Below are 54,474 nucleotides of genomic sequence, written 5' to 3' on the forward strand. Positions count from 1 at the left end.
GGAGGCAACACGTCCGGGGTGGTCGGGTTCACAGTGGTCACGGTGCCATCTCCCGAGGAGACGGTGCCACGATCCGCACAGCGAGATCTGGCGGGCAGCCGCGGTCGACCAGCAGCAGCAGCGCATGGAGATCGAAGCGCGAGTCGGAAGCCACGGTGTCGGCCAACGCGCCGGGGAACCCCGCTTCGAGCAGCCGGTGGCGGCGCCAGGACTGGACGTCGATCGGCGGCCCGCCAGTGCCGCGGGACGCCTGCGGCTCGTGAACGGTCATGTCCTGTTGGTGTCGCCACGCGGGCGGGTTCTTACCCGAGAGTCTCGGCCCGGTAAGAAGCCCGCGCCGGGCGAACACCAACCAGGTCATCACCGTGTCGCGGGGGTAGCGCGCCCTCGCTGCACCAGGAGCTCGAAGACGACCCGTTCAACGACCCAGAAAGGTACCCATCCAATGGTCACCACCGCCCCCAACACGCAGAGCACCCGAGCCAGCCTCGGTGCCGACCGCGCCTTCCTCCTGCTGCGCACCGTGTTCACCATCGCCCCGATCGCGTTCGGCCTGGACAAGTTCGCCGAGCTGCTCACCGACTGGGAGCAGTACCTCGCACCCTGGATCAACGACCTGGTCCCCGGCAGCGCTCACGACGCGATGCTGGCCGTCGGCGTGGTCGAAGTCGTGGCCGGCATCGCTGTCGCCCTCGCCCCCCGCTACGGCGCAGTCCTGGTGGCCGGCTGGCTGGCCGGCATCATCCTCAACCTGGTCACCATGGGCGAGTACTACGACGTCGCCCTGCGCGACTTCGGCCTCCTCATCGCCGCACTCGCCCTCGCGGCCCTGGCCTTCGACCGCCACAAGGCAGCGGCGTGAACGGCACCACCGCACTGGCTCGGGACAGTGCAGCGCCCCGACGGTGGCGGCCGCGCGTCACGCACACGCGGCCGCAGGTGGACCCGGCGGCGGCCGAGGAGGCCGCCGCCTGGCTCCTCACCGCACTCGGGCTGGACCTCGAGAACGAGAGCCTGACCGCCACGCCGCGCCGGATGGCGCAAGCGCTGATCGAGATGACCAGCGCACCCAGCTTCGACCTCACCACCTTCCCCAACGACGAGGACTACGACGAGCTGGTCCTGGTCCAGGACATCCCGCTGCAGTCGCTGTGCGAGCACCACATGCTCCCCTTCGTCGGGGTCGCCCACGTCGGCTACCTCCCCGGCGACCGGATCCTCGGACTGTCCAAGCTCGCTCGCATGGTCGAGCACCACGCCCGCCGCCCACAGACCCAGGAACGCCTGACCAAACGCATCGCCGACCATCTCCAGGACGCGCTGGAACCCTGCGGCGTCGGCGTCGTGATCGAGGCCGAGCACACCTGCATGACCTTGCGCGGTGCCCGCACCCCCGGCACCCGCACCACCACCTCCGCACTGTTCGGCCGGTTGCGCGACGACGCACGCAGCCGCGCTGAGTTCCTCGCCCTCACCCGGAGCACGCCATGAACATCGTCATCGTCGGAGCCGGGCTGGCCGGCGTGAACGCCGCCGAAGAGCTCCGAGTCCAGGGGCACACCGGCGACATCACCCTCATCGGCGCCGAACCGCACCCGCCCTACGAACGGCCGCCGCTGTCCAAGAGCCTGCTGTTGGGCGCCGCCGACCCCGACTCCACGTTCGTCCATGACAGTGCCTGGTACGCCGAGCACCAGGTCGACCTGCTCACCAGCACGCCTGTCACCGACATCGACCTGGACACCCGCCGGGTCACTCTCGCGGACCGGCAGCTGCCCTACGACCGACTCCTCCTCAGCACCGGAGCCCAACCGCGTCACCTGCCGATCGCAGACCGATCAGGCGCCGACGTCGTCTACCTCCGCACCCTCGATGACGCCCTCGCTCTCAACGCCCGCCTCGCAGGCCACGTCCTGATCATCGGCGCCGGCTGGATCGGCCTCGAGGTCGCTTCCGCAGCCCGGCAGGCGGGAGCCACTGTCACTGTCGTCGAGAACGCCCCGCAACCGCTGGCCACTGTCCTCGGCCCCCTCGTGGCACCGATCTTCGCCGACCTCCACCGCGAGCACGGCGTCGACCTGCGCCTCGACTCCTCGCTCGCAGCCATCGACCACACCGCCGGCCGCACCAGCGTGCGGCTCTCCGACGGTCATGAACTCGTCCCCGACCTGATCCTGGTCAGCATCGGTGCCGAACCCGACGACCAGCTGGCAGCCAAGGCCGGCCTCGGCACCGACCACGGCATCCTGGTCGACGCCGACCTCCGCGCCAGCGACCCCCACGTCTACGCCGCCGGCGACGTGGCGAACCACGACCACCCCCTCCTCGGCCGGATCCGCGTCGAACACTGGGACACCTCCATCCATCACGGTCGCCACGCCGCCCGCAGCATGCTCGGCCACGACCAGCCCTACGCCCGCCAGCCCTACTTCTTCAGCGACCAGTACGACCTCGGCATGGAGTACGTCGGCCACGTCGGCCCCGACGGCTACGACGACGTGGTCGTCCGCGGAGACCTCCACCAACGCGTCTTCACCACCTTCTGGCTCCGCGGCACCACCGTGCTCGCTGCCATGCACGTCAACGACTGGGACGCGATCGAGGCCATCCGTCACATCGTCGCGGCACCCACAGTGGACGCGACTGCCCTCCGAGACGCCAGCGTGCCGCTGGACTCCCTGGTCGGCGAGGCCCGTGGCCGGGAGTAGAAGCCGACATGGCCGACCTGGCGCCGCGCGGGGGGACTCGACCCGGGACGTGACGCAGGTGCGCCGAAAAGGTTCGTGACTCCGCGTCACGGCCCGGGGCCACCCCCGTCTCATCGTCAAGGACGCGGGGGCGAAACGGACGGTGAGCACTGTGGAGACCAGCGATGTGACCGTGCACGAGTCGGAGCGCCTCTTCGACGCCGACTTCTGGCTGGAGTGCGAGCGCGAGGCCGAGCTGATGCTGCGGGCCATCACCGGCGTCGCAGCCCCTTGAGGGACAACCGCGTCCAGGCGTCGTCGAACTCGCGTACGGCCGCCTCGGCTCTCGCCTCCTCGAGCATGTGCAGGCGGCCGTAGGTGAAGCCGTTGTGTCCCTCCACGTGGGCACGCGCACCGTAGTCACGCAGGACCCGGCGTGACATCACCGTGTCCTGGAACTGACCGAGGACTCGCTGGATCACCTTCACCGACGCTGCCAGCTCGTCGGCTCGCTTCCCGAGGACCGGGGTCATGGACTCGGCGGCGTAGCGCAGGCGCTTCGCCTTCTTGCGGGCATCGTGCAGGGCGACGTCGTGCTTCTCACCGGACTCCGCGCGTCGGACCTCCTTCACCGAACGGCGGAGTCGCTTGGCGTCGCGGTGCAGCAGCCGGGGGAACACCTTCCGGGCCGCCTTCTCCGCCTCGGCCGTGAAGGACGGAGCCTGCACGAGCTCGTCGAGGGCGTCCAGGAGCCTGAAGTAGCGCTGGCCCTCGAGTGCGACCAGCGTCGCTTCACGCGCATCCCGCTCAGCCGCCCTCAGATCGTCGTCGATGACAGCGGCCACCGGACCGAGCACCAGGTGATCCGGCTCGGCCGCGACCAGCTCGATCAGACGTTCTCGGAGGACCTGGGCGTCCCGCGCCGGGGCGAGCGCCTGGCCGAGCCACCGCAGCTCCTGGCCCAGCGAGTCGGTGGCAGTGGCGTCGTCGAAGAGCGGACCGTACGTCTTGAGGGCCGATCGCAGCCGCCGCGCGGCGATGCGCATCTTGTGCACGGACCCTTCCTCGCCGGACCTGACCCGCCGGTCCTGCGCGAGCAGCCGGTCGACCTGCCGGTCCAGCCGGTGCGTGACGGCGGCTCCGGCGGTCGACCGGCGGAGCTCCTTCTTCCGTGTCCGCGACGGCGCAGGGGGGAGGTGGTCGGCGAGTGTCCGAGCCAGCTTCGACGTCGCCTGAGCCGGCTCGGCCCCGGCATCGCGGAACAGCTCCTCGACCCGGTCGAGGAGGGTGTGGTCGCCCGCGACCAGCTCGACCTCCCACTCGCGCCACTCGTCCACCCGGTCGCCGAGGTGGAGCTGTTCGGTGCGTACGTGGTCGTCGCAGACATGGGCCAGCACGGCGCCGTCGGCGTCGAGCAGTGCGCGCTCGCGGCGACGCGTGGCGATCCGTGCGACCGGGACCAGGCGGCGGTCTCGCACCATCGCTCGGACCGGCTCGAGCAGAGGTGGTGGGACCGTCCGGGTGGCCCGACCCAAGGGCCGCCGCACCTCGATCCTCGTGTCGCCGACGCGGGGCAGCTTCAGGTGCCATCCCGCGTCGGCGCCACCGGTCCGGCGTCGTACGGTGACACCGCGGCGGGTCAGGTCGAGGTCGACCGTGTCGAAGTACACCGCCTCGAGCTCGAGCTCGACCGCCTGGCCCACCCGTGCCACACCGTCGACATCGACCATCGTCGGAAGGACGGTCGCGGCGTCGACGTCGAAGGTGCGCTCGACCTCGGTCCACGAATCGTTCGCCATGACACATTCTCCGACGGTGCGAGCCACGGACGCACCCTGCGCGCGGGTGGGGACGCAGGGACCTGCCCGCTGAGTGATGAGTTCCGGCGCCCGCCGCCGTCGTACGTGTGACAGCACACGACGGACGGAAGGATGGGCCATGACGGTCGACATGGGGGTGGAGGAGGTCGGTGTGAGCAGCCTGGACGACATGGACGAGGCGAGCTTCTCCGCGGCAGCCGAGCCGCACCGACGCGAGCTGCACGTGCACTGCTACCGGATGCTCGGGTCGTTCCAGGACGCCGAGGACGCGGTGCAGGAGACCTTCCTCAAGGCGTGGCGGGCGCGCGGGACGTACGAGGGGCGCGCGACCTTCCGGGCGTGGCTCTACCGGATCGCGACCAACACGTGCCTCGACCTGCTGGCCGGCCGTCGCCCCGAGCCGGCCACCGGCGGGGAGGTGCGGTGGCTGCAGCCGTACCCCGACAGCCTCCTCGACGAGCTGCCCGCGGCCGGCGCCGACGAGCCCGAGGCGCTCGCTGTGGCGCGGGAGACGATCGAGCTGGCGTACGTCGTGGCGGTGCAGCACCTGGCTCCGCGCCCGCGAGCCGTGCTGGTCCTGCGCGACGTGCTCGGCTGGCCGGCGAAGGACGTCGCCGACCTGCTCGGCGACTCGGTCAACTCGGTCAACAGCGCCCTCCAGCGCGCCCGCGCCGGGATGCGCGAGCACCTGCCCGCCGAGCGGCACGAGTGGACGGGCGCCGACGGGGACGAGGACAGCCGCGAGCTGGTGCGCCGCTTCACCGAGGCCAGCGTGGCGGCCGACCTCGACGCCATCGCCGCCCTGATGCGCGACGACGTCCGCTACTCGATGCCGCCCTGGGAGGGCCTCGTGGTCGGCCGGGACGCCGTCGTCGCGGACTGGACGGCCAACGGCTACCCCGAGATGAGGGGCCTGCGCGCCGTCACCACGGCGGTCAACCGCCAGCCGGCGATCGCCTACTACCTGTGGCGCGAGCAGGAGGACGCGTACGTCGCCCTGACGCTCGACGTGCTCCGCATCTCCGGCGGCCAGGTCACCGAGGTCACCATCTTCGACGCCGACCGGTTCGGGTCGCTCGGGCTGCCCGAGCGGCTCGTCGACGACGGGGCCGCACAGTGAGCGCCCGACGACTCGTCGCCACCGGGCTCGCCGCCGCCATCGCGGCCGCGGCACTCAACGCAGGCCTCGCGGCCGTCGCGCGAGCCGCCGGGGTCGACCTCGAGGTCACCGGGGGCGAGGTCGTGCCGGTGTCCGGGATCGCGTTCGTCACCGCCGCGTTCTCCCTGGTCGGCGTCGTCCTCGCGGCAGCGCTGCGGCGGTGGAGCGACCGGCCGGTGCAGTGGTGGTGGCGCACGACCATCGCCTTGACCGCGGCCTCCCTGGTCCCGCCGTTCCTGGCCGCGACCGACACCGCCACGGCCCTGACCCTCGCGCTGCTCCACCTGGTCGCCGCGGCGCTGGTGGTGCCCGTGGTCGCGCGAACCCTCCGGCCGACCGCCTGAGCGCCGATCCGACGGGGAGAGCTCCGCCGTCGCGGGGTAGTCCAGTGGAGGACGGCTGTGAAATCCGCCCTGGAACGACCGAAGGTCGCTGGACTACCCAGCGCGGGGGCTCCGGAGTTCACATCCGTGAAGTGATGTCGCATCACGCTCTCGAAGTCAGCGACAGTCCGTAATGTGGAACACAGTTCGACAATATGAACAATGCGGCCGTACGGTCGGCACGGTTGTGGCACGCGTCACAGCGCGCACCCCGAGGAGCCAGCCGGGCCGAAGCCCGCCCATCGCCTCCGTCGCCTGTCCACGGCAGTCCTCGCGCTGGCGCTCACCAGCGCGGGCGCAGCCGCCGTCCCTGCCCCGGCTGCAGCAGCCGTCGGTGACGAGGTGATCGCCTGGCTCGAGGTCGAGCAGGGCGAGATCTCCGGCGGTCCGGCGCTCAACTCCGGCGACCACGGCAACTTCTCCGGCTCGGGCTCCTACACCTTCCGTGAGACCGGGATGACGTCGGAGATGACCGTCACGGCCCCGGCCGCCGGGGCGTACCCGGTCTGGATCCGGTACGCCGCCGGGCCCCTGTCCGCGGAGGAGAACGTCACCCGCGGGATGGGCCTGCTCACCAACGACGGCGACCGCCAGACCGTGCCCTACCCGCTGACCGGCAGCTGGGAGAGCTGGGGCTGGGCGCAGGCGACGGTCGACCTCGACGAGGGCGTCAATACGCTCGCGGTGAGCTGCGACCGCGCCGTCGAGATGTGCCGGCTCAACTTCGACGCCGTGCAGGTGGGCGGCACCGCGCCCGACCCGTGCGCGGTCACGCCGGCGCCGGCCGGGACGACCCGGCTCTTCGACGGCTCGTTCGCGTCGTTCGACCAGTGGCGCAAGTCCGGCAGCGGCGGCTTCGGCCAGCAGGTGGTGCGCAACCCCGCCACGGGCGCGTACGACTGCACCCTGCGCGGCTTCCGCGGCCAGGGCACCACCTGGACCACCGCCCAGCACGCCGGGCCCTACACGCTGGGCGTCGACTGGCGGCGGGGCGACGCCGCGGCGGGCTCGAGCGTGTACGTCGCCTCGCCCAGCACCGCCACCGCCACCCCGGCCGGCGGCTACCGGGTGCACATCGGCGCCACCGACACCGGCGCCATCACCTACGGAGCCACCACCCAGCCGGCCGACGCCGCCGCCGTCGCCGCGGCGGTCCTGCCCGTCGGGCAGTGGAACCGCTTCGCCGTCCAGGTCACCCCGCAGCGCATCCGGGTCCTCCTCAACGGCACACCGGTCAACGCGGTCGACCGCACCGCCTCGACGGCCGGCCACATCGGCCTGGAGAACCGCGCCGGCACCGACCAGGTCGGCTTCCGCGACATCCAGCTCACCCCGGGCGTCGTCCTCGGGGAGCTGTCCGGCCCCGCCCGCCGCGCCGCCACCGCCGACGGCACCGCGCACCCCGGCGACGAGTCCACCCTCGCCAACCTCGTCGCGGACTCCCAGCGCTGGGCGACCCGCGGCTCCGCCGGCGGCAACGCCAGGATCGCGCTCGTCGCCGCGAGCTCCCTCCAGGCCGACCTCGTGCCGGCCGACGACGGCGTCACGTACGCCGCGGCGACGTCCGCGGTGGCCGCCGAGCCGCTGGTCAACCTCCGCCTCACCGGCGCCCAGATCGAGACCGTGCTCGAGCAGCAGTGGCAGCCCGACGGCGGCTTCGTCAGCCTCGGCGCCTCCAGCGGGCTCACCTGGACGCACGACCCCGGCCGCCCCCTCGGCGAGCGGATCACCGGCACCTGGCTCGACGGCGTCCCCCTCGACCCGGCGCTCAACTACTCCGTCACCGCGGCCGCGTCACTGGCCGCCGGCAGCGACGACTTCCCCGGCTTCGCCGCCGGCATCGGGCGGCGTACGCCGGACGCGACCACCCACTCCGCGCTCGCCGCCCACCTCGGCGACGAGTCGGCCAGCGGTCCGCTCGACGTGCCGCGTACGCAGCGCGGGGTCGGCGTCCACGTCCCCGGCGGCGCGACGTCCTGGGTCGCGGGCACGACGTACGCCCTCGACCTCAGCTCCTGGTCCTACTCGGCGACCTCCGACCCGGTCGACGACACCGTCGCGGTGACCATCGGCGGACGGGCCGTCGGGTCGTTCGCGGTCGACGACGACCAGACGGACCCGGGCGAGCACGGCACGGTCGCGGTGCGCGCGGCCCTCCCGGTCGACCTGCCCGCGGGCGCCACGACCGTGGAGGTCGTCGGCTCCACCACCGGCACCACGGTGCGCCTGCCCATCACGGTCGTCGCCGCACCCGCGACACCGACCCCGGTGCCCACCACCGAACCCACGCCCGTCCCGACGCCTCTGCCGACGCCCACGCCCGCTCCTGCCAAGGCGAGCGCCTCCGTGAAGGTGAAGGTCAAGCCCGGCCGGGTGGTCGCGCGGAAGACCCGGGCGCGGCTCGTGGTCACCGTCGCCGGCGGGACGTCGACCCCCACCGGCAAGGTCACGGCGAGGCTCGGCGCGAGGAAGGTCCGCGGCACGCTGCGCGAGGGCCGCGTCGTCCTCCGGCTGCCCGCGCTGGCCCGGCCGGGACGGGTCAGGGTCGCCTACGCCGGCGACAGCCGCACGCTGCCCGCGAAGAAGACCGTGCGGATCCGGGCGGTCACCCCCTGAGACGTTTGTCAGGCCGGTGAGAAGGTGAGGCAGTCGGCGCGGTCGGCCCCGGCGCCGACCTCGACTCCGGATGCGGTGCACTCGAGGTGGTCGTTGTGGGCGCAGTCGGAGCGGTGGCAGGCGCCGACGTGGCCGCTGGCGTCGATGCCGCCCTTGTCATGGGCGTCGACGTACGTCCCGCAGGCGGCACCGGCCGCGTCGGTGACGGTGATCGCACCGGCGTGGCAGTCGTGGTCGTGGTTGTAGGAGCAACCGTCCACGCTGCACGAGCTGATCAGGGGAAGAAGGTCCATGGTCGTCATCTCCCGACCATGCGCCTCGAACGCCCCCACGTCCAGACAGGACGGGCCTTTCGCCGCTGGCGCCTCAGCCCGGCCCGCGCGGGTGCGCGACGTCGTACGCCCGGGCAAGGCGCTGCGGCACCACCATCCGCCACGCGTCCACGACGATCTCGCGTGCCTCGGCCGGGTCCAGCTCCGCCAGGGTCGCGTGCACCCAGTTGAAGCGCAGGTCCGACTCGCCGGGCAGGTGGAAGCGCGCGTCACTGCCAACGAGGGCGTCGCGCTCCTCCTTCGGGAACGCGAACCCCATGACGGTCTCGTCCTCGGAGAACGCGACGTAGACGATCGACCCGACCCGGAACTTCAGGCGCCCGCGCACGGTGGCGACGTACGACCGCTCCAGGGTCGAGCCCAGGTGAAGGACGTCGTCGAGCACCGCCATCCGTCCAGTATCCGCACGCCGTCACGGGCGGGCATCCCCCACACAGAGGTGGCCGGCGACGCACACTGCCCCTTTGGGGTGATGTGACCACCCGCCGGGGAGGGCTAGCGTCCCGGGCAGCCATGCACACCGACGACCCCCAGCTCCAGACGCTGACCTACACCAGTGCCGCGACCCGCCTGATGTCCGTCGCCCAGCTCGTGGAGCTGATCGAGCAGATCCGCCCCAAGAACGAGCGCCTCGGCCTGACCGGCCTGCTGCTCTACAGCGGCGGCAACGTGATCCAGACGCTCGAGGGCACGTCGGACGCCGTGGACGCGGTGTTCGACGCGATCAGGGCCGACCCCCGCCACGGCGACGTCCGCGTGCTCGACCGGCGCCTCGTCGCCGACCGGTCCTTCTCGACCTGGTCGATGGGCTTCCGCAACGTGTCGGCGCGCGAGGTCGCCGACCTCCGTGACTTCAACGAGTTCGCCAGGCAGTCGGTGGGGCACGACCTCGTCGCCCACGTGGCGCCTGCCTTCGAGCTGCTGGAGTCCTTCCGGCTCAACACCGCCTGAGCGTCCGCCACACTGGGGAGGTGCAGCTCCCCGACCCGGCCCTCGTGGTGCTCGTCGGTGCCTCGGGGTCCGGCAAGTCGACGTGGGCCGCAGCGCGCTACCGCGAGCAGGAGGTCGTCTCCTCCGACGCGCTGCGCGGGGTGCTCGGCAGCGGCACCCACGACCTCGACGCCTCGATCGACGCGTTCGCGGTCCTCGAGACGATCGTCAGTGCGCGGGTCCGCCGCGGGCTGACCACGGTCGTCGACACGCTCGGGCTCGACCCGGTCCGGCGGCAGGCGTGGCTGGCCGCCGCCCGCGGCGCCGGAATGCCTGCCGTCGCGGTCCTGCTCGACACCCCGGAGTCGGAGTGCCGTCGCCGCAACGGCGCCCGCGACCGCCCCGTCCCCGCCCCCGTCCTCGCCGCGCAGCTGCGGTCCGTGCGGGACGTACGCCCTGTGCTGGACGCCGAGGGCTGGGACCTCGTCGTGCCCGTGACCGGGGACGTCGCCGACGGAGGACCTGCGCCGGCGGCGATCCCGTCGCCCGCAGCCGCCGCGCCCGACCGCACGTCGAGCCTCGGCCTGCGGTCGGTGCTCCAGGTGTCGCGGTTCCCGTGGGGCGAGCGCCCGCTGCCGTGGCTCACGGACGTCGCGCGGGCCGCGGACGAGGCGGGCTTCGCCGGGCTCGCGCTGATGGACCACCTCATCCAGGTGCCGCAGGTCGGCCGGGCGTGGGAGCCGATCCCGGAGCCGTGGGTCACCCTCGGCGCGATCGCCGCCGCCGGGACGGGGCTGGAGCTCGGCACCCTCTGCACGCCCGTGACGTTCCGGCCGGCAGGCGTGACCGCCAAGGCAGCCGCCACCCTGTCCGCGCTCACCGGCGGGCGCACCTTCGTCGGCGTCGGCGCGGGGTGGTTCGAGCGCGAGCACGCGGCGTACGGCATCGGATTCCCGCCGGCGCGCGAACGCCTCGACGAGCTCGAGCGCGCGGTCGTGACCATGAAGGCGCTCTGGGCGGCGGGCACCAAGGCGTACGACGCGCACGGCGTCGTGCTGCCGGAGACCACGTCGTACCCGCGACCGGCCGCGAGGATCCCGGTCGTCGTCGGTGGATCGGGCGAGCGGCGGACCCTCCGGATCGCCGCGGCCCACGGCGACGCCTGCAACCTCCGCACCACCGACGAGGACGAGCTCGAGCGGCTCATCGGCGTCGTCCACGCGCACTGCGCCGACCTCGGCCGGGACCGGTCGGAGGTCGCGGTGACCGTGCTCGACCTCCCGGTGGTCGGCGCCGACCGCGACGACGTGTGGAGCCGCGTCGAGCGGTTGCGCGGACGCACCCCCGCGGCGACGTACGCCGCCCGCACGCACGCCGCGACCGTGGCGGGTCATCGCGACCGGTGGGCCCGCCTCGCCGGCCTGGGCGTGGAGACGGTGTTCGTCGCCACCCCCGACCTCGGAGGCCCCGAGGACGTCCTGGCCCTTCGGGGGCTGAACGCCTGACACGGGGGTCGTAGTGTCGCGACATGCAGACTCGCACCCTCGGCAACCAGCAGGTCGGCGCCATCGGCTTGGGCCTGATGACCTTCGACCAGACCGGCGTCCAGCCGCGCCAGCAGCTCCTCGACACCGTCTCCGCGGCGCTCGACGCCGGCGTGACGCTCTTCGACACCGCCGACGCCTACGGGGCCGGCGACGCGTCGGGCGCGGGGGCGCAGGGCCAGAACGAGCGCCTCGTCGCCTCCCTCCTCGACGAGCTGGGCGTGCGCGACCGGGTGCTGCTCGCGACCAAGGGCGGGCACGTCCGCACCGAGGACGGCGGCTGGGACGTCGACTCCTCGGCCACCCACCTCAAGGAGGCCGTGGACGCCAGCCTGCAGCGGCTCGGCGTCGAGCAGCTCTCGCTGTGGCAGCACCACCGCCCTGATCCGAAGGTCCCCTACGACGAGGTCATCGGCACGCTCAAGGAGATCGCCGACAGCGGCAAGGTCGCCCACGTCGGGCTCTCCAACGCGAACCCCCAGCAGATCCGCGACGCGCACGCCGTCCTCGGCGACGCGCTGGCCAGCGTGCAGAACCAGTTCAGCCCCAAGTTCCGCTCCAGCAAGCCCGAGATCGACGTGTGCGACGAGCTCGGCATCGCGTTCCTGCCGTGGAGCCCGCTGGGCGGCCTCTCCGACGCCAAGGAGCTCGCCGACCAGCACCCCGCCTTCGCCGAGATCGCGGCCGACCGCGGTGTGAGCGCCCAGCAGGTCGCCCTGGCGTGGGAGCTGGCGCAGTCACCGGTCGTCATCCCGATCCCCGGCGCCAAGCGCCCCTCGTCGATCACCGACTCGGCCGCCGCTGCCGACATCGAGCTCACCGCCGACGAGCTGGCCCGCCTCGACGCGAGCTGAGTCGTGACCCGTCCGCTCCTCACGCGCGCGGTCGACGCGGTCCTGGACCGCTCGCTCGTCCTCGGCTACACCACGATCGGTCTGGCGGTGCGGCGTACGCTCCCCGGCTGGCCGGCCGACCCGCTGCCGCGCTCGCTCGAGGGACGCCACGCCCTCGTCACGGGCGCCAGCTCCGGGCTCGGGATCGCGACCGTCGAGGGCCTGGTGGCGTACGGCGCGGTCGTGCACATGCTCGTGCGCGACGAGGCCAAGGGGGCCGCGGTCGCGGAGCGGATCCGGGCGACGCACCCGGGGCGGAGGTGCGGCTGTGGCGCTGCGACGTCGCCGACCTCGACGACGTGCGCCGCTTCACCGCCGACCTCGCCGGCGAGGTCCCCGACCTCCACGCGGTCGTGCACAACGCCGGCGTCATGCCGCCGACCCGCACCGAGTCGCCCCAGGGCCACGAGCTCAGCATGGCCGTGCACCTGGTCGGTCCGGTCGTGATGACCGAGGCACTGCGTGGCCCGCTCGCGGCCGGCTCGTCCGGCGGGCGGGTGGTGCTGGTGAGCAGCGGCGGGATGTACGGCCAGCCCCTGCGGGCCGACGACCCCGGATACACCACCGGCGACTACTCGCCGACGACCTCGTACGCCCGCTCCAAGCGCTGGCAGGTCGAGATGGCGCCGCTGCTCGGCGAGCGCTGGGCGGCCGGCCGGATCACCGTGGCGACCATGCACCCGGGCTGGGCCGACACCCCCGGCGTGCAGGAGTCGCTGCCGACCTTCCGCCGCGTCACGCGGCCGGTCCTGCGCGACGACGCGCAGGGCGCCGACACCAGCGTGTGGCTCACCGCGGTCGAGCCCGCCCCGCCGACCGGCCGCTTCTGGCACGACCGCGTCGAGCGGCCGACCCACCTGCTCCCGACCACCCGCGCCAGCGAGGCCGACCGGACCCGGGCGTGGGCGTGGCTGCGCGAGGCCGCCGGGCTCGACTGAACCCTTGTCCGGCCTGACCTAGGGTGGCGCGGTGCTGAGCCTGCAGATCGACGACGACGTCCGCCTGGCCGACCTCGAACCATGGCACGCCGAGCAGCTCGCCGGGCTGCTCCGCGCGCACGGGCCGGACTTCTACGAGTGGCTGCCGTGGGAGGGTTTCGAGCAGGTCGACGCTGCCCGGTCGTTCCTCGAGGGCTTCGCGAAGTCCCGCGGCGAGACCGGCCGCCGCATCTTCGGCATCTGGGTCGGCCGCGAGCTGGTGGGCGCCACCCTGTTCCCGAGCTTCAACCCGCGCGCCGCGACCGCGGAGGTGGGCGTCCTCCTCGCCTCCACCGCCCGCGGCCGCGGCATCGTGACGCGGGCCATCGCGGCCATGCTCGACTGGGCGTTCGACGAGCGCGGCGTGCACCGCGTCGAGTGGAAGTGCGCGCCGGGCAACGCGCCGAGCCGCCGGATGGCGCAGCGTCTGGGCTTCACCCACGAGGGCACGCTCCGCGAGGTGTTCCCCGTGCGGGAGGAGCGCCAGGACCTCGAGGTCTGGGCGATCCTCTCGCGGGAGTGGTCCGGCCTGCCGGCGCACGCGGGGTAGTCCAGCGACTTCCGGTCGTTCCAAGGTCGTTGTCGCAGCCGTTCGCCACTGGACTACCGCGGCCGACCGGCGGACCTCCCGAAAAAACTTGACTCGTTCAAGAAAAGGCGGCAGGGTGGTACGCGATGGACGACCACACGACCGAGCCCGAGTTCGAGCACCTGCTCCGCAGCGTTGACCTGCGGGTCACGCGCCCGCGTCTCGCCGTCCTGCGCGCCGTACGCCGCCACCCGCACGCCGACACCGGCAGCGTGCTCGCGGCCGTACGCGCCGAGGAGCCGACCGTGTCGCACCAGGCCGTCTACGACGTGCTGGGTGCGCTGTCGGACTCCGGGCTGGTCCGCCGGATCCAGCCCGCCGGCTCGGTCGCCCGCTACGAGCTGCGCGTGGGGGACAACCACCACCACGTGGTCTGCCGCTCGTGCGGCGTCGTCGCCGACGTCGACTGCGCCGTCGGCCACCGCCCGTGCCTCGACGCCTCCGAGACCCACGGCTTCGCCATCGACGAGGCCGAGGTCACCTACTGGGGGCTCTGCCCCGCCTGCTCCACCGCACCAGCAACCTCCACCGCGACCGAGAACTGAGAGGGACCCCCATGTCCGACCTGGAAGACACGACGCCCGAGAGCCCCCAGGGCGTGGACCGCAAGGCCGAGGCCGGCTGCCCGGTCATGCACGACTCCGCCACCGCTCAGGGCAGCGAGAGCGAGAGCCCGGTCATCGACGCGCCCGAGCCGCAGGGCCACCGCCCGCGCACCAACCAGGACTGGTGGCCCAACCAGCTCGACCTCTCGGTGCTGCACGCGCACTCGCCGAAGGGCAACCCGCTCGGTGCCGACTTCAGCTACCGCGAGGAGTTCGCCAAGCTCGACGTCGAGGCGCTCAAGGCCGACATCGCCCAGACCCTGCGCACCTCGCAGGACTGGTGGCCCGCCGACTTCGGCCACTACGGCGGCCTGATGATCCGGATGAGCTGGCACTCCGCCGGCACCTACCGCGTCCAGGACGGCCGCGGCGGCGCGGGCGACGGCGGCCAGCGGTTCGCCCCGCTCAACTCGTGGCCCGACAACGCCAACCTCGACAAGGCCCGCCGCCTGCTGTGGCCGGTGAAGCAGAAGTACGGCCAGAAGATCTCCTGGGCCGACCTGCTGGTGCTCGCCGGCAACGTCGCCCTCGAGGACATGGGCTTCGAGACCTTCGGCTTCGCCTTCGGCCGCGAGGACGTCTGGGAGCCGGAGGAGATCTTCTGGGGTCCGGAGGACACCTGGCTCGGCGACGAGCGCTACTCCGGCGAGCGCGAGCTCGGCGAGGGCCTCGGCGCCGTCCAGATGGGCCTGATCTACGTCAACCCCGAGGGCCCCAACGGCAACCCCGACCCGGTGGCCTCGGCGCGGGACATCCGCGAGACCTTCGCCCGGATGGCGATGAACGACGAGGAGACGGTCGCGCTCATCGCCGGCGGCCACACCTTCGGCAAGACCCACGGCGCCGGTGACGCCGACCTCGTCGGTCCCGAGCCCGAGGGCGCCGAGCTCGAGAACCAGGGCCTCGGCTGGCTGAGCTCGTACGGCTCCGGCAAGGGCGGCGACACCATCACGTCCGGCCTCGAGGTCACCTGGACCGACGTCCCCACCCAGTGGAGCAACCGCTACTTCGAGATCCTCTTCGGCTACGAGTGGGAGCTCACCGAGAGCCCGGCCGGCGCCAAGCAGTGGGTCGCGAAGACCGACGACGCGATCATCCCCGACGCGCACGACCCGTCGAAGAAGCACCGCCCCACGATGCTCACCTCCGACCTCGCGCTGCGCTTCGACCCGGCCTACGAGAAGATCTCGCGCCGCTTCCTGGACAACCCCGACCAGTTCGCGGAGGCCTTCGCCAAGGCCTGGTACAAGCTGCTCCACCGCGACATGGGCCCCGTCGGGCCGCACCTGCTCGGCCCGTGGGTCCCCGAGGCCCAGCTGTGGCAGGACCCGGTCCCACCGGTCGAGGGCCAGCTGGTCGGCGACGCCGACATCGCCTCGCTGAAGGAGAAGCTGCTGGCCTCCGGGCTCAGCGTCTCCCAGCTGGTGTCGCTCGCCTGGGCGTCCGCCGCGACCTTCCGCCGCACCGACCGGCGCGGCGGTGCCAACGGCGCCCGCATCCGCCTCGAGCCGCAGCGCGGCTGGGCCGCCCACGCCGACCTCGACCTCGACACCTCGCTCGCGGCGATCGAGCGCGTGCAGCAGGAGTTCAACTCCGCCGGCGGCGCGCAGGTCTCGCTGGCCGACCTCATCGTCCTCGGCGGCGCCGCGGCGATCGAGAAGGCCGCGAAGGACGCCGGTCACGACGTGACCGTGCCGTTCACCCCCGGCCGTACGGACGCCACCCAGGAGCAGACCGACGTCGACTCGATGCGCTGGCTCGAGCCCCGCGCCGACGGGTTCCGCAACTGGGCCCGGCCCGGCGAGAAGCTCCAGCCCGAGAAGCTGCTGGTCGACAAGGCGTACCTGCTGGGTCTCTCCGCACCCCAGATGACCGTCCTGCTGGGCGGCCTGCGGGCCCTCGGCGCCAACGCCGGCGGCACCTCGCACGGCGTGCTGACCGACCGGCCGGGCGTCCTGACCAACGACTTCTTCGCCCACCTGCTGTCCCCGGGCACGCAGTGGAAGGCGTCGCAGTCGGAGGAGGGCGTCTACGAGATCCGCGACGTCGCCTCGGGTGAGCTCAGGTGGACGGCCACGGCGGTCGACCTGGTCCTCGGCTCGAACTCCCAGCTCCGCGCCCTCGCCGAGGTCTACGCCAGCGAGGACGCGCGCGACAGGTTCGTCGCCGACTTCGTCGCCGCGTGGGCCCAGGTCATGGACAACGACAGGTTCGACCTGCGCTGAGCCGTACGCCCGCAGCCCGGTCCCCGCTCTCCGGGGGCCGGGCTGCTGTGCGTCCTCATACCGTCCCCACCTCGGCCTCGTCGCCGACGCTGATCGTGCCCGACGACAGCAGCCGGAACACCGTGCCGCCGCGCGGCGAGCGCAGCGCCTGCATCGCGCCGGGACCGAGCCAGTCGTCGAGGAGCCGGCACGGAGCCGCGATCCGGACGACCTCGAGCTCGACGCCCCCGATCCGCATCCGCTCGCCCGGCCGGGTCGGGATCGGTCCGCCGGTCAGGGTGATGTTGCGCCGCGTCAGGCCCGGGTCGACCGGGCGGCCGAGCACCTCGGCCGCGGCCGCGAGGTCGTCGAGCGCCTGCACGGTGACGTGACGGTGCCGGCTGCCGTGGTAGCGGTCGCCCACCAGGCCGGCGCCGGCCTCGGCCTCGACCGACGGCACGGCCTTCGTGGGCAGCCGACGGCCCGGGGAGAGGTGGATCGAGTGCACGCGCGAGCTCACGCCCGAGACCGTACGCGGGCGCGCCGCACGAATCAGGTCGCCGAGCGTCCGGATCCGTGGGCATGATCGAGCCGTGACCGACCTCCTGGACCCCGCGGCAGCCCTCCAGCACTACCTCCAGTCGTCCCGCGACGCGCTGCTCTGGAAGCTCGACGGGCTCGGCGAGCGCGACCTGCGGCTACCGCGTACGCCGACAGGCACCAACCTGCTCGGCATCGTCCGGCACGTCGCCAACGTCGAGATCGGCTACTTCGGACCCACCTTCGGCCGGGAGTGGCCCGAGCCCGACCACCCCCTGGTGGTCACCGACGAGGACTACGACGCCGACCCCCAGCGTGACTGGTGGGTCCCCGCCGAGGTCTCCGCCACGGACGTCGCCGACTTCTACCGGGCGGTGGCGGCCTTCGGTGACGCGACCATCGCGGACCTGCCGCTCGACGCGGTCGGTGCGGTGCCGTGGTGGCCCGAGGAGCGACGCGAGGTCTCCCTGCACCGGATCATCGTCCACGTCATCGTCGACACCACCCGGCACGCCGGCCACGCCGACATCCTCCGCGAGGGCATCGACGGCGCCGCCGGCCTCACGGTCGCCGCCCCGAACCTGCCCGACGTCGACTGGCCGGCGTACGTCGACAGGCTGAGACAGGTGGCGGAGCGGTTCGAGCCGGGATCGTCCCACCCCTAGGGGTTGAGGTCGGGGCCGATCGCTGGTTGGGTCGTCGGATGAAATCCGAGGCGGCAGACACAGTGGCGGCAGAAGGCACCCAGCAGGAGTGGGAATGGCTGGCGACGATCGAGGACGCGATCAACTCCACCTTCGACCCCATCGCCGACGCGGTGGCGTCGGTCATCTTCTACGCGCCGACGATCGGCGGGGTCACGTTCCCGCTCATCGTGCTGTGGCTCGTGGTCGCGGCGATCGTCTTCACGATCTACTTCAAGGGCATCCAGTTCAGGTCCTGGAGGACGTCGATGGACCTGGTGCGCGGCAAGTTCTCCCGCGCCAGCGATCCCGGTGAGGTCACGCACTTCCAGGCGCTGTCCTCGGCGGTGTCGGGCACGGTCGGCCTCGGCAACATCGCGGGCGTCGGCGCCGCGGTCACGCTCGGCGGCCCCGGTGCGACGTTCTGGATGATCATCGCCGGCCTCTTCGGCATGTGCACCAAGTTCGTCGAGTGCACGCTGGGCGTGAAGTACCGCGAGGTCCACGAGGACGGCAGCGTGACGGGCGGCCCGTTCCGCTACCTCCCGGTCGCGTTCGAGCGCTTCGGCAGCGGCGTGTCCCGCGCCCTCACCATCATCTTCGCCGTCGCGCTGTTCCTGTTCGGCGCGGTCGGCGGCAACATGTTCCAGGCCAACCAGACCTTCGCCCAGGCGCAGGAGGTGACCGGTGGCGAGGACGGCTTCCTCGGGTCCTCGGGCTCGGCGCTGATCTTCGGCATCGTGCTCGCCATGCTGGTCGGTGCGGTGATCATCGGCGGCATCACCTCGATCGCGCGGGTGACCTCGAGGCTCGTGCCGGTGATGGCGATCCTCTACCTCGGCACCTGCCTGCTCGTGATCCTCGGCAACATCCCCAACATCCCGGGGGCGATCGGCACGATCATCACCGGTGCCTTCAACCCCGAGGGGGTCGCCGGCGGCGCGCTCGGCGTCCTGATCATCGGGTTCCAGCGGGCGGCGTTCTCCAACGAGGCGGGCGTCGGCTCCGCGCCGATCGCCCACTCGGCGGTCAAGACCAAGCACCCCGTCAGCGAGGGCTTCGTCGCGCTCCTCGAGCCGTTCATCGACACCGTCGTCATCTGCACCATGACCGCGTTGACGATCGTGATCGCCGACTCGGCCTACTACTCCGAGCAGCGCGAGATCGTCGCCGGCGGTGGCCCGACCCCGGACGGCGTCGTGGTGACCTCGCGGGCGTTCGAGACGTTCCTCCCGCAGTTCCCGGTGATCCTCGCCATCGCGGTCGCCCTGTTCGCGTTCTCGACGCTGATCACCTGGTCCTACTACACGATGAAGGCCTGGACCGAGCTGTTCGGGCGGTCCAAGCGCAGTGAGGCGACCTTCAAGATCGTGTTCTGCCTCTTCACCGTCGTCGGCAGCGTCATGACCTTCACCTCGGTCCTCACCTTCGCCGACTCGATGCTCTTCGTCTGTGCGATCGTCAACCTGCTCGCCTGCTACATCCTGCTGCCCAAGGTGCGCGAGGAGCTGCGCTCGTTCCGTGAGGGACGGCGTACGGGTGCCATCAAGGAGGTCCCGGTCGAGGAGCGCGCGACCACCTGATCGCGACCGACCGGCGCCGGGGCTTCCCCGACGGACGTGTCAGGCGTCGTGGCGGCCGGCTCCCGTGCGTGGCACGGGCGCTCCGGCCGCCATGGGCGCGGACAGCTGGGCGAAGGTCGTCACGGCCAGGGCGGTGACGAGGGCGACGCCCGCCAGGACCACTCCGGCGTCGAGGAAGCCCGACCAGCCGGTGTCGGGGCGTACGCCGACCGCGAGCAGTCCCGACACGGCCAGGCCCACTCCGGTCACGGCGAAGATGCGGTGCTCACGGCCGGGCGCGGTGCCCGGCATGCCACCCCTGACCAGGCTCCAGATCGTCAGCACGCCGGTGCCCCAGGCCAGGCAGACGAGGATCGCGCCCAGGATGTCGGCGGGCCGGTGCCAGCTGGCCACGAGGGTCGCAGCGGCCGTCACCGTCACCGCGCCCGAACCCAGGAGCGACACGGTCGTCCGTGCCTGCCCGGGCACGACGAGCAGTGCGGCGAACACCAGTGAGACCACCACCGTGGTGTGCCCGCTGGGGAAGCTCGTGACGGTGAGGTACCCGAAGTCGGAGCGCTCGGACACCGCCTTGACGACCTGGGTGGTCGCATTGGCAGAGATCACCAGCGCGCCCGCTGCCACCGCGGCTGCGTACTGCCGGCGCACCCAGGCCACCCCGACGAGCAGCGCCACCGCTACGGCGATCGAGCCGAGCGAGACGTTGCCGAGGACGCCGACGAGCCGCCGCGTGGCTGCCTCGTCGCCGACCACGATGTCCATCCCGGCCTGGTCGAGCGCCTGGCCGAGCTCGGTGTGCTGGCTGCGATCGGCCAGCCAGACGAGCGCGGTTGCGCCGAGCAACCCGACGCCGGCACAGGCGGCCGTGCTGCGCCACCGCTGCCACTGGGCGCGCACGCGTGCGACGGGCTCCCGGTCTCCCCGCCCCACGCTCATGCCGCCATGGTGGCACGCGACGTACGACGAAGCCGCTGCGTGGGCGCCACCAAAGTCGGAGGCGCACTGTCGGTGGTTGAGCCTAGGGTTCTCCCTGTGCCCCTGGACGACTTCGAGCCGATCCCGGCGGACCCCGCGGCGCCGCAGGTGGAGGCCCACCTGCCGCCGGGCGTGACGCGCGGCGTCGAGACGCTGCGCGCCTTCCGGCAGGTCCTGGCCAACACGCTCGTCGCCAACGTGACGTCGAGCTTCCTCTGGTTCGCGCTCACCTTCTGGGCCTACCTCGAGACCCGCTCGGTGATGGCCACGGCCATCATCGGCGGCGGGTTCATGCTGTTCACGGCCGTCTTCGGGACCTACTTCGGCACCCTCGTCGACCGGCACCGCAAGAAGCAGGTGATGGTCGCGTCCTCGACGGTCACCCTGGTGACCTACGCGCTGTCCGGCGGTCTGTGGCTGCTGCTCGGCGAGGACCGGCTGGCCGACTGGGGCAGCCCGTGGTTCTGGCTGTTCGCCGCGGTCATCCTCGTTGGCGGCGTCGTCGAGAGCCTGCGCAACATCGCGCTCTCCACGACCGTCACCCTGCTCGTGCCCGAGGACGGCCGCGACAAGGCCAACGGCCTCGTCGGCACCGTCCAGGGCATCGCGTTCATGATCACCAGCGTCTTCAGCGGCCTGAGCGTCGGCCTGCTCGGCATGGGCTGGACCCTCGCGATCGCGATCGCGCTGACGGGCGCGTCGCTGCTCCACCTGGTGCCGATCGCGATCCCCGAGCTCGACCCCGACCCCGACGCGACCGGCTCGCGCTTCGACGTCCGCGGCGCGATCGCCGCCATCACCGCGGTGCCCGGGCTCGTCGCGCTCATCCTCTTCTCGACGTTCAACAACCTCGTCAGTGGCGTCTACATCGCGCTGATGGACCCCTACGGCCTGACGCTCTTCAGCGTCGAGCTGTGGGGCATCGTGCTCGGCGTCACCGGGCTGGGCTTCGTGGTCGGCGGTGGGCTGGTCGCCCGCTTCGGTCTCGGCGCCAACCCGGTGCGCACCCTGCTGCTCGTCAACCTGGGCATCGCCGTGCTCGGCATGACCTTCACCCTGCGCGAGTGGCCCTGGCTCTACGTCCTCGGCATCTTCGCCTTCATGGCGATCATCCCGGCAGCCGAGGCGTCCGAGCAGACGATCCTCCAGCGGGTCGTCCCCTACCGCACCCAGGGCCGCGTCTTCGGCTTCGCCCAGAGCGTCGAGCTCGCGGCCAGCCCGATCTCGGCGTTCCTGATCGGACCGATCGCCGAGTTCGCGCTCATCCCCTACATGGAGTCATCGGTGGGTCGCGAGACCTGGGGGTGGCTGCTCGGCGACGGCGAGGCGCGCGGGATCGCGCTGGTCTTCCTCGGCGCCGGCGCGATCATGTTCGTGGCCGTCCTCGTCGCGCTCGCCTCGGCGCCCTACCGCCGGCTGTCGGCCGCGTACGCCGCCGCGCCGCCGCAGCAGCTCGAGGCCGCGGGCGCTGGAGACTGAGGCGTCGATCAGGCCGGCATCCGGGCGTCGAGGAACCGCACGGTCCGGTCCATCGCGGCGACGAACGCCGGGCCGAAGGCGTGCGCGTCGTCGTACCACTCGAGCGTGGCGTCCACGCCTGCCCGCGTCATCGCGCGCTGCGTCGCCCGCGCCCACGCCGGCGGACAGGTGTCGTCGAACCGGCCGTGCACCATGAGCACCGGCTCGGTGATCTCCCCGAAGAGCGGGCGCGGCGAGAGGCCACGCCAGAAGGCGGGGTCCTCGCCGGGGAGGCCGTGCCGGCCACGGAAGCCGGCCTTCAGCTGGGCCAGGGGTGCGTCCGGGCGCTGGAACTGGGCGAAGTTCTCCGCCTCGAGGCTCGACACCGACGCCCACCCGACGCCGGCGGCGAACAGTCCCGGCTCGGCGGCCAGCGCCTTCATCATCACGCCGCCGCCCATCGACCGGCCGAACAGCGCGATGCGGTCGTCGTCCACCCGGACCTCGCGCGAGTCGCGCAGTGCGTGGAGCGCGGCGACGGCGTCGGCGGCATAGCCGAGGCGTACGGCCGTCTCCACCCGCGGATCGTCGGTCGACTCGGCGTGGTTGCGGTAGTCGACGTGGAGGGCGACGTAGCCGCGCTGCGCCAGGAAGCCGCGCTCGCGCGTCATGCCCTGCCCACGCACGTAGTAGGCCGGGTCGATGTAGCCGTGCGCCAGGACGACGGCGGGGAACGGGCCGCGCCCGGTCGGCACGTTGAGCACGCCGCTGATCCGCAGCGGCCGCGTGCCCCTGCCGGCGGTCGTCGAGGCGAAGGTGACGTCGTACGACGTGTACGCCGACGTCCGCTCGCGCACCGCCCCCAGCCGGAGGTCGCCGCCGGTCAGGTCGGCCCGGGCGAGGGCGGCCATCGAGATGGGATCCACCGGCTCGGGTTCCCCGGTCGGCTCCTCGGTGGGCTGCTCCGCCGGCTCCTCGGTGGGCTCCTCGGTGGGCTCGTCGGTGGGCTCCTCGGCCGGCTCCTCGGTGGGCTCGGGCGCGCTGGTCGCGCTCGGCGTCTCGTCCGGGCTGCCGGGCGCCGGCTGCTCGCTGGTGCATCCGGCGAGCAGCACCAGGGCTGCGATCAGGGCCGTGATCGTCGGAAGGTGGCCGGCGGCTCGGAGCCGGGGGGCGTCCATGCGCTCCAGTGTGCGGGAGGGCTGGTCACACTTCGGGCCGCTCGCTCGTCATCGGGTTGGAATGATGCGATCGACGAAGGGTGGACGTGATGGACCAGGTGAAGGCCTTCGAGGCCGAGCGGCCGCGCCTGCTGGCACTGGCCGGCCGGGTGCTGGCCGACCACGCCGAGGCCGAGGACGTCGTGCAGCAGGCGTGGCTCCGGCTCGACCGTGCCACCACGCGCGACGGCACCGACATCGACAACCTGCCGGCCTGGCTGACGACCGTCACCACCCGGCTCTGCCTGGACCGGTTGCGGGCGCGTACGCCTGTCCCCGTCGACGACCTCGACGACGCGGGCGAGGTGTGGGCGCGACCGCCGGTCGACCCCGCCGACGACGTCGCCCTGGCCGACACGGTGGGCGTCGCCCTCCAGGCGGTGATCGACCGCCTGTCGCCGCGCGAGCGGGTCGCGTTCGTCCTGCACGACAGCTTCGGCTTCGAGTTCGCCACGATCGCCGCCGTCCTCGACACGACTCCCACGGCCGCCCGCAAGCTCGCCTCGCGCGCCCGTGCGAAGGTCGCCCAGCCCGCCGCCGAGGACGCCCTCGCCGACTGGGAGGTGGTCGACGCCTTCATGGCGGCAGCCCGCGGGGGCGACCTCGACCGGCTGCTGCAGCTGCTCGCCCCCGATGCCGTCGTCGGAGCCGACGACGCCGCCGTCCTCGCCGGTACGCCCGCCTCGATCGAGGGCCGCGGCGAGGTCGCGGCGTTCTTCAACGGCAGCGCCCAAGCGGCGCTGGCCGTCTTCGTCGGCGACCGCCCGGCGTCGGCCTGGTTCCACCGCGGCCGCGCCGCCGTCGTCTTCGACTTCACCGTCGAGGAGGGCCGGGTCGCGGCGATCACGTTCCGCGCCGACCCCGACGTCCTCGACAGCGTCGTCCGTCGCGACGGCGCGTCACCCCGGTGAGCGCACCGGTCACACCTGCCGTCCCCCGATCGTCGACCCACCACCACCCCACGGAGGAGAACCCATGAAGACCATGACCTGCCGCCAGCTCGGCGGCCCCTGCGACCTCGCGCACCGCGGCGAGACCCACGACGACGTGATCAACGCCCAGGACCAGCACCTCAAGCAGGCCGAGAAGGAGGGCGACGCCGCCCACCAGCCCGCCCGCGACGAGATGAAGGGCCGCTGGCGGCACCCCAGGAAGTCGCTCGGCTGGTACCGCGAGATGAAGCAGGCCTTCGCGGACCTGCCCGAGGACTGATCGGCGTCAGCGGCGGGCGCGGCGGTCGGAGAGCAGCCAGGCCGCCCCGGACGCGGCCGCGGTGACGCCGAGCACCGACGGGCCAGGTGCCGACCTTCCTCGCGAGCGGGTGCGAGACCCCCATCGCGGTCCAGTACGCCGCGGTCAGCCCCGCGGCCAGCGGCACGCCACCCACGGCGTACCACTGACGGGCGGCGAGCACGTTGGCGCCGAGCATCGCGACCCCGCCGAGAGGGCGTACGCCGGTCTGCTGGGCGAGCGCGAAGCCGCCCACGAGGCCGGTGGCGAGCAGGGGAGCGGTCGGGGTCCGGGCGAGGTCGGGCACGCTCCGACCCTAGCGAGCGGCCGACGCCAGTGGCAGCTCGCGGCTACTCGCTGGGCTCGGGCGTGTCGACGTCGACGTCGGCGCACTTGACCTTGGGGTTGAGGCCGGCGTAGTTGAGCGGCCCCGCGACGATGTTGAGCGCGATGTCACTCGCCTCGGAGCAGTTGGTCTCCGCGTCGTCGAAGTAGCCGCGCTGAAAGGCGGCGAACGCACCGATGACGAGCCAGACCACCAGCAGGATGCCGATCAGTCGTCCCATGGGACCTCCTCGATCCTCGCGGCGGGGTAGCCGTACGCCCCACTGTGTCGGTGCCGCGCTCGTCGTGCCACCCTCCCAGGGGTAGGCGCCCCTAGGGTGCAGGCATGACGATCTTCACGGTGGGCTTCTCGGTGCTGGCGGCGCTGCTCCACGTCTACATCTGGTTCCTGGAGTCGTTCCGCTGGACGCACCCCTCGACGCGGCGGACGTTCGGCGTGTCCGAGGCGGACGCCGAGGTGCTGCGGCCGATGGCCTACAACCAGGGCTTCTACAACCTGTTCCTCGCGATCATCACCCTCGTCGGCGTCGCCCTGCTCGAGCCCGAGCACTGGGTCGGCTCCGCCCTCGCGCTGGCCGGCACCGGGTCGATGCTCGCCGCCGCGATCGTGCTCGCCACCCACGACCGCTCGATGGTGCGCGCTGCGCTCATGCAGGGCACGCTGCCGGCGCTGGCGGTGCTGTTCCTGCTGCTGGAGCTCTGAGGCGGGCCCGCGCGACCCTCGCGTCCGATGGACTTCCACCCGTACGCGTGGAAGTTCAGGGCCTGAACCGCCTCCTCACGCTCAGCGGCGGATGGATTTCCACCCGTACGCGTGGAAGTTCAGCGGCGGGCGGCGGGCGGCGGGCGGTGACAGCGGGAGGCGGAGCCCGACGGCCCTACTGCGCCAGCCAGGCGTGCACCGACGACACGACGGACGCGCCCTCGCCGGTCGCCGAGGCGACGCGCTTCATCGAGCCCGCCCGGATGTCGCCGCCGCAGAAGATCCCCGGCACCGTGGTCGCCAGGTCCTCCGGGGGCAGGGCGTCGACCCACTGCTCGGGCGGGATGTCACGCCCCGTCAGCACGAAGCCGTGCTCGTCGCGCAGCACCACGTCGGGCAGCCAGCTGCACTCGGGCGCGGCGCCGAGCAGCAGGAACAGCCCGCGTGCCTCGACCCGCTCCTGCTCCCCGGTGTCGACGTCCTCGAGGTCGAGCCACGCGAGGTGGCCGACGTCGTCGGGGCCGCCGTCCACGACCCGGCTCGAGCCGCGCACCGAGATCCGCGGGTTCCACTCGATCTCGTCGATCAGGTAGGACGACATCGTCGCGGTCAGGTCGGGGCGGCGTACGACGATGGTGACCGAGCGCGCGAAGCGGGCGGCGTGGATCGCCGCCTGCCCGGCGGAGTTGCCGCCGCCGACCACGACGACGTCGTCGCCGGCGAGCTCGCGCGCTGCCGCCATCGCGGCGCCGTAGTAGACCCCGCGCCCGACCAGCTCCTCGATGGAGTCGACGCCGAGGCGCCGGTAGTCGACCCCCGTGGCGACGAGGACCGTCCGCGTGTGCACGTCGCCACCGTCGGTGTGCACGACGTGGTGCCCGCCGTCGGCGCACTCGGAGATGCCCGTGGCCGGCCACCCGGTGAAGAAGCGGGTGCCGAAGCGCAGCGCCTGGCCGCGCGCCCGCTGGGCCAGCCGCATGCCCGAGATGCCGCGCGGGAAGCCGAGGTAGTTGCGGATCATCGAGCTGGTGCCCGCCTGCCCGCCGATGGCCTCGGCCTCGAGGCAGACCGTCGAGAGCCCCTCGCTGGAGGCGTACACGCTGGCGGCCAGCCCGGCCGGGCCTGCCCCCACGACGACGAGGTCGACCACCTCGTCGACGTCGATCTCGTCGGGGCGGCCGTAGAGCTGGTTGGCGAGGGAGCGTACGTCGGGGCAGTGGCCGCACCAGCCCACCATCGACGACACCACCGGCCAGCGTCCCTCGTCCTCGGGGCAGAGCGCCATCACCTCGCGGCCCACCTCGCTGTCGGGGTGGTGCACGCCGGCGGGCAGCCCGACCCGGGAGAGGTAGTCGAGGAGCTGACGGGTCAGCGCGTCCTTCTCCGGCGTGATGATGCGGACGTTCTCGACGACGGGCGCCGCGACGGTGGCGTTCCACTCGTTGAGCAGCTCGCCCACCGCTCCGTGGAACTCCTCGTCGCGCGGGCCCTGCGGCATCAGCAGCAGCGCGTCCACCTTGCCGGCGGCGACCGCGTGCCGGAACGCCTGGCTGTCCGCGCGGAAGCGGCTGATGTGCGCGACCACGAGCCGTCGCGCCGTCGGGACGACCTTCCGGGTGCCGCCGATCAGGGCGTAGAGCTTGTCCTGGTCGTGGTCGCTGTCGATGACGAAGAGCGCGACCTGGTGCCCGCCGGACATCAGCTCCTTGGCCGTGACCTTCGCCGAGATCTCGTCGCCGACCAGTCGTACGTCGTACTCCCGCTCGTAGCGCGCGAAGGCCTCGGACAGCTCGGTCTGGTGGTTCGCGGAGGCGATGACGATCGCAGGAGCGCCCATTTTCCCAGCCTAGACCCCGATATCTGAGGAAGGCATGGTCGCGGAACCGGGCTCAGGACGTTCACGGCGTCCTCAGACATCGCGGTCGGGGAGCGGTCAGCCCGTCAGGCTGTGGACGTAGCACCAGCGCCACGACTCGCCCGCGTCGGCGGACTCCACGACCGGGTGGAGGGACTCGTGGAAGTGCCCGGTGGCGTGCCGGCCGATCGAGGAGTCGCAGCACCCGACGTGCCCGCACGTGAGGCACTCGCGCAGCGAGACCCACGGCGTGCCGTCGGCGAGGCAGGTGGCGCACGCGGGATCGGCGACGGTCTCGACGGCCGGGTGCGTCTCGAGGTCCTCGCAGACGATGCCCGCGGTGAAGGCGAGCGTCCCGTCGCGTACGCCCTCGCGCGCCGAGGTGCCGGCGTCGAGCATCGACTCCTCGATGTCGAGCAGGCCCAGCACCTGGCGCACCACGTCGGAGGCGACCCGGCCCTCGCTGCGGACCTTGAGCACCTTGGCCCGCTCGGCGTCGATCATCTCGCCGCGGATCCGCGCGTAGAGCTCCGAGGGGGTCTCCTCGCCGGTGGTCGTGGCCAGCTGCTCCCAGGCGGCGAACGAGCGCTGGTCGAGACGGCCCCGGATCTGGTCGACGACGCCGTGGTGGTCCTCGTACTCGAGCTCGTCGAGCCGGCGCACACCCGCGTCGGCCGCCCACTGCAGCAGCGCGGCGCGCGAGAGCGCGTCCTCGGCCGGGTCGGGCGACGGCACCCCGAGGGTGCGCTTGAGGAGGGGGAGGGTGAGCCCCTGGACGAGGAGCGTGCCGGCGACGACCGTGAAGGCGACGAGGAGCAGGACCTCGCGGTGCGGGGTGTCCTCGGGGATGACGAAGGCCGCGGCGAGCGTGACCACGCCGCGCATCCCGGCCCAGCCGACCAGGAAGGTCCACGAGGCGGGGAGCGGGTTGTCGCCCATCCGGCGGAAGAGCAGCGTGGAGAACACCCAGCCCAGGCGGACCACCACCACGGTCAGGAGGACCGCCACGCAGACGAGCGCGATGCGTGCGGGCGAGAGGGTGGACTCGGTGACGTCCTCGAGGATCCAGTCGAGCTGGAGGCCGATGAGCAGGAAGACGGTGTTCTCGAGCAGGAAGGCGACGGTGCCCCACGTGATCCGCTCGGTGATCCGTGACTGCGCGGTCTGGATGATCGGCGCCTTGTGCCCGAGCAGGAGACCGGCGACGACGACCGAGATCACGCCCGACGCGTGGACCTCCTCGGCGGCGACGTAGGCCGCGAACGGGGTGAGGAAGGAGATCCCGGTGTCCATCAGCGGGTCGGTGATCCGCCGCCGGAGCCGGGCGACGACCCAGAAGGCCGCGAACCCGATGAGCGCGCCGCCCCCGGCCGCGCGCACGAAGTCGAGCCCGACCTCGGCCACCGTCAGGCTGCCGGCGAGGAAGGCGATGGCGGTGCGGAGCGTGACCAGGGCGGTGGCGTCGTTGAGCAGCGACTCGCCCTCGAGGATCGTCACCACCCGGCGCGGCAGCCCGATGCGTCTCGCGACGGCGGTCGCGGCGACCGCGTCGGGCGGAGCGACGACGGCGCCGATGGCGATCGCGGCCGCCCAGCCGAGCCCGGGGACGAGCCACTGCGCGACCGCCCCGACGGCCAGCGCGGTGAGGACGACGAGCAGCACCGACAGGCGCAGGATCGACCCGCGGTTGGCGTTGAAGTCGACCAGCGAGGTCTGGATCGCCGCCGCGTAGAGCAGCGGCGGCAGCAGGCCCAGCAGGACCACCTCGGACTCGAGGTGGATCGTCGGCAGGCCCGGGAGGTACGACGCCGCGCCGCCGACGACCACCAGCAGGAGCGGGGCAGGGACGTGCACCCGCTCGCTGACGGCGGCGACGGCCAGGACCACGGCCGCCATCGAGACGAGCAGCAGGGCGATCTCCACGGGGAGAGTGTCCCAGACCGCGGGCGCTCGTCTCGCTGGTCGATCTCAGTGCACGACGTCGTAGACCTGGAGCGTGATCCCGTTGCCGTACGCCGCGTGCTCGGTCAGCGTGAGCGCGGTCTTGTCGCCCTCGGCGAAGAGCTTCTTGCCGCTGCCGAGCAGCAGCGGGAAGACGAGCAGGTGGTAGCGGTCGACCAGTCCCGCACGGGCCAGGCCCTGCGCGAGGGTGGCGCTGCCGTGGACGTGGATCTCGCCGCCCTCGGTCTCCTTGAGCTCCGCCACCGCGTCGAGGGAACGCAGGACGCCCACCTCGCCGTCGCCCCACGGCGCGGTGTCGCCGGGGAGCGTGGTGGACACGACGTAGCGCGGCATCGCGTTGTAGGTCGCGAACTCCTCCATCGTCGGCCAGTGCGGCACGAACTCGTCGTAGGACTGCCGGCCGAACAGCAGGGCGGAGGCCTGCTCGGTCTCGCGGCCCTTGATCTCGTAGGCCGCCTCGTCGAACGGGACGTCCGTGAAGGTCCACCCGGCGTACGGGTGGTCCCCGCCTCCCGGGGAGTCGACGATGCCGTCGACAGTGATGAACTCGGTGACGACGATGGGGCGCACGGGTCTCTCCTGACGCTGGGTGATGGTGGGTGGTGGTGGGTGGTCGCCCGCGTCAGGACGCGAGCAGCTCGTCGATCTGGTTGATGGCGAGCGTCGAGCCCTCGACGACGCCCATGTCGAGCACCTGCTGCAGCGCCTCGGCGCTCGCGTACGTCGCCACGAAGGTGGCCCGGGTGGACCCGTCGACCTCGGTGAAGTCGTAGACCTGCGACGACTCCGGCAGCTCGGTGTTGGGGGCGAAGGTCTCGTCGAGGGCGAAGCCGTCCTTGAAGGTGAAGCCCTTCGGCTGGTCCACGCTGGTGACGTCCCAGTAGGCGTAGTACTTCTCGCCCTCGGGGCTGGTCATGTAGTAGTTCATCCGGCCGCCGGGGACCAGCTCGTGGTCGACGAAGGTCGCGGGGTAGCCCGGGGGACCCCACACGCGCTCGAGCTGGCGCGGGTCGGCGTACACCTCCCACACGCGCTCGACCGGCGCGGCGAAGTCGGCGGTGATGGTCAGGGTGAGGGCGTCGAGGTCGTGCTGGACGTCGGTGACAGGCATGGGTTCAGTCCGTTCGGTGAGTGGGTGTGGTGTCCTGCTGGGTCTCGGCGGCGAAGAGCTCGTCCATCCGGGAGATGCGGCCGCGCCAGAGCGCTTCGAGGTCGGTGAGCATCGCGCCCACCGACCGCACCGCCTCCACGTCGCCGCTGGCCAGGGCCTCGCGACCCTGCCGACGCTTGGTCAGCAGGCCCGCCCGCTCCAGCACGGCGACGTGCTTCTGCACGGCGGCGAAGCTCATGTCGTAGCTGCGCGCCAGGGCCGAGACGGAGTGCTCGCCGGCCAGCACGCGGCGCAGGATGTCGCGGCGCGTGCGGTCGGAGAGTGCGTGGAACCAGGCGTCGGCCCGGTCCTCGTCCTGCTCGGTCATGGGACTAACGTACAACCAAATGGTTGTACGTTGTCAAGGGGTCCACCCCGAGGGATGTGCCTCGCGCATGAAAAGGCGGGATCCGGTCACTGAGGCCGTAGCATCCGATGCTGGCGTGGTCTGCGCGCCCGATCCGACCGGAAGTGGGGCACTGCTCGAATGAACAGGCTCGTGGAAGGACTCCGTCTCGGGGACCGCTACGTGCTGCGGGAGCGGATCGCCTCCGGCGGCATGGCCGACGTGTGGCGCGCCGTCGACGACGTGCTCAAGCGCGACGTCGCGGTCAAGGTGATGCGCGCCGACCCGGACAACGAGGAGATCTTCCTCGAGCGGTTCCGCGACGAGGCGCAGCACTCGGCCGCCCTGCTGCACACCAACATCACGACCGTCTTCGACTTCGGCGAGGACGACCACCGGAACTACCTGGTGATGGAGCTCGTCGAGGGCCTCCCGCTCTCCGCGGTCATCCGCGAGCAGGGGGCGATGGCGCCCGAGCCGGTGCGCTCGATCCTCGGCCAGGCCGCGCTCGCGCTCGCCACGGCGCACGAGGCCGGCGTGGTGCACCGCGACGTCAAGCCGGCCAACATCCTCGTCCGCGAGGACGGGCTGGTGAAGCTCACCGACTTCGGCATCGCCCGCGCGATCGACGCGATCGGTCACACCCGCGTCGGCGAGATGCTCGGCACCCCCAACTACATCAGCCCCGAGCAGGCCGTCGGGCAGCCGGCGACCGGCGCCAGCGACCTCTACTCGCTAGGCGTGGTCGCCCACGAGATGCTCACGGGCAACCGTCCCTTCGACCGCGGTACGCCGATCGCGACGGCGCTGTGCCACGTCAACGAGCCGCCGCCGGCGCTGGACGAGGACGTCCCGGAGGATCTTCGCGCCGTCGTGGCGTCGCTGCTCGAGAAGGACCCCGCCGACCGCCCGGACAACGCGCTCGCCGTCGCGGTGATGCTCGGGATGGCGCCGCCCGAGCTCGCCGACGTCGACGTCGACGCCGACGTGGTCTCGGGAGCGTCGAGCGGCTACGTCGTCCTCCCGGTCACCCCGCTGACCCCGTCGACGCCGCTCGAGGCGGTGTCGCCCCCCGACCGCGCGCCGGCCGACATCCCGACGATGGCCGCCGCCCCGGAGGAGCTCCTCGACTGAGGAGCCCCCGTGCTGCCCCCGCCGGGTCCCCGCCGGGACCTACCTGCGGGCGGCCTCGTCCAGCAGCGCCGCCAGCGCGGCCGGCTGGGTGAACATCGGCCAGTGGCCGGAGTCGATGTCGACGAGCTCGAGCGCCTTCGCGTCGGCGAGCTCGGGCACGTCTCCGGCGTCGATCCACTCCTGCGCCTGGGCAGGGGTGAACTCCGGGCACACCAGCGTCAGCGGTACGCCGTGGCGGCGCTCGTCGGTCCAGCGGACCGTCCCCTTCGTGACGCCCACCGGCACCGGGTGCGCGCCCGCGGCGAACTCGGCCTTGAGCTCGGGCGACATGTCGTCGGAGTCGGGTCCCTCGAAGGGCTCCCAGCCCGGGAACGCGACCGCGTCGCCGTCGGTCTCGAAGAAGTCGGCGTACGAGCCGCCGTCGGTCGTCGGGAAGCCGCCGATCAGCACCACCCCGGTCACCGCGTCGGGGCGCCGGTCGGCCGCGACCCAGGCCAGCGTGCAGGCGGCCGAGTGGCCGACCACGAGCGGACGACCCTCGGCCGCGTCGACCGCCGCGAGGACCGCGCCCGCCTGGTCGTCGTACGTCGCCGACGTGGCGCCGTCGCCCTGGCCGGGCAGCGTGACCGCGATGCCGCGGTGGCCCAGCTTCTTCAGCTCGGGGAGCACGGCGTCCCACGCCGAGCCGTCGAGCCAGAGTCCGGGGATGAGCACGATGTCCATGGGTTCTCCTTGACCTTCGTCGGTTGAGGTGCGAGCGAAGCGAGCCTCGAAACCACTCGCTGCCCGACAGACGCTAGACCTCATTCCGGACGGTCCACTTCCTGAATCAGTGTCACCATCGATCCATGAGCGAGATCAGCCCCACCGCCCGCGCCCTGCGAGCCCTCGACATCCTGCAGGGCCGGCCCGGGATCACCGCCACCGAGCTGGCCGGGCGGCTCGGCGTCACCGAGCGCGCCGCGCGCCGCTACGTCGCGATCCTGCGCGAGGCCGACATCCCGGTCGAGTCCGTGCGCGGCCCCTACGGCGGCTACACCCTGGGGCGCGGGCTGCGGCTGCCGCCGCTCGTCTTCTCCGCGACCGAGGCGCTCGGCCTGGTGATGGCCGCCCTCGACTCCCAGCACGCGGCGGCCGACCCCGAGGACCCGGTCGGCTCGGCGCTGGGCAAGATCCTGCGGGTGCTGCCGACCAACGTCGCGCGGCAGGCGGTCGCCCTGCGGGACACCGCGCGTACGGTCCCCGAGCGGGCGTCGGTGAAGCCCGACGCGGGCGTGACCTCCGACCTCGTCGCCGCGGTCGCGGCGCAGCGGCAGGTGCGCATCGGCTACCGGACGGCGGCGGGCAACGCCCGCACCTTCGAGGTGGACCCGTGGTCGGTGGTGGTGCGCTACGGCCGGTGGTACCTGCTGTGCCGGTCCCACCACGCCGACGCGCTGCGCACCTTCCGCATCGACCGCGTGACCGAGGTCGTCCAGCTCGAGGACGGCTTCGAGGTGCCCGCCGACCTCGACCCGGCGAAGGAGCTCGAGGCCAACCTCGGCAAGGGCTGGGAGCACGAGACCCACCTGGTCTTCGACGCCCGGGTCGACGAGGTGCGCCCGTGGATCCGTCCCACGCTCGGCGACCTGCGCGAGCTGCCCGACGGCCGGTGCGAGCTCGTCGGCAGCACCAGCAACGCGGAGGCGTACGCCGGGGAGTGGCTCGCCCACGTGCCGATCCCGTTCACCGTGGTGGGCGGCCCCGAGCTCCGGGAGGCCGTACGGGCGGTGGCCGAGCGGATGGCGCGCTCCGTCGACCGGGTCAGCGGCTGACCGCGACCTCCTTGCCCAGCGTCCAGCCGGGCGAGATCGGCAGGTAGTCGCCGCTCCAGAACTTGCCGGGGTCGTACCAGGTGGCGCGGCGGTCGTTGCGCAGGATGCCCATCTCGATGTAGCAGGTCGCCACGATCTCGGCGCAGAACGCGGCCTCCGGGGTGACCTTGCGTCCGCGCTTGCGGTGCGGCACGTAGGCGTCGCGGCCGCGCAGCCACCGGGCACCGAGGCGCGTGAGGCTGGGGAAGGAGACTCCGTCGAGGCGGGCGACGGCGCGCAGCATGCCGTCCTCCTCGTCGCGGCCGATCTCGGGGTCGAGCTGCCGCAGCCACGCGTCCTGGTCGTACTCGCCCTGCCACCGCGCGACCGCCTCGCGCAGGTCGTGCAGCTGGACGCCGCGGTGGTGCGCACCGGTCCAGACGTCGAGCTGCTTCTTGCCGAGCTCGGCGTGGAAGATCAGCGGCGGCAGGTCGTCGACGACGACGGCCATCCCGACGTGGTTGACCGGCGAGTTGGTGACGGCGCGGATGGCCCGGTCCGGCGCCCGGCGCCCGCGGAACAGCCAGATGTCGCCGCTGCGGGTGAGGTCGACCGCCTGGTCGAGGGTCAGCGCCGATGCCATGCGCGCAGTCTGCCCCACCGAGGCCTACGCTTGACGACATGCGCGCATGGAAGCTGCTCGGCCTCGCCGGCATCCTGGCCGGCGTGGCCACCGGTGCCGCGGTCGCCCGCGACGAGCGCGTACGCCGCCACTACGACGCCGGCGAGATCCGCGAGCGGCTGCACAAGCGCCACGACGAGGCGCTCGCGCGGGAGGCACCCCCCGCCGGTTGAGCAGCGAACCCCGCACCACTCGCTGGTTGAGCAGCGAACCCCGCATCACTCGCTGGTTGAGCAGCGAGCGCAGCATCACTCGCTGGTTGAGCAGCGAGCGCAGCACCACTCGCTGGTTGAGCAGCGAGCGCAGCGAGCGTGTCGAAACCCGTCACCTCTCGCGGTGGTTCTCCCGCCATGCCCGCCTGACCATCTCGGTCAGGACCTCGCGGTCGAGGGCGTCGAGCTTCTTGACGTACACGCAGCCCTTGCCGGTGGTGTGCGGGCCGAGGCGCTCGAGCAGGTCGTCGTTGGAGCCGTAGTAGGTCAGGCCGTAGAACGTCAGTGCCGCCTTGCGCGGCGCCAGCCCGACCGCGAACCACTCGCGCTCCTTGCCGTCGGCGGTCGTGTACGGCTGGCGGCCGAAGCCGATCATCGACGGTCCCCAGACCACCGGCTCGACGCCGGTGACCTCCCGCATCAGGTCGAGCGCCGCGCGGGCGTCCTCGCGCCGTCGTACGTCTGGGGTCGACTCGATGACGTCGTCGACGGAGGCGTCGGTCGGGACGGTCTTGCGGTCGCTCATGTGGGTCATCCTGCTCCTGTCGCCGCGACGCGGGGTAGCCCCCAGACCCCGGTGGGGTAGTCCAGTGGAATGTGGCTGTGTTTCCAACCCGTACGCAGCCATATCCCGCTCGTCTACCCGGGCTGGCAGCCAGAAGTCACTGGACTACCCCGCCCGCGGAGGGGTCAGGCGCCGAGCGCCAGGCGTACGGCGATCGCCAGCATCACGAGCCCGATGAGCACGTCGAGGACCTGCCAGGCGCGGGGGCTCGCCAGCCGCGGCGCGGCCAGCCGGGCGCCGTACGCCAGGCCGGCGAACCAGGCGATGCTCGCGACGCAGGCGCCGAGGGCGAACCACCAGCGACCGGTCGGGCCGTGGGTGCCGGCGATCGAGCCGAGCAGCAGGACGGTGTCGAGGTAGACGTGCGGGTTCAGCCAGGTCAGCGCGACCGCGCGGGTCACGACACCGCCGCGCGACTCGACCGCGTCGTCACCCACGGCGAGGACCTGGGGCGTACGGGCGCGGCGCAGCGAGCCGACGCCGTACACCGTCAGGAACGCGACGCCGAGCCAGCGGACCACCTCGACCGCCCACGCTGCGCGGTCCACCACGACGCCGATCCCCGCGACGCCGGCGAGGATGAGGACGACGTCGGAGAGCGCGCAGATCGCGACCACGAGGCCGACGTGGCTGTGGCGCAGGCCCTGGCGGAGCACGAAGGCGTTCTGGGCCCCGATCGCCACGATCAGGGACAGGCCGGTCAGCAACCCGGCGACGACGTCTCCCACGCCGACAATGTAGGGGCGTGCCCGATCTGGACTGGTCTGGACCCCGAGCAACCCCTGACAGTTGTCAGGGTCGGCTGGGGGTCTTATCCCATGGCCGCCTGTCTGCGCCCCCTGCCAGACTTGCCGGCATGAGTGAGCGACCCATGGGGGAGGCGACGCGAGGCGTCGCGGCGAGTGCACATGACCTGGTCAAGACCTACGGCTCCGAGGAGGCAGAGGTCCGGGCCCTGGACGGGGTCACGGTCGACCTGATGAAGGGTGAGTTCACCGCGATCATGGGGCCCTCGGGCTCCGGCAAGTCGACGCTGATGCACTGCCTGGCGGCCCTCGACACCCCGACCTCGGGCGACGCGGTGGTCGACGGCACCGGCCTGGCTGGGCTCAAGGACAAGGCGTTGACCACCCTGCGCCGGGAGAAGGTCGGCTTCGTCTTCCAGGCGTTCAACCTGATCCCGACCCTCACCGCCCGCGAGAACATCCTGCTCCCGCTCGACCTCGCCGGCCGCAAGGTCGACCAGGCGTGGTTCGACGCGGTGATCGACGCCGTCGGCCTGCGCGACCGGCTCAGCCACCGCCCCAGCGAGATGTCCGGCGGCCAGCAGCAGCGGGTGGCGTGCGCCCGCGCCCTGGTGTCCAAGCCCTCGATCGTCTTCGCCGACGAGCCCACCGGCAACCTCGACTCCACCAGCTCGGCGGAGGTCCTCGGTTTCCTGCGGCGTTCGGTCGACGAGTTCGGCCAGACCATCGTGATGGTCACCCACGACCCGGTCGCGGCCTCCTACACCGACCGCATCCTCTTCCTCGCCGACGGCAGGATCGTCGACGAGCTGCGCGACCCCGACCGCGACGCGATCCTCGCCAAGATGGCGGGCCTTCAGGACCTCGCGACGGCCAAGGCGGCCGGCTGATGTTCCGCCTCACCTGGCGCAACCTGCTGGCCCGCAAGGTCCGGCTCCTGATGAGCGCCCTCGCGATCGTGCTCGGCATCGGGTTCCTCGCCGGCGTGCTCACCTTCAGCAGCGGCCTGGGCAAGACGTTCGACGGGATCATCGAGGGCACCAACGCCGACGCGCAGGCGCAGCCGGCCGGCTCCAACTCGTGGCAGCAGATCGGTGCGGGGGACACCCTCACCATCTCGCCGGACGAGGTGGCCGAGCTCGCCGCGCTCCCCGAGGTCGCGCAGGCCGACGGCACCGTCGACAGCCAGGCGCTCTACGTCGCCGACACCGACGGCAACCTCGTCGGCAGCGGCGGCGCACCCACGATCTCCTTCAACCGAACCGACACGCCCAACCTCCTCGGCGACCCCATCATGGAGCTCACCGAGGGGCGCTGGCCCGACGCCGACGACGAGATCGCGCTCGACCCGTCCGCGGCCGACCGGGCCGGCTACGAGGTCGGCGACGACGTCACGGTCTTCCCGCCCGGCGCCGTCGGCTTCGGCTCCGCCGCCGACGAGCAGCCACCCACCACGACCCTGCGCCTCGTCGGTCTGGCCGGCTTCTCCGGTGGCGGTGGCACGGCGGGCTCGACCCTGGTCACCTTCAGCACGTCCGGCGCGCAGGCGATGTTCCTCGACGGCGAGGACGTCTTCACCAAGGTCGCACTGACCGCGGCCGAGGGGGTCTCACAGCAGGAGCTGGTCGACGCCGCCGACGCCGTCCTGCCCGAGGGCTACGAGGCCGTCACCGGTGACGAGCTCGTCGACCAGCAGCAGAGCGCCATCGGCGAGTTCCTCGGGTTCATCTCGATCTTCCTCGGCGTCTTCGCCGTCATCGCGGTGATCGTCGGCGGCTTCATCATCGCCAACACGTTCTCCATCCTCGTCGCGCAGCGCATCCGCGAGCTCGCCCTGCTGCGCGCCCTGGGCGCCAGCCGCAAGCAGGTGCGCCGCTCGGTGCTGGTCGAGGCCACGATGATGGCCGTCATCGGCAGCACCCTCGGCCTGCTCGTCGGGCTCGGCCTGGCTCGTGGCCTGGCGTCCCTGTTCGGCAGCTTCGGCCTGGAGATCAACTCCGCGGTGCTCAACCTCAGCCCGACGACCGTCGCGGCCGCGTACGCCGTCGGCATCGTCGTCACGCTGGTCTCGGCCTACCTCCCGGCGCGGCGCGCCTCCAAGGTGGCGCCCGTCGCGGCGATGCGCGAGGACACGGCGACCACCGAGGGCAGCCTGCGGCGCCGTACGCTCATCGGGGCCGTGCTGCTGGTGCTCGGCGCCGGCATCGCCATCGCCGGCGTGGTCGGCGCACCCGGCAACGACGCCGCTTGGATCGGTGTCGGCGCGGTGATCTGGGTCCTGACGGTCGCCGCGATCGCCGCGGTGCTCGGTCGCCCGGTCCTGGTGGCGTGCCGGGCGCTCTTCGCCCGGGTCTTCGGCACCACCGGCCGGCTGGCCGGCGACAACGCCATCCGCAACCCCCGCCGTACGGGTGCGACCGCCTCCGCGCTGATGATCGGCCTCACCCTGGTCTCGGCCGTCGGCGTCCTGGCGGCCTCGATGAGCGCGACCCTCGACGACGTCGTCGACGAGCAGTTCACCGCCGACTTCCTCGTGCAGTCGCCGGTCTTCGCCGCGTTCAACCCCGCCATCGCCCGCCAGATGTCCGAGGTCGACGGCGTCGAGGTGGTCTCCCAGCAGCAGGGCTACCTCGGGCTGGTCGAGGACGACGTCGAGCCGTCGTTCATCTTCGGCACCGATGCCGAGTTCTCCGAGATCTACGACCTGCCGATGGTCGCCGGGTCGCCCACCTTCACCGGCGACCAGACCCTGATCAACGAGTCCACGGCCGAGAAGTACGACGTGGGGGTCGGCGACGAGCTCACGATCCGTTTCCCCGGCGACAACGACGTCGACGTGACCGTCAGCGGCATCTCCGAGGACAACGAGGTCGCGGGCGCCATCAACGTCCCGTTCAGCGTCCTCCGGAAGGGCGAGATCAAGCGGTCCGACATCTCGCTGTCGATCAACCTCGCCGCCGGCGCCGACAAGGCCGCCGTGGGCCGGGAGCTCAAGGCGCTCGTCGCCGACTTCCCGATCGTCGCCGTGCAGGACAAGCAGGAGTTCGCCGACAGCCTGAAGGGGCAGATCAACCAGCTGCTCTACATGGTCTACGGACTGCTGGCGCTGTCGATCGTCATCGCGATCATCGGCATCGTCAACACCCTCAGCCTCAGCGTCATCGAGCGCACCCGGGAGATCGGCCTGCTCCGTGCGGTCGGCCTGTCACGGCGCCGCCTGCGCCGGATGGTGACGCTCGAGTCGGTGACGATCTCGGTCATGGGTGCGGTCCTCGGGCTGGCGCTCGGCCTGGTCATCGGGGTGCTGCTGCAGCGCTCGCTCCGGGACGACCTCACGGCCCTGGCGATCCCGCTGACGAGCCTGGTGACCTTCCTCGTGGTCGCGGTGGTCTTCGGCGTGCTGGCCGCGATCGTCCCGGCGATCCGCGCCTCGCGGATGAAGGTGCTCGACGCCATCGCCACGGAGTGATCCCGGCTCAGTAGCCGCCCTCGGGCGGGACCATCTCGCCCCGGACGCCGAGCAGGCGGACGGGGCGCTGGTCGTCGAGCGCGACGAACAGCTCGAGAGCGGTGCGGGCGATCACGTCCACGTCGTACGTCGGCTCCGCGAGCTTGCGGACCTTGGTGAGGGTGAAGAACGGGGCGAAGCGCACCTTGAGGTGGACCCGCATGACGGCGCGCCCCTCCTTGAGCACGTCGTCGACGACGCGCTCGGCCAGCTCGCGCAGGGCGGCACGTACGTCGTCGGGCGTGGTGAGGTCGGCCTGGTAGGTCGTCTCGCGGCCGTGGGCGCGCGCCACCCACGGGGTGTCGTCGGGCCGGGCGCGACCGCCGCCGCGACCGAGCCGGCCGAGGTGGGGGCCGTTGGTCGGGCCGAAGGCGGCGACCAGGTCGGCGTCGTCGGCCGACGCGAGGTCGGCGACCGTACGGATGCCGATCGCCTCGAGGCGCCCGCCGATCCTCGTTCCGACTCCCCACAGCGCGGTCGTCGGCCGCTCGCCCATGACCTCCATCCAGGTGTCGCGGGTGAGCTGGAAGGTGCCCTGCGGCTTGCCGAACTCGGTCGCGATCTTGGCGCGCACGAGGGTGTCGCCGATGCCGACCGAGCAGTGCAGACCGGTGGCCTCCAGCACCGCGGCCTGGATCTCGCGGGCCGTCGCGACGGGGTCGTCGGTCTCGACGCCGACGAACGCCTCGTCCCAGCCGAGCACCTCGACGACCGCGCCGGGGACCGACCGCAGGGTCTCCATCACCCGCGCCGACGCCTCCTCGTAGACCGGGAAGTCGACGGGCAGGAAGACCGCGTCGGGGGAGCGGCGCTTCGCGAGTCGCAGGGCCAGCCCGGACCGTACGCCGTGGGCGCGCGCCTCGTAGGACGCGGTCGACACCACGGCCCGCTCCGTCGGGTCGCCGCGGCCGCCGACGACGACGGGCAGGCCGACCAGCTCGGGTCGGCGCAGCAGCTCGACGGCGACGAGGAACTGGTCCATGTCGACGTGGAGCACCCAGTGGGTCACCTCGTCATCATGGCCGAGGGATCCGACAGCGCCAGCACGTAGACACGCGGACACAAGGTCGCGCCGGCGAGGTGGGCCACGCTCGGCAAGCACGCGCGTGGCGAGTTCTGTCCGCGCGTCCACGCGGGGCTGGAGCCGCCACCCCTGCGGGGGTCCGCTGCCCGGGCCCGGCGGCGTACGGTCGACGGATGACCAACGGCGAGCAGACCGAGCCCGACCCCTACGCCGAGCACCCGGAGGAGTCGGTGTTCCCGGACGCGGGTGAGCGGGTCAGCGACGAGGACCGCCAGCGCGCGCTCGACGCCGAGCCCGAGGGCAACGCAACCGTCGGGGACACCGTCGACACCGACGAGGTCGACTCCAGCGCCCACGAGGGCGGGGCCGGGTCGGAGGAGGTCGCGGAGCAGGCGCGAGGGGCCTATCGCCCGGACTGATCGCGGAGGCGGACTGGGTGACGCTCGTGGTCGCCTGACGCACGCCATGGCGTGCGTCGAGCGGACGTTGGTCCGCTCGAGTGCCGACGGGGACGGCCGGATCAGGCGCCGAAGAAGTCCGCCAGCCCCTCGAGCAGCCGGTCGACGTCGCTGTCGTCGGTGTAGGCCGCCAGCCCGATCCGCATCCCGGAGTCGACCGGCAGCCCCAGCGCGCGGAAGGTCTCGTACGCGTAGAACGTGCCGGCCGGCACCAGCACGTCGCGCTTGGCGAGGTGCTCGTACGCGTCCACGGGCAGGCGCTCGCGCAGGGTGAGGAAGAGGGTCGAGGTCCGGTCGGCCGCCCGGGAGTGGAGGGTGAGGTGGTCCCCGAGCGCGGCGAGGCCCTCCTCGATCCTCCCGCGCAGCCGCAGCTCGTGCTCGGCGATCAGGGCGGCTGCGGACACCAGCCGCTCGCGACGTGAGTCGCCGGTGCCGACCGACGCGATCAGGTCGACCGCGGCGGTCACCCCGGCGAGCAGCTCGTAGGGCAGCGTCCCGAGCTCGAACCGCTCCGGCACCGCGTCGGTCGACGGCACCAGCTTGTCGGGACGAAGCGTCTCGAGCAGGGCCGGGTCGGCGACGAGCGCGCCGCAGTGCGGACCGAAGAACTTGTAGGGCGAGCAGACCAGCAGGTCGGCGCCCAGGGCGGCGATGTCGGGCGCGGTGTGGGCCGTGTGGTGGACCGCGTCGACGTGGACGAGCGCGCCGACCTCGTGGGCCCGCGCGGCGACGGTCGCGACCGGCGGGCGGGTGCCGAGCAGGTTGGAGGCGGCGGTCATCGCGACCAGCCGGGTGCGCGGGCCGATGACGTCGAGCGAGGAGAGGTCGAGCTCGCCGGTGGCCGGGTCGAGCCGCAGCCAGCGCACGGTCGCGCCGGCGCGCTCGGCGGCCTGGATCCATGGCCGGACGTTGGAGTCGTGGTCGAGCTCGCAGACGACGACCTCGTCGCCGGGCGTCCAGGTCTTGGCCAGCGTGCGGGAGACGTCGTACGTCAGCGCGGTCGCGCTGCGGCCGTGGACCACCCCGCCGGGGACCCCGCCGACGAGGTCGGCCACGGCGGAGCGGAAGCCGGCGACGGCGTCCTCGGCGTTGCGCTGGCTGGCCAGCGCCGACCCGCGTTGGGACAGCGGGCCGGTGAGCGTGCGGGCGATCGCCTCGCCGACGACGAGCGGCGTCTGGGTGCCGCCGGGGTTGTCGAAGTGGGCGATGCCGGAGGCGAGCGAGGGGAACTCGGCGCGGAAGGCGTCGACGTCGAAGGACATGTGGTGCACCCAACCAGACCGCCGGTCACGCGCCACGCGGTGGGCCGGTCCCGTTGTGGACGTTGACAGAAAGCGTTAGTCGTGACTAACGTATCGCTGGTGACGGACGCCTTCTCTGCAGCTGCCGAGCCCACCCGGCGACGCATCCTGCAGATGCTGGCGAGCGGTCCGCGGACCGTTTCGGAGATCGCCGCCCCGTTCGACGTGACCCGATCCGCGATCAGCCAGCACCTCCTGCTGCTCGTGGAAGCCGGACTGCTGGAGGCCGAGAAGGTCGGCCGCCAGCGCATCTACCGCGTACGTCCCGACGGGCTGCAGCAGCTGCAGGCCGAGATCAACCGGTTCTGGACCGCCGAGCTCGACCAGCTCGTCGCCGACGCCCGTGCCCTGCGTGCCTGAGCCCCCACTTCCCACAGGAGAACCCCATGAGCTTCACCTCTTCCGTCACCCTTCCCTGCTCGCCCGAGGAGGCGTTCGCACTGCTCACCCAGCCCGAGCGGCTGCGCCGCTGGCAGGCCGTCTCGGCGACCGTCGACCTGCGTGCCGGCGGCGACTACCGCTGGATCGTGACTCCCGGCCACGTCGCCGAGGGCACGTTCAAGGAGGTCGAGCCGGGCCGTCGGCTCGTCTTCGGCTGGGGGTGGGACGGCAACCCCGAGCTGCCCCGGGACGCGTCGACCGTCACCGTCACCTTCTCCCCGGAGGGCGACGGCACCGTGGTGACGCTGACGCACGAGGGCCTCACCGAGCAGCAGGCCGCCATGCACGCCGAGGGCTGGAACCACTACCTCGAGCGCCTCCAGAAGATCGCCGCCACGGGCGATGCAGGGATGGACGAGTGGGCCTGGGCTCCCGAGGAGCTCACGCCGACCACGGTCGCCGACGCCGCCCTCGCCTCGATGCAGCCGGTGCTGCGCGGGCTCACCGACGCCGACAGGGCGAAGCAGACCCCGTGCACGGACTTCACCTGTCACGAGCTCGCCGAGCACCTCTTCGGCTCGCTGGCGCAGCTCGGTGCGATGGCCGGCACGACGATCGTCGTCCCGGAGGAGGGGTCGCTGGAGCACCGGGTGTCCACCATGGCAGCCCAGGCCATCGACGCCTGGCGCGCGGTCGACCCCGACGGCAACGTCCCCGGCCCCGGCGGTCAGGAGATGCCGGCTGCGGCCCTGGCGGGCGTGCTCGGGCTCGAGATCGCCCTCCACGCCTGGGACTTCGCGCAGGCGTCCGGCCAGGAGCTGCGGATGTCCGACGAGGTCGTCGCCCACCTCGCCGAGCAGGGGCGGGCGATCATCCCCGGCGGCCGCGGAAGGTCGTTCGGCGCCGAGGTGACGCCCGCCGAGGACGCCAGCCCGCTGGACCGGCTCGCCGCCTTCTCCGGCCGCACCGCCCTCTGACCTTCAACCCCCACCCACCGAAACAAGGAGACCCACCATGAAGTTCCTCGTCCTCTACAAGTCCGACGTCAGCGCCACCCAGCAGATGGGCGACGCCACCCCCGAGCAGGCCGAGGCGGGCATGCAGGAGTGGATGAGCTGGGCCGGCCGCGCCGGCTCCGCGCTCGTCGACATGGGCTCGCCCGTGGCTCCCGCCAGCGACGCCGCCGACCCCTCGATCGGTGGGTACTCGATCCTCGAGGCGGAGTCCCGTGAGGCCCTCGACGCCGTGCTGGAGGGTCACCCGCACCTCGCCATCGGCACGATCGACGTCCACGAGTTCCTGGCGCTGCCCGGCATGTGACGCCCGCGCTCAGCTGGCGATGTGCACCACGGCGTCACCGGAGTTCACGAGCGGCGCCTCGGTGCGGCCGATCACGATGCCGTCGCGGTTGGCGTAGACCGCGCGCAGCGTCTTGCCGAACGAGTCGAAGAGGGTGCCGAGGCGCTCGCCGTCGCTGACCTTCTGCCCGAGGTGCGCGTCGAGGTGCAGGATGCCGGTGCGGCGGGCGCGGACCCAGCCACTCGAGCGGCACTCACGGCTGGCCTCGACGGACGGCTCGTCGACCGGCTCGGTCATGCCGAGCGCGGCCAGCACCCGGCGTACGCCGATCACGCCGGCGTCGACGGCGTAGTCGTCGAAGCGCAGGTTCTCCCCGCCCTCGTAGAGCAGCACCTTGGCGCCCTGCTCGCGGGCGGCGTGGCGCAGCGAGCCGTCGCGGATCTTGGCGTGCAGCATCACCGGCGCACCGAAGGCGGCGGCGAGCTCGCGGGTGCGCGGGTCGTCGAGGTCGGCGCGGACCTGCGGCAGGTTGCTGCGGCGGTCGGACCCGGTGTGCAGGTCGATGCCGACCTCGCAGCCGGCGACGATCTCGCGCATGAACAGGTGCGCGATGCGGCCGGCGAGCGAGCCGCGCGCCGAGCCGGGGAAGGAGCGGTTGAGGTCGCGGCGGTCGGGCAGGTAGCGGTCACCGGTCATGAAGCCGAGGACGTTGACGATGGGTACGGCGACCAGGGTCCCGCGGAACGTCTTGGGGTCGAGCCCGGCCATCACCTGGCGCACCACCTCGACGCCGGCGACCTCGTCGCCGTGGATGGCCGCGTCGATCCACACGCCCGGCCCGTCCTCGCGCCCGTGCACGACCCGCACCGGGAGGGTGACGTCGGCGCCGGTGACGAGGCGGGTGATCGGCAGCTCGAGGGCGCGTACGGTGCCCGCGCGGATCCGGACGCCGCCGATGCCGAACGACTCGCGCGCCACTAGCCGACGCTCGTCGGGGCGGCGGAGGTGGTCACGGCTCCAGCCTAGTGGCGGCTACTTGCCCCAGTTCTTGCGGCGTACGGCGCGGCGCGGCTTGCCGCCGGCGTACGACCTGGCCGAGTCGACGAGGAAGCCCCGCTCGAGCGCCTCGCGCCCGATCAGCATCCGGAAGCCCATCTCGTCACGGTTGCTCAGCGTCATCACGGTCGTGATGCTGCGGCCCACCAGCGTGACGTCGAGCGCCACGGCGTACCTCTGCTCGACCTGGCCGTTGCTCGAGCGGACCTCGCGGCGGTCGAGGACGGGCAGGCTGAGCTCGACGTGGTCCTCGTCGGAGCGCTGCCAGGGGTGGATGGAGAAGCGCACCCATTCGGCGCCGTCCTGCTCGAAGACCTCCAGGTCGAAGGCGTGGATCGACGACGAGCGGGCGCCGGTGTCGATCTTGGCCTTGACCCAGTCCACGCCGGCCTGGGGGAGGGACACCCACTCGCGCCAGCCGACGACGACGTGGTCGGGCTCGGGCTGCTCGGGTGGGGTGGACACCGGGCCATCTTGGCAGGGTGCCGTGCGGCGGAGGTGGTTGGATGGCTGCCCATGAAGCTCGCCATCCTGTCTCGGGCACCGCGCTCCTACAGCACCCAGCGGCTGCGGACCGCGGCCATCGACCGCGGCCACGACGTCAAGGTGCTCAACACGCTGCGCTTCGGCATCGACCTGTCGGGCGACGAGCCGGACCTGCTGTTCCGTGGCAAGCAGCTCTCGACGTACGACGCGGTGCTGCCGCGCATCGGCAACTCGATCACCTACTTCGGCACCGCAGTGGTGCGGCAGTTCGAGCAGATGGACGTCTACACGCCCAACACGAGCTATGGCATCGCCAACAGCCGCGACAAGCTGCGCGCCACGCAGATCCTGTCGCGCCACAAGATCCCGATGCCGGCGACGACCTTCGTGCGCGACCGCGCCGACGTGATCCCCGCGATCGAGCGCGTCGGCGGTGCGCCGGTCGTGATCAAGCTGCTCGAGGGCACGCAGGGCATCGGCGTGATCCTGGCGCCGACGATCAAGGTCGCCGAGGCGATCATCGAGACGCTGCAGAGCACCCGGCAGAACGTGCTGATCCAGCGCTTCGTCAAGGAGAGCAAGGGCCGCGACATCCGCGCCCTCGTCGTCGGCGACCGCGTGGTGGCGGCGATGCGGCGCGTGGCGCAGGGCGACGAGTTCCGCTCCAACGTGCACCGCGGCGGCAGCGTCGAGTCCGTCGAGCTCGACGAGGAGTTCGAGCGGGTGGCCGTACGCTCCGCGCAGATCATGGGCCTCCGCGTCGCCGGCGTCGACATGCTCGAGGGCCGCAAGGGCCCGCAGGTGATGGAGGTGAACTCCTCACCCGGCCTCGAGGGCATCGAGACCGCGACGAAGCTCGATGTCGCCGGCGCGATCGTCGACTACATGGCCAACCAGGTCGCCTTCCCCGACATCGACGTACGCCAGCGGCTGACCGTGTCGACCGGGTACGGCGTGGCCGAGATCGTCGTGCACACCGGCTCGGACATGGTCGGCAAGAAGCTCGGCGACTCCGGCCTCGACGAGCGTGACATCACCGTCCTGACGCTGCACCGCGGGCCGCAGGTGATCCCGAACCCCCGCAACAAGACCGTGCTCGAGGGCGAGGACCGGCTGCTGTGCTTCGGGAAGCTCGAGGAGATGCGCTCGATGATCCCGGACCGGAAGCAGAAGCGGGTCAGGCGCCTGATGAAGAAGCACCTGCCGCCGGAGAGCCTGTAGGGGCGTGTTGTGACGGCGCGCGGGGCGCGCGCCCGTCGCGGAGCAAGGTGGCGGTTTCGCTGCGGACGTCGACTTGCGTCGCCTACGGTCTCGTCTCGGACGGCCGCTGGTGACCCGAGACGCCAGCGGCCGTCCGTAACGCTTCAACGGTTTCAGGGGAGAAGGCATGGCGAAGTCAGGGGGAGCGGTCAGCACGGGGGCAGCGACGCGCCTGGTGCACACGATCGGACTGATCCGCTGGGTGGCGCTGGGTTTGATCGCGTTGGGAGTGCTCAGTGGAACCGCGTTCGGCGCCGCCATGGGTGATTTCCAGCTCGCTGGCGCGCTCTCGCTGGCCATCTGGCTGTACGGCGCCGTCGCCGCACTGGTGGTCTACGTGTTCTTCGGTTGGCTGCAGCAGACTCTCCTGATGCTCATCGGCATCGCGAAGAACACCGCGTCGGACAACCTGCTCACTCGATTCTGAATGGACCGCGCGGGCCGCGGGTAGAGCTGCCGGGGGTACAGCACCTCGCCCAGACGGGGCGTGTCCCCCAAGCGCTGCACAGCGCCGCCTGTGACTGTCAAGAACTCGGGCCGTCATGCACACACATCCCCTGACCCTGGGTCACGCCCCGCTCCGCCCCTAGCTCCTGTTAGCCGGACATGACCCTCCACGCCAACCAAGCATCGACAACGCGCACAGTCCCGCCCCAGAGAACCGCTTCCGGATCGGGTGGTTCTCACCTCGCCAACAGACAAAAGGGAGCGTGCAGCGTCGGGCCGCGGCGTGTGCGGGCTCTCAAGGCAGCAGACCCTCGGCTCAGCCCTCGTCCTCCTCGAGCATCGCCAACACGAGTTTGCGGACATCGTCGGCCCCGGCCAGGGTGAGCGCCTCTTCGGCCAGTGTGGTGCAGCGGCCGGTGTCGAGCTCGCGGATCGCCGCCTTGACCCGAGGTACGGCTGGCGGTGAGACGCTCAGTTCCCGAACGCCCAGCCCGACCAGCACGGGGATGGCCAGCTCGTCAGAGGCAGCCTCTCCGCAGACCGCGACGTCGATCCGACCACGTGCCGCCCGGCACACGTGGTCGATCAGCTGGAGCACGCCGGGGTCGAGGGCATCTGAGAGGGCAGCGACCGCGGCATTGCCGCGTTCGGCCGCGAGGGCGTACTGGGTGAGGTCGTTGGTGCCGATGCTGACGAAGTCGACGTACGGGAGGAACGCCTCGATCTTGAGCGCCGCCGACGGGACCTCGATCATCGTGCCGACGTGGAGGCCTTGGGGAAGGCCCGCCGACCCGGCTGCCTCCATCAGCACCTGGCGTGCCTCGATCATCTCGCCGGGCGTGGACACCATCGGGATCATGATGCTGGTCGGATGGTCCCGCGCCGTGCGGCAGATCGCGGCCATCTGGTCGCGCAGCAGGTCACGGTGCTCGAGGCTGAGCCGGATGCCCCGCTGACCGAGGAAGGGGTTCGCCTCCTGGGGCATCGGGAGATACGACAGGGGCTTGTCCCCGCCGACGTCGAGGGTGCGCAGCGTGATCCGCCGGCCGTCCATGGCTTCGGCGATCGCGTCGTACTCGGCGCTCTGCTCCTCCACGCTCGGCGCGGCGCTCCGGTCGAGGAACAGGAACTCGGTGCGCACCAGCCCGGCGCCGTCCGCCCCCGCGTCGAGCGCGGCGCGAGCGTCGGCGACGGATCCGAGGTTGGCGGCCACGGCGACCGAAATGCCGTCGCGAGAGCGTGCGGGCTGCTCGGCGAGGGCGAGCTGCTGGGCGCGTCTTCCCGCCGCGTCCGCGGCGCGGCGCTCGTACTCCGCCAGGAGCTCCGGCGACGGGTCGACGTGCAGCTCGCCGCTGCTGCCGTCGAGCAGGATGGTGGTGCCCTCGGGGATGCCCAGCACCTCGGGGCCAGCGGCCACGACGACGGGTATGTCGCGGGCCCGGGCAAGGATCGCGGCGTGCGACGTCGGACTTCCCTCGGCGAGAACGACCCCGGTCACCAGGCCGAGGTCCAGGCCGGCGGTCTGGGCGGGGGTGAGGTCATTGGCCACCAGCACACCGTGCGATGTCATCCGCCCGGCGGGTTCCCCCGTCAGCGCCCGAAGCACTTGGTCGCCGACCGCGTGCACGTCCGCGGCCCGTTCCCTCAGGTAGGGGTCGGGCAGGCTCGCCCATTCGCGCTCGACGTTGGCCAGGCAGCCTGCCCAGGCGGAGACCGCCCCGATCCCTGCGCTGGTGCGGGTCTTGACGTCGGCGAGCATCTCGGCGTCGGCGAGTAGGGAGAGATGCGCGTCGAAGATGCTCGCCTGCTCGGCGCCCACTTCGCGCGCGGTGACGACCCGGACGTGCTCGATGTCGCGGCGTACGGCGGCGACGGACTCCACGATGCGCCGCCATTCCGCGGCCGGTTCCCCCAGTGGCTCCTGGTGGAGGTCGACCGGGACCGCGGTGAGTCTGCGTATCGGGCCGATCGCGATCCCGGGTGAGGCGGGCAGCGGACCGCTGATCGAGGAGGCGCGGACCTGGGCTGGAGGCGCGGCAGTCTCCTCGACGGTCTCGTCGAACCGTCGAGCGGCGAGGGTGAGCAGGTGCTCGACCGCTTCCTGCGCCTGTGGTCCGGAGGCGCGGACCTCGACATCGTGTCCGCGAAGGGCGGCCAGGGTGGCGACCCGGCTCAGGCTTCCGGCAGGGACCGGAGAGCCGCCCGTGGTGAGGTTGCGCAGCTGGACCGACGCGTCGAGGGCGCGGACCTCGTTGACGAGCCGGGCGGCGGGCCGGGCGTGCAGGCCGTGGGGGTTCTCGACCGAGAAGACTCCGACGACCTCCTCCGCGTTGACCTCGCCCGCGTCCGGTGTGGCGCCGTCCGTCGGTGCGGACAGGTGCCCCGACTTGCCCATGAGAGCGTCGCGGGCCTCGGCCGCCACCTCCGCCCGACTGGCTCCGCCGGCCGCAGCGACGGCAGCGACGATGAGGCCTTCCACGAGAGGGGCCGGGGAGAGTGTCACCCGGTCGCGGATGGAAGGGTCCTGCAGCAGGTCGAGCGCCAGCTCCGTGCTGAGCACCGCACTGCCGAGATCCATGAGTACGACGACACCCGCCGGGCCGTCCGCACGCTCGATGGCCTGCATGATCGCCACGGCGTCGGTGCCGAACGTGGTCTCGTCGAGCCCGGCGGCGACCTGGATCCTCAGCGGGCGACCGTGCAGCATCTCGGAGGCCAGGGCCACCGCGGAGCGGGCGAGCGTCCGGCTGTGGGAGACGACGACCAGTCCGACCCCTTGGTCGGCGCTCGGGGCCGGCGAGTCTCCCGAAAGGCTCTCTGTCATGTCACTGCACTCCACTCGCTCGTCATCCAGGTCAGTCAGGAGGATCAGAAAGCCGCTTCGGCGGCCGCTTCCAGCAGGAGGGCCACGGTCGTCGCGCCGGGGTCCTGATGCCCCACGCTGCGTTCACCGAGGTAGCTGGCCCGCCCCTTGCGCGCCAGCATCGGCGTGGTCGCGTCCCGGCCCGCCGCGGCTGCGTCGCTGGCGTGCTTGAGGCCAGCGGCCAGGTCTGCGCCGTCGGCGAGGGCGGCGTCGAGCGCGTCCACGGCCGGCGCCAGCGCGTCGTACATGGTCTTGTCCTCGGGCCCGGCCTTGCCCCGGTCCACGACCCCGCCCAGCCCGGCACGCAGGGCCGCGGCGAGCTGGGGCGCCGAGGTGGTCTCGGTGTCGCCCAGCGTGCTGCCGATCCTCAGGAACAGCGTGCCGAACAGCGGGCCGCTCGCTCCCCCGACCGTGGAGACCAGCGTCATGCCCACCTTGGAGAAGAGGGCCCCGGGCGTTGCCGGTGGGCTTGCGTCGAGCGCGGCCACGGCGGCCTTCATGCCCCGGTCCATGTTCGACCCGTGGTCGGCGTCGCCGATCGCTGCGTCGAGCTCGGTCAGGTAGTCGCGGTTCTCAGCCACCAGGTGGGCGAACCTGTGCACCCACTCCTCGAGGACCGCCGTGGTCACGTTCTCGTCCATGTCTCAGATGCCCCATCTCAGCGCTGAAGTGTTCACCGGAGCGTCCCAGAGGGAGAGCAGCTCGTCATCGACCTTGAGCAGCGTGATCGACGCGCCAGCCATGTCGAGCGAGGTGATGTAGGAGCCGACCAGCGACCGTGCGATGGGGACGCCGTGCCCGCCGAGGATCTTGTTGACCTCGTTGAACATCACGTAGAGCTCGATCAGCGGCGTGCCGCCGAGCCCGTTGACGAACGCGATGACCGGGTCGCCCTTGGTGAACGGCAGGTCCGCGAGGATCGGCTCGACCAGCATCGCGGCGATGTCGCTTGCGGGCGCGAGGGGCAACCGCTCCCGGCCGGGCTCACCGTGGATGCCGACACCCACCTCCATCTCGCCCTCGCCGAGCTCGAAGGTGGGCTTGCCCGCAGCGGGCACGGTGCACGACGTGAGTGCCACGCCCATGCTGCGTCCGTTCGCGTTGACCTTGCCGGCGACCTCGGCGACCTGGTCGAGGTCGCGCCCCTGCTCGGCTGCCGCGCCCGCGATCTTCTCCAACAGCACGGTCACGCCGACCCCGCGGCGACCCGCGGTCCAGGTGCTGTCCTGTACGGCCACGTCGTCGTCGGTGACCACCGAGACAACTCGGGCGCCGGTCTCCGCGGCCGCCAGCTCAGCGGCCATCTCGAAGTTCATCACGTCACCGGTGTAGTTCTTCACGACGTGCAGGACGCCTGCTCCGCCGTCCACCAGCTTGGTGGCCGCCTGCATCTGCTCGGGCACGGGCGAGGTGAACATCTCCCCGGCACACGCGGCGTCGAGCATGCCAAGGCCGACGAACCCACCGTGGAGCGGTTCGTGGCCCGAGCCACCGCCGGAGATGATCCCCACCTTCCCCTGCTTCGGCGTGTCGCCGCGGTAGATGATCTTGTGCTGGTGGTCGACCCGCAGGTCGGGTTGGGCCGCCTCGATTCCGTGCAGTGCCTCGACCACGACATCGTCCGGGTCGTTGATGAGCTTCTTCATGAGAGTTCCTTCGGTGTGGTTGCTGGCTGGGATCAGCGGTTGGCGGCCTGACGGGCCGCTGCCGGTTCAGCATCGGGGGCGCCCAGGTCGACGCCGCTGTCGCTGAGCTTCCGGTCGGCAGGGGTCCGGGCGAGGACCCCGTACAGCAGGGCGGCGGCAACACCGGCGCAGAGCTCGGCTACCACGTAGACCGGCAGCTGGTCCCACTTCACGTCGCCGCCGGCGATCTGCTGGACGAGCATCGGACCGAACGTGCGCGCCGGGTTGATGGAAGCGCCCGTCGTCGGAGCGACCGGGATGATGACGGCGAACACGACCAGGCCGATCGCGACACCTGCAAATCCGGCGGCGGCCTTGCGGTGGATGACGCCGAAGATGATGAACACCAGGATGAACGTGCCCACGAACTCTGCGGTGAATGCCTGCGCCACGCTCACAGTCTCTTCGTTGTACGCCGCGACGCCCAGACCCGCGTCAGAGGCCTGCTGGCCGAGAACGCCGATGATGGCCGCGGCACCGACGATGGCGCCGACCACCTGGGCTCCGATGTACGCCGGCACCTGGCTCCACGGGAACTTGCCCGACGCGGCCAGTCCCAGCGTCACCGCCGGGTTGATGTGGTTCCCGCCGACGTGCCCGAGGGCGTAGACGGTGGCGATCACGACGGTGCCGAACGCCAGGGAGATCATCCCCAGGTCGGCCATCGTGAACGGCGCATCGCCGTTGACGATCAGGGTGGCTGGGACCGACCCCACCCCGATGAACACCAGAAATGCCGTTCCAATGGTCTCAGCACCCAAGCGCTGGACCAGTTTGGTCTCGTCAAGCATGCCCGTTCCTCTTCTCGAACTTGATCCGAATGGGATTCGACAGTGTCGAATTGGATTGGGACGCTACGCCTATGGTTCACTGGTACGCAAGAGTTTTCGTGAAACTCGTCACACCGGAGAGGTCGTTGCCCCGTGATCCAGTCGATAGACCGCGCCATCAGGGTTCTGACCGCCCTTCAGGGCACCCGCCGGATGAGCCTGTCGGAGCTGGCGGCCCGCCTCGACCTCGCGCCATCGACCATGCACGGCATCGTCCGCAGCCTGGTCGAGCACGGGATGGTGGTGCAGGAGCGCGGTTCGAGTCGCTACCAGCTCGGGCCTGCCGTGCTCCGGCTCGGCAACGTCTACCTCGACACTCTCGAGCTGAGGTCGCGGGCCGTTCCCTGGGCCGAGGACCTCGCGCGGCGCACCGGGCTGGCCGTGCGCACCGGCGTGCTCCTCATCGACGACGTGGTCATCATCCACCACGAGCCCCGCCCCGACGGCAGCCGGCAGATGCCGGAGGTCGGCATCGTCATCCCCGTCCATGCCAGCGCGCTCGGCAAGGCCATGCTCGCCTTCACGCCGGAGGACGAGAAGCGGGTGCTCACCTCCGGGGAGCTGCGCAGCATGACGGGCGAGACGATCACGTCACCCGAGCCCCTGCGCGACCAGCTGGACCAGATCCGAGCGAGCGGCGTCGCGACGGAGCAGGACGAGGCCGTCATCGGTGAGGGCTCCCTGGCGAGCCCGGTCTTCGACTCCTACGGAGAGGCCGTGGGCGCCATCGGCGTCGTCGTCCCCTCCGGCGACCTGGAGCGCCCAGAGATCGCCGACCTCGTGCGCGATACGGCGCGAGCGGTGTCCCGCGAGCTGGGCGCCGCCACGTGGCCGCCCCGCCCGCCCGGGCCATGACGACGCGGCCTCTCCAGGAGCCGCGACCGGCACCCATGTGCCTCGTGTCGTTGCCGCGGTGCCGACAGGGTCACACCCCCGCGGTCGGGGCACCGCGGGGCCGGATGGCGGTCGCGCTCCCAGACCAGAAAGCTTCTCTCGCGCCGACACCTGCGGATGCCGTCGTTGTGAGGCCGATCGAACGCTCCGTCACTGTCTGACGCTGGACCGGGGTGGCGGCTCGGGCGCCCGGTTGCTTGGTGCCCGAGCCTTGGTCGCTCGGGCGCTCCGGAGCACGCGAGGACCTACTCTCGCGAGTACCCTCCTTCACGAGGGCGATGCACCGCAGGCGCGTGGCGTCGCGAGCCAACTTTCTGCTGGCTCGGGAGCCAGTCATAGAGGGAGAACGACGATGGCTCAGCCCACAGGCGAGTCCGTGGCCGAAGCCACCGCAGCGATCCACGCCCAGCCGGATCGGATGGCCACTCTCGAGGAGATCGTGTCCCAGGCGCGGCGTTGCCTGCCGGAGTTCGAGCACGTGAGTGTGTCCCGGATCCATTCCGACGACACTCTCGAGACCCTGGTCGCGGGCACCGACCTGGCTCGGTCGTTCGACAAGGCCCAGTCTGCTGCCCGGCAGGGGCCGTGCATCGAGGCCACCGACGACGACCTGGTGGTGGTACGGGATGCCCGGCATGAGCAGCGCTGGCCGGCCTACATCAGCGCCGCCACGAGGCTGGGCCTGCTGTCCCAGATCGGGGTACGGCTTCGCAGCGACGCGCACGGAGTCATCTGCCTCAACCTGCACTCCACCACCCATGCTGACATCGACGCCGGCTCGGTCGGCGTCGCGGAGCACTTCGGGGTCCACGCCGGGCTCGCGCTGGGCCACGTGCTGAAGGAGGAGCAGCTGAACACCGCCATCGGGACCCGCACCATCATCGGAACAGCCGTGGGCATCATGATGGAGCGCTACGGCATGACCCAGGCAGCCGCGTTCAACTACCTGCTGCGACAGTCCAGCACCGAGAACCGCAAGATCCGACTCGTCGCGAGCGAGGTCGTCGGCGCGGTGGAGGACGCAGCGCACCCCAGCCGCCCCAAGCCCACGTGATGACGAGATT

General features: G+C 72.1%; 59 protein-coding genes and 1 pseudogene (1 of these 60 only partly in view). 33 read left to right on the forward strand and 27 right to left on the reverse strand.

Features of this window, described 5'->3' with window-relative positions; translation table 11 throughout:
- Window positions 1-32: the beginning of an RNA polymerase sigma factor gene (locus EXE59_RS04265; RefSeq protein WP_246056490.1), read on the reverse strand. The gene continues 613 nt to the left of window position 1, outside the view; the window shows 32 of its 645 coding nt (coding positions 1-32); it begins with the start codon at window positions 30-32; its stop codon lies beyond the left edge, outside the window.
- 5 nt (window positions 33-37) lie between these two features.
- Window positions 38-271 carry a hypothetical protein gene (locus tag EXE59_RS04270; RefSeq protein ID WP_135837785.1) on the reverse strand — a complete coding sequence of 78 codons (234 nt, stop codon included), beginning with the start codon at window positions 269-271 and terminating at the stop codon, window positions 38-40.
- A 174-nt stretch (window positions 272-445) separates the two neighbouring features.
- Between EXE59_RS04270 and EXE59_RS04275 the strand changes: the two genes are divergently transcribed.
- The 4 genes from EXE59_RS04275 to EXE59_RS24760 all read left to right on the forward strand — a co-directional run bounded on the left by EXE59_RS04275 (window position 446) and on the right by EXE59_RS24760 (window position 2,982).
- The gene (locus tag EXE59_RS04275) at window positions 446-862 is read left to right on the forward strand and encodes a hypothetical protein (RefSeq protein ID WP_135837786.1); all 417 of its coding nucleotides are present in this window, start codon (window positions 446-448) and stop codon (window positions 860-862) included.
- A complete protein-coding gene (gene folE, locus EXE59_RS04280; RefSeq protein WP_246056492.1) occupies window positions 859-1,491 on the forward strand; it encodes a GTP cyclohydrolase I FolE in 633 nt (210 codons plus the stop codon). Before EXE59_RS04275 ends, folE begins: the two co-directional genes overlap by 4 nt.
- The gene (locus tag EXE59_RS04285) at window positions 1,488-2,708 is read left to right on the forward strand and encodes an NAD(P)/FAD-dependent oxidoreductase (RefSeq protein ID WP_135837787.1); all 1,221 of its coding nucleotides are present in this window, start codon (window positions 1,488-1,490) and stop codon (window positions 2,706-2,708) included. The genes folE and EXE59_RS04285 overlap by 4 nt, the downstream gene beginning before the upstream one ends.
- Before the next feature lie 142 nt (window positions 2,709-2,850).
- On the forward strand, window positions 2,851-2,982 hold the full coding sequence (locus tag EXE59_RS24760; protein ID WP_281280287.1) for a hypothetical protein: 132 nt from the start codon (window positions 2,851-2,853) through the stop codon (window positions 2,980-2,982).
- Here EXE59_RS24760 and EXE59_RS04290 read toward each other — a convergent pair.
- Window positions 2,960-4,486 (reverse strand): CYTH and CHAD domain-containing protein, encoded by a 1,527-nt coding sequence (locus EXE59_RS04290; RefSeq protein ID WP_135837788.1) that lies wholly within the window; start codon window positions 4,484-4,486, stop codon window positions 2,960-2,962. The genes EXE59_RS24760 and EXE59_RS04290 overlap by 23 nt on opposite strands.
- 139 nt (window positions 4,487-4,625) lie before the next feature.
- Between EXE59_RS04290 and EXE59_RS04295 the strand changes: the two genes are divergently transcribed.
- The 3 genes from EXE59_RS04295 (at window position 4,626) to EXE59_RS04305 (ending at window position 8,665) form a co-directional block, all read left to right on the forward strand.
- The gene (locus tag EXE59_RS04295; RefSeq protein WP_135837789.1) at window positions 4,626-5,627 is read left to right on the forward strand and encodes an RNA polymerase subunit sigma-70; all 1,002 of its coding nucleotides are present in this window, start codon (window positions 4,626-4,628) and stop codon (window positions 5,625-5,627) included.
- Window positions 5,624-6,010 (forward strand): DUF6069 family protein, encoded by a 387-nt coding sequence (locus EXE59_RS04300; protein WP_135837790.1) that lies wholly within the window; start codon window positions 5,624-5,626, stop codon window positions 6,008-6,010. The genes EXE59_RS04295 and EXE59_RS04300 overlap by 4 nt, the downstream gene beginning before the upstream one ends.
- A 201-nt stretch (window positions 6,011-6,211) precedes the next feature.
- Window positions 6,212-8,665: a 5'-nucleotidase C-terminal domain-containing protein gene (locus EXE59_RS04305; RefSeq protein WP_135837791.1), complete on the forward strand. Its 2,454-nt coding sequence runs from the start codon at window positions 6,212-6,214 to the stop codon at window positions 8,663-8,665.
- 8 nt (window positions 8,666-8,673) lie between these two features.
- Here EXE59_RS04305 and EXE59_RS04310 read toward each other — a convergent pair whose 3' ends face one another.
- Window positions 8,674-8,967 (reverse strand): DUF1540 domain-containing protein, encoded by a 294-nt coding sequence (locus EXE59_RS04310; RefSeq protein ID WP_135837792.1) that lies wholly within the window; start codon window positions 8,965-8,967, stop codon window positions 8,674-8,676.
- 64 nt (window positions 8,968-9,031) lie between these two features.
- Window positions 9,032-9,388 carry an MmcQ/YjbR family DNA-binding protein gene (locus EXE59_RS04315; protein WP_135837793.1) on the reverse strand — a complete coding sequence of 119 codons (357 nt, stop codon included), beginning with the start codon at window positions 9,386-9,388 and terminating at the stop codon, window positions 9,032-9,034.
- Window positions 9,389-9,510: 122 nt separating this feature from the next.
- On the opposite strand from EXE59_RS04315, the gene EXE59_RS04320 reads away from it, so the two are divergent.
- The 7 genes from EXE59_RS04320 to katG all read left to right on the forward strand — a co-directional run bounded on the left by EXE59_RS04320 (window position 9,511) and on the right by katG (window position 16,760).
- Window positions 9,511-9,948, forward strand: coding sequence for a BLUF domain-containing protein (locus EXE59_RS04320; RefSeq protein ID WP_135837794.1), 438 nt, complete (start codon window positions 9,511-9,513; stop codon window positions 9,946-9,948).
- Window positions 9,949-9,968: 20 nt separating this feature from the next.
- The gene (locus EXE59_RS04325) at window positions 9,969-11,432 is read left to right on the forward strand and encodes an LLM class flavin-dependent oxidoreductase (RefSeq protein ID WP_135837795.1); all 1,464 of its coding nucleotides are present in this window, start codon (window positions 9,969-9,971) and stop codon (window positions 11,430-11,432) included.
- A gap of 23 nt (window positions 11,433-11,455) precedes the next feature.
- Complete coding sequence (locus tag EXE59_RS04330; RefSeq protein ID WP_135837796.1) at window positions 11,456-12,325, forward strand: aldo/keto reductase; 870 nt, start codon at window positions 11,456-11,458, stop codon at window positions 12,323-12,325.
- 299 nt (window positions 12,326-12,624) lie between these two features.
- Window positions 12,625-13,302, forward strand: coding sequence for an SDR family NAD(P)-dependent oxidoreductase (locus tag EXE59_RS04335; protein WP_210428883.1), 678 nt, complete (start codon window positions 12,625-12,627; stop codon window positions 13,300-13,302).
- Window positions 13,303-13,333: 31 nt separating this feature from the next.
- Window positions 13,334-13,891: a GNAT family N-acetyltransferase gene (locus EXE59_RS04340; protein ID WP_135837797.1), complete on the forward strand. Its 558-nt coding sequence runs from the start codon at window positions 13,334-13,336 to the stop codon at window positions 13,889-13,891.
- Window positions 13,892-14,016: 125 nt separating this feature from the next.
- Window positions 14,017-14,475: a Fur family transcriptional regulator gene (locus tag EXE59_RS04345; protein ID WP_135837798.1), complete on the forward strand. Its 459-nt coding sequence runs from the start codon at window positions 14,017-14,019 to the stop codon at window positions 14,473-14,475.
- Between the two features lie 11 nt (window positions 14,476-14,486).
- Window positions 14,487-16,760: a catalase/peroxidase HPI gene (gene katG / locus EXE59_RS04350; RefSeq protein WP_135837799.1), complete on the forward strand. Its 2,274-nt coding sequence runs from the start codon at window positions 14,487-14,489 to the stop codon at window positions 16,758-16,760.
- Between the two features lie 55 nt (window positions 16,761-16,815).
- Here the strand turns inward: katG and EXE59_RS04355 are convergent, their stop codons facing one another.
- Window positions 16,816-17,259: an MOSC domain-containing protein gene (locus EXE59_RS04355; RefSeq protein WP_135837800.1), complete on the reverse strand. Its 444-nt coding sequence runs from the start codon at window positions 17,257-17,259 to the stop codon at window positions 16,816-16,818.
- A gap of 73 nt (window positions 17,260-17,332) precedes the next feature.
- Here EXE59_RS04355 and EXE59_RS04360 point away from each other — a divergent pair, with 73 nt between their 5' ends.
- Window positions 17,333-17,944 carry a DinB family protein gene (locus tag EXE59_RS04360; RefSeq protein ID WP_135837801.1) on the forward strand — a complete coding sequence of 204 codons (612 nt, stop codon included), beginning with the start codon at window positions 17,333-17,335 and terminating at the stop codon, window positions 17,942-17,944.
- Window positions 17,945-17,982: 38 nt separating this feature from the next.
- Window positions 17,983-19,545, forward strand: coding sequence for an alanine/glycine:cation symporter family protein (locus tag EXE59_RS04365; RefSeq protein WP_135837802.1), 1,563 nt, complete (start codon window positions 17,983-17,985; stop codon window positions 19,543-19,545).
- A 39-nt stretch (window positions 19,546-19,584) separates the two neighbouring features.
- On the opposite strand, the gene EXE59_RS04370 is transcribed toward EXE59_RS04365, so the two are convergent.
- On the reverse strand, window positions 19,585-20,481 hold the full coding sequence (locus tag EXE59_RS04370) for a phosphatase PAP2 family protein (RefSeq protein ID WP_135837803.1): 897 nt from the start codon (window positions 20,479-20,481) through the stop codon (window positions 19,585-19,587).
- A 96-nt stretch (window positions 20,482-20,577) separates the two neighbouring features.
- On the opposite strand from EXE59_RS04370, the gene EXE59_RS04375 reads away from it, so the two are divergent.
- Window positions 20,578-21,999 (forward strand): MFS transporter, encoded by a 1,422-nt coding sequence (locus EXE59_RS04375; protein ID WP_246056495.1) that lies wholly within the window; start codon window positions 20,578-20,580, stop codon window positions 21,997-21,999.
- A gap of 8 nt (window positions 22,000-22,007) precedes the next feature.
- Here the strand turns inward: EXE59_RS04375 and EXE59_RS04380 are convergent, their stop codons facing one another.
- The gene (locus tag EXE59_RS04380; protein ID WP_135837804.1) at window positions 22,008-23,156 is read right to left on the reverse strand and encodes an alpha/beta hydrolase family protein; all 1,149 of its coding nucleotides are present in this window, start codon (window positions 23,154-23,156) and stop codon (window positions 22,008-22,010) included.
- 89 nt (window positions 23,157-23,245) lie between these two features.
- Here EXE59_RS04380 and EXE59_RS04385 point away from each other — a divergent pair, with 89 nt between their 5' ends.
- Both EXE59_RS04385 and EXE59_RS04390 read left to right on the forward strand, forming a co-directional pair.
- Window positions 23,246-24,106, forward strand: coding sequence for a sigma-70 family RNA polymerase sigma factor (locus EXE59_RS04385; RefSeq protein ID WP_135837805.1), 861 nt, complete (start codon window positions 23,246-23,248; stop codon window positions 24,104-24,106).
- Between the two features lie 64 nt (window positions 24,107-24,170).
- Entirely contained in the window at window positions 24,171-24,407 is a 237-nt protein-coding gene (locus EXE59_RS04390) for a DUF1059 domain-containing protein (RefSeq protein ID WP_135837806.1), read from the forward strand.
- Window positions 24,408-24,775: 368 nt separating this feature from the next.
- On the opposite strand, the gene EXE59_RS04400 is transcribed toward EXE59_RS04390, so the two are convergent.
- Window positions 24,776-24,991: a hypothetical protein gene (locus EXE59_RS04400; protein ID WP_135837807.1), complete on the reverse strand. Its 216-nt coding sequence runs from the start codon at window positions 24,989-24,991 to the stop codon at window positions 24,776-24,778.
- 104 nt (window positions 24,992-25,095) lie between these two features.
- On the opposite strand from EXE59_RS04400, the gene EXE59_RS04405 reads away from it, so the two are divergent.
- Window positions 25,096-25,473 carry a DUF1304 domain-containing protein gene (locus EXE59_RS04405; protein ID WP_135837808.1) on the forward strand — a complete coding sequence of 126 codons (378 nt, stop codon included), beginning with the start codon at window positions 25,096-25,098 and terminating at the stop codon, window positions 25,471-25,473.
- A 175-nt stretch (window positions 25,474-25,648) separates the two neighbouring features.
- Here the strand turns inward: EXE59_RS04405 and EXE59_RS04410 are convergent, their stop codons facing one another.
- The 5 genes from EXE59_RS04410 to EXE59_RS04430 all read right to left on the reverse strand — a co-directional run bounded on the left by EXE59_RS04410 (window position 25,649) and on the right by EXE59_RS04430 (window position 30,768).
- Window positions 25,649-27,310, reverse strand: coding sequence for an NAD(P)/FAD-dependent oxidoreductase (locus tag EXE59_RS04410; RefSeq protein ID WP_135837809.1), 1,662 nt, complete (start codon window positions 27,308-27,310; stop codon window positions 25,649-25,651).
- 96 nt (window positions 27,311-27,406) lie between these two features.
- The gene (locus tag EXE59_RS04415) at window positions 27,407-29,251 is read right to left on the reverse strand and encodes a Na+/H+ antiporter (protein WP_135837810.1); all 1,845 of its coding nucleotides are present in this window, start codon (window positions 29,249-29,251) and stop codon (window positions 27,407-27,409) included.
- A 45-nt stretch (window positions 29,252-29,296) separates the two neighbouring features.
- Complete coding sequence (locus tag EXE59_RS04420) at window positions 29,297-29,860, reverse strand: dihydrofolate reductase family protein (protein WP_135837811.1); 564 nt, start codon at window positions 29,858-29,860, stop codon at window positions 29,297-29,299.
- A gap of 52 nt (window positions 29,861-29,912) precedes the next feature.
- Window positions 29,913-30,401 (reverse strand): SRPBCC family protein, encoded by a 489-nt coding sequence (locus EXE59_RS04425; protein ID WP_135837812.1) that lies wholly within the window; start codon window positions 30,399-30,401, stop codon window positions 29,913-29,915.
- 4 nt (window positions 30,402-30,405) lie between these two features.
- Window positions 30,406-30,768 carry an ArsR/SmtB family transcription factor gene (locus tag EXE59_RS04430; RefSeq protein WP_135837813.1) on the reverse strand — a complete coding sequence of 121 codons (363 nt, stop codon included), beginning with the start codon at window positions 30,766-30,768 and terminating at the stop codon, window positions 30,406-30,408.
- 171 nt (window positions 30,769-30,939) lie between these two features.
- On the opposite strand from EXE59_RS04430, the gene EXE59_RS04435 reads away from it, so the two are divergent.
- Window positions 30,940-31,920 carry a serine/threonine-protein kinase gene (locus EXE59_RS04435; RefSeq protein ID WP_210428884.1) on the forward strand — a complete coding sequence of 327 codons (981 nt, stop codon included), beginning with the start codon at window positions 30,940-30,942 and terminating at the stop codon, window positions 31,918-31,920.
- A 39-nt stretch (window positions 31,921-31,959) separates the two neighbouring features.
- Here EXE59_RS04435 and EXE59_RS04440 read toward each other — a convergent pair whose 3' ends face one another.
- Window positions 31,960-32,643, reverse strand: a complete 684-nt coding sequence (locus EXE59_RS04440; RefSeq protein WP_135837815.1) for an alpha/beta fold hydrolase — start codon at window positions 32,641-32,643, stop codon at window positions 31,960-31,962.
- 125 nt (window positions 32,644-32,768) lie between these two features.
- On the opposite strand from EXE59_RS04440, the gene EXE59_RS04445 reads away from it, so the two are divergent.
- Window positions 32,769-33,734 carry a helix-turn-helix transcriptional regulator gene (locus tag EXE59_RS04445; RefSeq protein ID WP_135837816.1) on the forward strand — a complete coding sequence of 322 codons (966 nt, stop codon included), beginning with the start codon at window positions 32,769-32,771 and terminating at the stop codon, window positions 33,732-33,734.
- Here EXE59_RS04445 and EXE59_RS04450 read toward each other — a convergent pair.
- Window positions 33,724-34,356, reverse strand: coding sequence for a hypothetical protein (locus EXE59_RS04450; protein WP_135837817.1), 633 nt, complete (start codon window positions 34,354-34,356; stop codon window positions 33,724-33,726). The genes EXE59_RS04445 and EXE59_RS04450 overlap by 11 nt on opposite strands.
- A gap of 38 nt (window positions 34,357-34,394) precedes the next feature.
- On the opposite strand from EXE59_RS04450, the gene EXE59_RS23655 reads away from it, so the two are divergent.
- Window positions 34,395-34,568 carry a hypothetical protein gene (locus EXE59_RS23655; RefSeq protein ID WP_168218404.1) on the forward strand — a complete coding sequence of 58 codons (174 nt, stop codon included), beginning with the start codon at window positions 34,395-34,397 and terminating at the stop codon, window positions 34,566-34,568.
- A 151-nt stretch (window positions 34,569-34,719) separates the two neighbouring features.
- On the opposite strand, the gene EXE59_RS04455 is transcribed toward EXE59_RS23655, so the two are convergent.
- Entirely contained in the window at window positions 34,720-35,133 is a 414-nt protein-coding gene (locus EXE59_RS04455; protein WP_135837818.1) for a DUF1801 domain-containing protein, read from the reverse strand.
- A gap of 164 nt (window positions 35,134-35,297) precedes the next feature.
- Window positions 35,298-35,900: a LysE/ArgO family amino acid transporter gene (locus tag EXE59_RS04460; RefSeq protein WP_135837819.1), complete on the reverse strand. Its 603-nt coding sequence runs from the start codon at window positions 35,898-35,900 to the stop codon at window positions 35,298-35,300.
- Between the two features lie 128 nt (window positions 35,901-36,028).
- Between EXE59_RS04460 and EXE59_RS04465 the strand changes: the two genes are divergently transcribed.
- Window positions 36,029-36,808: an ABC transporter ATP-binding protein gene (locus tag EXE59_RS04465; protein WP_246056496.1), complete on the forward strand. Its 780-nt coding sequence runs from the start codon at window positions 36,029-36,031 to the stop codon at window positions 36,806-36,808.
- The gene (locus tag EXE59_RS04470; RefSeq protein WP_135837820.1) at window positions 36,808-39,387 is read left to right on the forward strand and encodes an ABC transporter permease; all 2,580 of its coding nucleotides are present in this window, start codon (window positions 36,808-36,810) and stop codon (window positions 39,385-39,387) included. Before EXE59_RS04465 ends, EXE59_RS04470 begins: the two co-directional genes overlap by 1 nt.
- A 7-nt stretch (window positions 39,388-39,394) precedes the next feature.
- Here EXE59_RS04470 and EXE59_RS04475 read toward each other — a convergent pair whose 3' ends face one another.
- Window positions 39,395-40,435, reverse strand: coding sequence for a DNA polymerase IV (locus EXE59_RS04475; RefSeq protein ID WP_210428885.1), 1,041 nt, complete (start codon window positions 40,433-40,435; stop codon window positions 39,395-39,397).
- Between the two features lie 188 nt (window positions 40,436-40,623).
- Here EXE59_RS04475 and EXE59_RS04480 point away from each other — a divergent pair, with 188 nt between their 5' ends.
- Window positions 40,624-40,869 (forward strand): hypothetical protein, encoded by a 246-nt coding sequence (locus EXE59_RS04480; protein WP_135837821.1) that lies wholly within the window; start codon window positions 40,624-40,626, stop codon window positions 40,867-40,869.
- A 101-nt stretch (window positions 40,870-40,970) separates the two neighbouring features.
- Here EXE59_RS04480 and EXE59_RS04485 read toward each other — a convergent pair whose 3' ends face one another.
- The gene (locus EXE59_RS04485; protein ID WP_135837822.1) at window positions 40,971-42,170 is read right to left on the reverse strand and encodes a cysteine desulfurase-like protein; all 1,200 of its coding nucleotides are present in this window, start codon (window positions 42,168-42,170) and stop codon (window positions 40,971-40,973) included.
- A 99-nt stretch (window positions 42,171-42,269) separates the two neighbouring features.
- On the opposite strand from EXE59_RS04485, the gene EXE59_RS04490 reads away from it, so the two are divergent.
- The 3 genes from EXE59_RS04490 to EXE59_RS04500 are packed head-to-tail and all read left to right on the forward strand — an operon-like array spanning window position 42,270 to window position 43,910.
- The gene (locus tag EXE59_RS04490; RefSeq protein WP_135837823.1) at window positions 42,270-42,569 is read left to right on the forward strand and encodes an ArsR/SmtB family transcription factor; all 300 of its coding nucleotides are present in this window, start codon (window positions 42,270-42,272) and stop codon (window positions 42,567-42,569) included.
- 26 nt (window positions 42,570-42,595) lie between these two features.
- Entirely contained in the window at window positions 42,596-43,567 is a 972-nt protein-coding gene (locus EXE59_RS04495; RefSeq protein WP_135837824.1) for a TIGR03086 family metal-binding protein, read from the forward strand.
- A gap of 37 nt (window positions 43,568-43,604) precedes the next feature.
- Window positions 43,605-43,910, forward strand: coding sequence for a YciI family protein (locus tag EXE59_RS04500; protein WP_135837825.1), 306 nt, complete (start codon window positions 43,605-43,607; stop codon window positions 43,908-43,910).
- A 9-nt stretch (window positions 43,911-43,919) separates the two neighbouring features.
- On the opposite strand, the gene EXE59_RS04505 is transcribed toward EXE59_RS04500, so the two are convergent.
- Entirely contained in the window at window positions 43,920-44,867 is a 948-nt protein-coding gene (locus EXE59_RS04505) for a succinylglutamate desuccinylase/aspartoacylase family protein (protein ID WP_135837826.1), read from the reverse strand.
- 54 nt (window positions 44,868-44,921) lie between these two features.
- The gene (locus EXE59_RS04510; protein ID WP_135837827.1) at window positions 44,922-45,410 is read right to left on the reverse strand and encodes an ATP-dependent zinc protease family protein; all 489 of its coding nucleotides are present in this window, start codon (window positions 45,408-45,410) and stop codon (window positions 44,922-44,924) included.
- 51 nt (window positions 45,411-45,461) lie between these two features.
- Between EXE59_RS04510 and EXE59_RS04515 the strand changes: the two genes are divergently transcribed.
- Both EXE59_RS04515 and EXE59_RS04520 read left to right on the forward strand, forming a co-directional pair.
- Complete coding sequence (locus EXE59_RS04515; RefSeq protein WP_135837828.1) at window positions 45,462-46,652, forward strand: RimK family alpha-L-glutamate ligase; 1,191 nt, start codon at window positions 45,462-45,464, stop codon at window positions 46,650-46,652.
- 166 nt (window positions 46,653-46,818) lie between these two features.
- The gene (locus EXE59_RS04520) at window positions 46,819-47,118 is read left to right on the forward strand and encodes a hypothetical protein (protein ID WP_135837829.1); all 300 of its coding nucleotides are present in this window, start codon (window positions 46,819-46,821) and stop codon (window positions 47,116-47,118) included.
- 336 nt (window positions 47,119-47,454) lie between these two features.
- Here the strand turns inward: EXE59_RS04520 and ptsP are convergent, their stop codons facing one another.
- The 5 genes and pseudogenes from ptsP to EXE59_RS04540 form a co-directional block, all read right to left on the reverse strand.
- Window positions 47,455-49,533 carry a phosphoenolpyruvate--protein phosphotransferase gene (ptsP, locus tag EXE59_RS04525; RefSeq protein WP_342777226.1) on the reverse strand — a complete coding sequence of 693 codons (2,079 nt, stop codon included), beginning with the start codon at window positions 49,531-49,533 and terminating at the stop codon, window positions 47,455-47,457.
- Window positions 49,510-49,962 (reverse strand): annotated as a pseudogene (dhaM, locus tag EXE59_RS24995) (dihydroxyacetone kinase phosphoryl donor subunit DhaM); the annotation flags it as partial. The gene ptsP and the pseudogene dhaM, both read right to left, overlap by 24 nt.
- 44 nt (window positions 49,963-50,006) lie before the next feature.
- Window positions 50,007-50,642: a dihydroxyacetone kinase subunit DhaL gene (dhaL, locus tag EXE59_RS04530; protein WP_135837831.1), complete on the reverse strand. Its 636-nt coding sequence runs from the start codon at window positions 50,640-50,642 to the stop codon at window positions 50,007-50,009.
- 3 nt (window positions 50,643-50,645) lie between these two features.
- The gene (gene dhaK, locus EXE59_RS04535) at window positions 50,646-51,647 is read right to left on the reverse strand and encodes a dihydroxyacetone kinase subunit DhaK (protein WP_135837832.1); all 1,002 of its coding nucleotides are present in this window, start codon (window positions 51,645-51,647) and stop codon (window positions 50,646-50,648) included.
- Window positions 51,648-51,679: 32 nt separating this feature from the next.
- On the reverse strand, window positions 51,680-52,477 hold the full coding sequence (locus tag EXE59_RS04540) for an MIP/aquaporin family protein (protein WP_135837833.1): 798 nt from the start codon (window positions 52,475-52,477) through the stop codon (window positions 51,680-51,682).
- A 132-nt stretch (window positions 52,478-52,609) separates the two neighbouring features.
- On the opposite strand from EXE59_RS04540, the gene EXE59_RS25060 reads away from it, so the two are divergent.
- The gene (locus tag EXE59_RS25060; RefSeq protein ID WP_135837834.1) at window positions 52,610-53,371 is read left to right on the forward strand and encodes an IclR family transcriptional regulator; all 762 of its coding nucleotides are present in this window, start codon (window positions 52,610-52,612) and stop codon (window positions 53,369-53,371) included.
- Between the two features lie 391 nt (window positions 53,372-53,762).
- Window positions 53,763-54,464: an ANTAR domain-containing protein gene (locus EXE59_RS04550; RefSeq protein WP_135837835.1), complete on the forward strand. Its 702-nt coding sequence runs from the start codon at window positions 53,763-53,765 to the stop codon at window positions 54,462-54,464.
- Window positions 54,465-54,474: the final 10 nt, after the last annotated feature.

The organism is Nocardioides eburneiflavus, from assembly GCF_004785795.1.
In the GTDB taxonomy this organism is placed as follows: Bacteria; Actinomycetota; Actinomycetes; order Propionibacteriales; family Nocardioidaceae; genus Nocardioides; species Nocardioides eburneiflavus.

Coding starts and splice junctions, on each gene's coding strand:
- EXE59_RS04425 (WP_135837812.1), bottom strand. CDS start 30,401: ATGCCTGTCACCGACGTCCAGCACGACCTCGACGCCCTCACCCTGACC.
- dhaL (WP_135837831.1), bottom strand. CDS start 50,642: ATGGACGAGAACGTGACCACGGCGGTCCTCGAGGAGTGGGTGCACAGG.
- EXE59_RS04385 (WP_135837805.1), top strand. CDS start 23,246: ATGGACCAGGTGAAGGCCTTCGAGGCCGAGCGGCCGCGCCTGCTGGCA.
- EXE59_RS04390 (WP_135837806.1), top strand. CDS start 24,171: ATGAAGACCATGACCTGCCGCCAGCTCGGCGGCCCCTGCGACCTCGCG.
- EXE59_RS04345 (WP_135837798.1), top strand. CDS start 14,017: ATGGACGACCACACGACCGAGCCCGAGTTCGAGCACCTGCTCCGCAGC.
- EXE59_RS23655 (WP_168218404.1), top strand. CDS start 34,395: ATGCGCGCATGGAAGCTGCTCGGCCTCGCCGGCATCCTGGCCGGCGTG.
- EXE59_RS04495 (WP_135837824.1), top strand. CDS start 42,596: ATGAGCTTCACCTCTTCCGTCACCCTTCCCTGCTCGCCCGAGGAGGCG.
- EXE59_RS04275 (WP_135837786.1), top strand. CDS start 446: ATGGTCACCACCGCCCCCAACACGCAGAGCACCCGAGCCAGCCTCGGT.
- EXE59_RS04465 (WP_246056496.1), top strand. CDS start 36,029: ATGAGTGAGCGACCCATGGGGGAGGCGACGCGAGGCGTCGCGGCGAGT.
- EXE59_RS04305 (WP_135837791.1), top strand. CDS start 6,212: ATGCGGCCGTACGGTCGGCACGGTTGTGGCACGCGTCACAGCGCGCAC.
- EXE59_RS04405 (WP_135837808.1), top strand. CDS start 25,096: ATGACGATCTTCACGGTGGGCTTCTCGGTGCTGGCGGCGCTGCTCCAC.
- EXE59_RS04320 (WP_135837794.1), top strand. CDS start 9,511: ATGCACACCGACGACCCCCAGCTCCAGACGCTGACCTACACCAGTGCC.
- EXE59_RS04540 (WP_135837833.1), bottom strand. CDS start 52,477: ATGCTTGACGAGACCAAACTGGTCCAGCGCTTGGGTGCTGAGACCATT.
- EXE59_RS04450 (WP_135837817.1), bottom strand. CDS start 34,356: ATGGCATCGGCGCTGACCCTCGACCAGGCGGTCGACCTCACCCGCAGC.
- EXE59_RS04315 (WP_135837793.1), bottom strand. CDS start 9,388: ATGGCGGTGCTCGACGACGTCCTTCACCTGGGCTCGACCCTGGAGCGG.
- EXE59_RS04270 (WP_135837785.1), bottom strand. CDS start 271: ATGACCGTTCACGAGCCGCAGGCGTCCCGCGGCACTGGCGGGCCGCCG.
- katG (WP_135837799.1), top strand. CDS start 14,487: ATGTCCGACCTGGAAGACACGACGCCCGAGAGCCCCCAGGGCGTGGAC.
- EXE59_RS04440 (WP_135837815.1), bottom strand. CDS start 32,643: ATGGACATCGTGCTCATCCCCGGACTCTGGCTCGACGGCTCGGCGTGG.
- EXE59_RS04285 (WP_135837787.1), top strand. CDS start 1,488: ATGAACATCGTCATCGTCGGAGCCGGGCTGGCCGGCGTGAACGCCGCC.
- EXE59_RS04410 (WP_135837809.1), bottom strand. CDS start 27,310: ATGGGCGCTCCTGCGATCGTCATCGCCTCCGCGAACCACCAGACCGAG.
- EXE59_RS04400 (WP_135837807.1), bottom strand. CDS start 24,991: ATGGGACGACTGATCGGCATCCTGCTGGTGGTCTGGCTCGTCATCGGT.
- dhaK (WP_135837832.1), bottom strand. CDS start 51,647: ATGAAGAAGCTCATCAACGACCCGGACGATGTCGTGGTCGAGGCACTG.
- EXE59_RS04310 (WP_135837792.1), bottom strand. CDS start 8,967: ATGACGACCATGGACCTTCTTCCCCTGATCAGCTCGTGCAGCGTGGAC.
- EXE59_RS04330 (WP_135837796.1), top strand. CDS start 11,456: ATGCAGACTCGCACCCTCGGCAACCAGCAGGTCGGCGCCATCGGCTTG.
- EXE59_RS04480 (WP_135837821.1), top strand. CDS start 40,624: ATGACCAACGGCGAGCAGACCGAGCCCGACCCCTACGCCGAGCACCCG.
- EXE59_RS04500 (WP_135837825.1), top strand. CDS start 43,605: ATGAAGTTCCTCGTCCTCTACAAGTCCGACGTCAGCGCCACCCAGCAG.
- EXE59_RS04470 (WP_135837820.1), top strand. CDS start 36,808: ATGTTCCGCCTCACCTGGCGCAACCTGCTGGCCCGCAAGGTCCGGCTC.
- EXE59_RS04290 (WP_135837788.1), bottom strand. CDS start 4,486: ATGGCGAACGATTCGTGGACCGAGGTCGAGCGCACCTTCGACGTCGAC.
- EXE59_RS04430 (WP_135837813.1), bottom strand. CDS start 30,768: ATGACCGAGCAGGACGAGGACCGGGCCGACGCCTGGTTCCACGCACTC.
- ptsP (WP_342777226.1), bottom strand. CDS start 49,533: ATGGGCAAGTCGGGGCACCTGTCCGCACCGACGGACGGCGCCACACCG.
- EXE59_RS04380 (WP_135837804.1), bottom strand. CDS start 23,156: ATGGACGCCCCCCGGCTCCGAGCCGCCGGCCACCTTCCGACGATCACG.
- EXE59_RS04455 (WP_135837818.1), bottom strand. CDS start 35,133: ATGAGCGACCGCAAGACCGTCCCGACCGACGCCTCCGTCGACGACGTC.
- EXE59_RS04370 (WP_135837803.1), bottom strand. CDS start 20,481: ATGAGCGTGGGGCGGGGAGACCGGGAGCCCGTCGCACGCGTGCGCGCC.
- EXE59_RS04550 (WP_135837835.1), top strand. CDS start 53,763: ATGGCTCAGCCCACAGGCGAGTCCGTGGCCGAAGCCACCGCAGCGATC.
- EXE59_RS04295 (WP_135837789.1), top strand. CDS start 4,626: ATGACGGTCGACATGGGGGTGGAGGAGGTCGGTGTGAGCAGCCTGGAC.
- EXE59_RS04515 (WP_135837828.1), top strand. CDS start 45,462: ATGAAGCTCGCCATCCTGTCTCGGGCACCGCGCTCCTACAGCACCCAG.
- EXE59_RS04365 (WP_135837802.1), top strand. CDS start 17,983: ATGAAATCCGAGGCGGCAGACACAGTGGCGGCAGAAGGCACCCAGCAG.
- EXE59_RS04520 (WP_135837829.1), top strand. CDS start 46,819: ATGGCGAAGTCAGGGGGAGCGGTCAGCACGGGGGCAGCGACGCGCCTG.
- EXE59_RS04485 (WP_135837822.1), bottom strand. CDS start 42,170: ATGTCCTTCGACGTCGACGCCTTCCGCGCCGAGTTCCCCTCGCTCGCC.
- EXE59_RS04445 (WP_135837816.1), top strand. CDS start 32,769: ATGAGCGAGATCAGCCCCACCGCCCGCGCCCTGCGAGCCCTCGACATC.